61 protein-coding genes, 1 tRNA gene and 2 pseudogenes (1 of these 64 cut by a window edge) are annotated in these 52,162 nt (G+C 70.1%); 32 read left to right on the forward strand and 32 right to left on the reverse strand.

All coding sequences use genetic code 11. From position 1 onward, the window contains the following. Positions 1-271: 271 nt before the first annotated feature. Positions 272-679, forward strand: a complete 408-nt coding sequence (locus ABZ297_RS13425; RefSeq protein ID WP_355344265.1) for a HEAT repeat domain-containing protein — start codon at positions 272-274, stop codon at positions 677-679. A gap of 200 nt (positions 680-879) precedes the next feature. After that, positions 880-1,194, forward strand: a complete 315-nt coding sequence (locus ABZ297_RS13430; protein ID WP_355344268.1) for a hypothetical protein — start codon at positions 880-882, stop codon at positions 1,192-1,194. Between the two features lie 264 nt (positions 1,195-1,458). Here the strand turns inward: ABZ297_RS13430 and ABZ297_RS13435 are convergent, their stop codons facing one another. Continuing rightward, positions 1,459-2,130 carry an HAD family hydrolase gene (locus ABZ297_RS13435; protein WP_355344271.1) on the reverse strand — a complete coding sequence of 224 codons (672 nt, stop codon included), beginning with the start codon at positions 2,128-2,130 and terminating at the stop codon, positions 1,459-1,461. Then, a complete protein-coding gene (locus ABZ297_RS13440; protein ID WP_355344513.1) occupies positions 2,127-2,969 on the reverse strand; it encodes a GntR family transcriptional regulator in 843 nt (280 codons plus the stop codon). The genes ABZ297_RS13435 and ABZ297_RS13440 overlap by 4 nt, the downstream gene beginning before the upstream one ends. A gap of 137 nt (positions 2,970-3,106) precedes the next feature. Here ABZ297_RS13440 and ABZ297_RS13445 point away from each other — a divergent pair, with 137 nt between their 5' ends. From ABZ297_RS13445 to ABZ297_RS13480, 8 genes and pseudogenes are all read left to right on the forward strand, one after another. After that, positions 3,107-3,436, forward strand: coding sequence for a hypothetical protein (locus ABZ297_RS13445; protein WP_355344274.1), 330 nt, complete (start codon positions 3,107-3,109; stop codon positions 3,434-3,436). A 93-nt stretch (positions 3,437-3,529) separates the two neighbouring features. After that, the gene (locus ABZ297_RS13450) at positions 3,530-4,900 is read left to right on the forward strand and encodes an FtsK/SpoIIIE domain-containing protein (RefSeq protein ID WP_355344277.1); all 1,371 of its coding nucleotides are present in this window, start codon (positions 3,530-3,532) and stop codon (positions 4,898-4,900) included. Positions 4,901-4,980: 80 nt separating this feature from the next. After that, positions 4,981-5,379 carry a DUF2637 domain-containing protein gene (locus ABZ297_RS13455; RefSeq protein WP_355344280.1) on the forward strand — a complete coding sequence of 133 codons (399 nt, stop codon included), beginning with the start codon at positions 4,981-4,983 and terminating at the stop codon, positions 5,377-5,379. After that, on the forward strand, positions 5,336-5,638 hold the full coding sequence (locus ABZ297_RS13460; RefSeq protein ID WP_355344283.1) for a hypothetical protein: 303 nt from the start codon (positions 5,336-5,338) through the stop codon (positions 5,636-5,638). The genes ABZ297_RS13455 and ABZ297_RS13460 overlap by 44 nt, the downstream gene beginning before the upstream one ends. Further along, positions 5,635-6,051 carry a hypothetical protein gene (locus ABZ297_RS13465; protein WP_355344286.1) on the forward strand — a complete coding sequence of 139 codons (417 nt, stop codon included), beginning with the start codon at positions 5,635-5,637 and terminating at the stop codon, positions 6,049-6,051. The genes ABZ297_RS13460 and ABZ297_RS13465 overlap by 4 nt, the downstream gene beginning before the upstream one ends. Then, the gene (locus ABZ297_RS13470; RefSeq protein ID WP_355344289.1) at positions 6,048-6,188 is read left to right on the forward strand and encodes a hypothetical protein; all 141 of its coding nucleotides are present in this window, start codon (positions 6,048-6,050) and stop codon (positions 6,186-6,188) included. The genes ABZ297_RS13465 and ABZ297_RS13470 overlap by 4 nt, the downstream gene beginning before the upstream one ends. 395 nt (positions 6,189-6,583) lie before the next feature. After that, positions 6,584-8,082, forward strand: a pseudogene (locus tag ABZ297_RS13475) (replication initiator). Further along, positions 8,079-8,177, forward strand: a pseudogene (locus ABZ297_RS13480) (DNA-binding protein); the annotation flags it as partial. The pseudogenes ABZ297_RS13475 and ABZ297_RS13480, both read left to right, overlap by 4 nt. Here the strand turns inward: ABZ297_RS13480 and ABZ297_RS13485 are convergent. The 3 genes from ABZ297_RS13485 to rlmB form a co-directional block, all read right to left on the reverse strand. Next, positions 8,151-9,461, reverse strand: a complete 1,311-nt coding sequence (locus tag ABZ297_RS13485) for a tyrosine-type recombinase/integrase (protein WP_355344292.1) — start codon at positions 9,459-9,461, stop codon at positions 8,151-8,153. The pseudogene ABZ297_RS13480 and the gene ABZ297_RS13485 overlap by 27 nt on opposite strands. Before the next feature lie 124 nt (positions 9,462-9,585). Continuing rightward, positions 9,586-9,658, reverse strand: a tRNA-Thr gene (locus tag ABZ297_RS13490). A gap of 20 nt (positions 9,659-9,678) precedes the next feature. Then, positions 9,679-10,641 carry a 23S rRNA (guanosine(2251)-2'-O)-methyltransferase RlmB gene (gene rlmB, locus ABZ297_RS13495; RefSeq protein WP_355344295.1) on the reverse strand — a complete coding sequence of 321 codons (963 nt, stop codon included), beginning with the start codon at positions 10,639-10,641 and terminating at the stop codon, positions 9,679-9,681. Between the two features lie 72 nt (positions 10,642-10,713). Here rlmB and ABZ297_RS13500 point away from each other — a divergent pair, with 72 nt between their 5' ends. Then, positions 10,714-10,965: a hypothetical protein gene (locus tag ABZ297_RS13500; protein WP_355344298.1), complete on the forward strand. Its 252-nt coding sequence runs from the start codon at positions 10,714-10,716 to the stop codon at positions 10,963-10,965. Between the two features lie 434 nt (positions 10,966-11,399). Here ABZ297_RS13500 and ABZ297_RS13505 read toward each other — a convergent pair whose 3' ends face one another. The 3 genes from ABZ297_RS13505 to ABZ297_RS13515 form a co-directional block, all read right to left on the reverse strand. Further along, positions 11,400-12,305: a DUF5937 family protein gene (locus ABZ297_RS13505; RefSeq protein WP_355344301.1), complete on the reverse strand. Its 906-nt coding sequence runs from the start codon at positions 12,303-12,305 to the stop codon at positions 11,400-11,402. A gap of 555 nt (positions 12,306-12,860) precedes the next feature. Beyond that, on the reverse strand, positions 12,861-14,252 hold the full coding sequence (cysS, locus tag ABZ297_RS13510) for a cysteine--tRNA ligase (RefSeq protein WP_355344304.1): 1,392 nt from the start codon (positions 14,250-14,252) through the stop codon (positions 12,861-12,863). Positions 14,253-14,295: 43 nt separating this feature from the next. Next, entirely contained in the window at positions 14,296-14,682 is a 387-nt protein-coding gene (locus tag ABZ297_RS13515) for a PPOX class F420-dependent oxidoreductase (protein WP_355344306.1), read from the reverse strand. 53 nt (positions 14,683-14,735) lie between these two features. On the opposite strand from ABZ297_RS13515, the gene ABZ297_RS13520 reads away from it, so the two are divergent. Continuing rightward, positions 14,736-15,884, forward strand: a complete 1,149-nt coding sequence (locus ABZ297_RS13520) for a DUF2637 domain-containing protein (protein ID WP_355344308.1) — start codon at positions 14,736-14,738, stop codon at positions 15,882-15,884. Positions 15,885-15,959: 75 nt separating this feature from the next. Here ABZ297_RS13520 and ABZ297_RS13525 read toward each other — a convergent pair whose 3' ends face one another. The 4 genes from ABZ297_RS13525 to ABZ297_RS13540 form a co-directional block, all read right to left on the reverse strand. Then, positions 15,960-16,229, reverse strand: a complete 270-nt coding sequence (locus ABZ297_RS13525) for a GlsB/YeaQ/YmgE family stress response membrane protein (protein ID WP_355344311.1) — start codon at positions 16,227-16,229, stop codon at positions 15,960-15,962. A gap of 97 nt (positions 16,230-16,326) precedes the next feature. Further along, positions 16,327-16,626 carry a GlsB/YeaQ/YmgE family stress response membrane protein gene (locus ABZ297_RS13530; protein ID WP_355344313.1) on the reverse strand — a complete coding sequence of 100 codons (300 nt, stop codon included), beginning with the start codon at positions 16,624-16,626 and terminating at the stop codon, positions 16,327-16,329. A 189-nt stretch (positions 16,627-16,815) separates the two neighbouring features. Continuing rightward, entirely contained in the window at positions 16,816-17,277 is a 462-nt protein-coding gene (ispF, locus tag ABZ297_RS13535; RefSeq protein WP_355344316.1) for a 2-C-methyl-D-erythritol 2,4-cyclodiphosphate synthase, read from the reverse strand. Positions 17,278-17,294: 17 nt separating this feature from the next. Next, positions 17,295-17,777 carry a CarD family transcriptional regulator gene (locus ABZ297_RS13540; RefSeq protein WP_020544658.1) on the reverse strand — a complete coding sequence of 161 codons (483 nt, stop codon included), beginning with the start codon at positions 17,775-17,777 and terminating at the stop codon, positions 17,295-17,297. Positions 17,778-18,031: 254 nt separating this feature from the next. Here ABZ297_RS13540 and ABZ297_RS13545 point away from each other — a divergent pair, with 254 nt between their 5' ends. Further along, positions 18,032-18,613 carry a copper chaperone PCu(A)C gene (locus ABZ297_RS13545; RefSeq protein ID WP_355344321.1) on the forward strand — a complete coding sequence of 194 codons (582 nt, stop codon included), beginning with the start codon at positions 18,032-18,034 and terminating at the stop codon, positions 18,611-18,613. Between the two features lie 311 nt (positions 18,614-18,924). Here the strand turns inward: ABZ297_RS13545 and ABZ297_RS13550 are convergent, their stop codons facing one another. Further along, a complete protein-coding gene (locus ABZ297_RS13550) occupies positions 18,925-19,617 on the reverse strand; it encodes a response regulator transcription factor (RefSeq protein WP_355344324.1) in 693 nt (230 codons plus the stop codon). Next, positions 19,614-20,792: an ATP-binding protein gene (locus ABZ297_RS13555; protein WP_355344327.1), complete on the reverse strand. Its 1,179-nt coding sequence runs from the start codon at positions 20,790-20,792 to the stop codon at positions 19,614-19,616. The genes ABZ297_RS13550 and ABZ297_RS13555 overlap by 4 nt, the downstream gene beginning before the upstream one ends. A 123-nt stretch (positions 20,793-20,915) precedes the next feature. Here ABZ297_RS13555 and phoU point away from each other — a divergent pair, with 123 nt between their 5' ends. Then, on the forward strand, positions 20,916-21,560 hold the full coding sequence (gene phoU / locus ABZ297_RS13560; protein WP_355344330.1) for a phosphate signaling complex protein PhoU: 645 nt from the start codon (positions 20,916-20,918) through the stop codon (positions 21,558-21,560). A 44-nt stretch (positions 21,561-21,604) separates the two neighbouring features. Here the strand turns inward: phoU and ABZ297_RS13565 are convergent, their stop codons facing one another. Continuing rightward, positions 21,605-22,348, reverse strand: a complete 744-nt coding sequence (locus ABZ297_RS13565; protein WP_355344333.1) for a phosphoglyceromutase — start codon at positions 22,346-22,348, stop codon at positions 21,605-21,607. A 10-nt stretch (positions 22,349-22,358) separates the two neighbouring features. After that, positions 22,359-23,156: an SAM-dependent methyltransferase gene (locus tag ABZ297_RS13570; RefSeq protein ID WP_355344336.1), complete on the reverse strand. Its 798-nt coding sequence runs from the start codon at positions 23,154-23,156 to the stop codon at positions 22,359-22,361. Between the two features lie 35 nt (positions 23,157-23,191). Between ABZ297_RS13570 and ABZ297_RS13575 the strand changes: the two genes are divergently transcribed. After that, positions 23,192-24,493 (forward strand): MFS transporter, encoded by a 1,302-nt coding sequence (locus ABZ297_RS13575; RefSeq protein ID WP_355344339.1) that lies wholly within the window; start codon positions 23,192-23,194, stop codon positions 24,491-24,493. 1 nt (position 24,494) lies between these two features. Here ABZ297_RS13575 and ABZ297_RS13580 read toward each other — a convergent pair whose 3' ends face one another. Together ABZ297_RS13580 and mshA are read right to left on the reverse strand one after the other, a co-directional pair. Further along, the gene (locus ABZ297_RS13580; RefSeq protein ID WP_355344342.1) at positions 24,495-25,010 is read right to left on the reverse strand and encodes a YbjN domain-containing protein; all 516 of its coding nucleotides are present in this window, start codon (positions 25,008-25,010) and stop codon (positions 24,495-24,497) included. A gap of 9 nt (positions 25,011-25,019) precedes the next feature. After that, on the reverse strand, positions 25,020-26,300 hold the full coding sequence (gene mshA, locus ABZ297_RS13585; RefSeq protein ID WP_355344345.1) for a D-inositol-3-phosphate glycosyltransferase: 1,281 nt from the start codon (positions 26,298-26,300) through the stop codon (positions 25,020-25,022). A 104-nt stretch (positions 26,301-26,404) separates the two neighbouring features. Between mshA and ABZ297_RS13590 the strand changes: the two genes are divergently transcribed. After that, positions 26,405-27,148 (forward strand): SDR family NAD(P)-dependent oxidoreductase, encoded by a 744-nt coding sequence (locus ABZ297_RS13590; protein WP_355344347.1) that lies wholly within the window; start codon positions 26,405-26,407, stop codon positions 27,146-27,148. Then, positions 27,141-27,923, forward strand: a complete 783-nt coding sequence (locus ABZ297_RS13595) for a class I SAM-dependent methyltransferase (protein WP_355344350.1) — start codon at positions 27,141-27,143, stop codon at positions 27,921-27,923. Before ABZ297_RS13590 ends, ABZ297_RS13595 begins: the two co-directional genes overlap by 8 nt. A 63-nt stretch (positions 27,924-27,986) precedes the next feature. On the opposite strand, the gene ABZ297_RS13600 is transcribed toward ABZ297_RS13595, so the two are convergent. Beyond that, positions 27,987-28,490 carry an O-acetyl-ADP-ribose deacetylase gene (locus ABZ297_RS13600; RefSeq protein WP_355344353.1) on the reverse strand — a complete coding sequence of 168 codons (504 nt, stop codon included), beginning with the start codon at positions 28,488-28,490 and terminating at the stop codon, positions 27,987-27,989. A 54-nt stretch (positions 28,491-28,544) separates the two neighbouring features. Between ABZ297_RS13600 and ABZ297_RS13605 the strand changes: the two genes are divergently transcribed. From ABZ297_RS13605 to ABZ297_RS13625, 5 genes are all read left to right on the forward strand, one after another. After that, a complete protein-coding gene (locus ABZ297_RS13605) occupies positions 28,545-28,901 on the forward strand; it encodes a BlaI/MecI/CopY family transcriptional regulator (RefSeq protein WP_355344356.1) in 357 nt (118 codons plus the stop codon). Next, entirely contained in the window at positions 28,898-29,803 is a 906-nt protein-coding gene (locus ABZ297_RS13610) for a M56 family metallopeptidase (protein ID WP_355344359.1), read from the forward strand. The genes ABZ297_RS13605 and ABZ297_RS13610 overlap by 4 nt, the downstream gene beginning before the upstream one ends. A 61-nt stretch (positions 29,804-29,864) precedes the next feature. Further along, positions 29,865-30,359, forward strand: a complete 495-nt coding sequence (locus tag ABZ297_RS13615) for a helix-turn-helix transcriptional regulator (protein ID WP_355344362.1) — start codon at positions 29,865-29,867, stop codon at positions 30,357-30,359. A gap of 3 nt (positions 30,360-30,362) precedes the next feature. Then, a complete protein-coding gene (locus tag ABZ297_RS13620; RefSeq protein WP_355344365.1) occupies positions 30,363-30,770 on the forward strand; it encodes a hypothetical protein in 408 nt (135 codons plus the stop codon). Between the two features lie 115 nt (positions 30,771-30,885). Next, complete coding sequence (locus tag ABZ297_RS13625; RefSeq protein WP_355344368.1) at positions 30,886-31,254, forward strand: DUF2516 family protein; 369 nt, start codon at positions 30,886-30,888, stop codon at positions 31,252-31,254. Between the two features lie 98 nt (positions 31,255-31,352). On the opposite strand, the gene ABZ297_RS13630 is transcribed toward ABZ297_RS13625, so the two are convergent. Then, positions 31,353-32,063, reverse strand: a complete 711-nt coding sequence (locus ABZ297_RS13630; RefSeq protein ID WP_355344371.1) for an SGNH/GDSL hydrolase family protein — start codon at positions 32,061-32,063, stop codon at positions 31,353-31,355. Between the two features lie 29 nt (positions 32,064-32,092). On the opposite strand from ABZ297_RS13630, the gene ABZ297_RS13635 reads away from it, so the two are divergent. After that, on the forward strand, positions 32,093-32,854 hold the full coding sequence (locus tag ABZ297_RS13635; protein WP_355344374.1) for an alanyl-tRNA editing protein: 762 nt from the start codon (positions 32,093-32,095) through the stop codon (positions 32,852-32,854). A gap of 91 nt (positions 32,855-32,945) precedes the next feature. Here the strand turns inward: ABZ297_RS13635 and ABZ297_RS13640 are convergent, their stop codons facing one another. Together ABZ297_RS13640 and ABZ297_RS13645 are read right to left on the reverse strand one after the other, a co-directional pair. After that, complete coding sequence (locus ABZ297_RS13640) at positions 32,946-33,632, reverse strand: ankyrin repeat domain-containing protein (protein ID WP_355344377.1); 687 nt, start codon at positions 33,630-33,632, stop codon at positions 32,946-32,948. Then, the gene (locus tag ABZ297_RS13645; RefSeq protein ID WP_355344380.1) at positions 33,629-34,573 is read right to left on the reverse strand and encodes a TetR/AcrR family transcriptional regulator C-terminal domain-containing protein; all 945 of its coding nucleotides are present in this window, start codon (positions 34,571-34,573) and stop codon (positions 33,629-33,631) included. The genes ABZ297_RS13640 and ABZ297_RS13645 overlap by 4 nt, the downstream gene beginning before the upstream one ends. Positions 34,574-34,736: 163 nt before the next feature. Between ABZ297_RS13645 and ABZ297_RS13650 the strand changes: the two genes are divergently transcribed. Further along, positions 34,737-35,828 (forward strand): FAD-dependent monooxygenase, encoded by a 1,092-nt coding sequence (locus tag ABZ297_RS13650; RefSeq protein ID WP_355344383.1) that lies wholly within the window; start codon positions 34,737-34,739, stop codon positions 35,826-35,828. A 34-nt stretch (positions 35,829-35,862) separates the two neighbouring features. Continuing rightward, complete coding sequence (locus tag ABZ297_RS13655; RefSeq protein WP_355344386.1) at positions 35,863-37,488, forward strand: DUF2207 domain-containing protein; 1,626 nt, start codon at positions 35,863-35,865, stop codon at positions 37,486-37,488. 4 nt (positions 37,489-37,492) lie between these two features. On the opposite strand, the gene ABZ297_RS13660 is transcribed toward ABZ297_RS13655, so the two are convergent. Beyond that, positions 37,493-38,443, reverse strand: a complete 951-nt coding sequence (locus ABZ297_RS13660; RefSeq protein WP_355344389.1) for an asparaginase — start codon at positions 38,441-38,443, stop codon at positions 37,493-37,495. Between ABZ297_RS13660 and dtd the strand changes: the two genes are divergently transcribed. From dtd to ABZ297_RS13675, 3 genes are all read left to right on the forward strand, one after another. Continuing rightward, positions 38,442-38,867 (forward strand): D-aminoacyl-tRNA deacylase, encoded by a 426-nt coding sequence (gene dtd, locus ABZ297_RS13665; RefSeq protein WP_355344392.1) that lies wholly within the window; start codon positions 38,442-38,444, stop codon positions 38,865-38,867. The genes ABZ297_RS13660 and dtd overlap by 2 nt on opposite strands. 74 nt (positions 38,868-38,941) lie before the next feature. Continuing rightward, the gene (locus ABZ297_RS13670) at positions 38,942-39,343 is read left to right on the forward strand and encodes an SRPBCC family protein (RefSeq protein WP_355344395.1); all 402 of its coding nucleotides are present in this window, start codon (positions 38,942-38,944) and stop codon (positions 39,341-39,343) included. After that, the gene (locus ABZ297_RS13675) at positions 39,343-39,765 is read left to right on the forward strand and encodes a MarR family transcriptional regulator (RefSeq protein ID WP_355344398.1); all 423 of its coding nucleotides are present in this window, start codon (positions 39,343-39,345) and stop codon (positions 39,763-39,765) included. The genes ABZ297_RS13670 and ABZ297_RS13675 overlap by 1 nt, the downstream gene beginning before the upstream one ends. Before the next feature lie 109 nt (positions 39,766-39,874). Here ABZ297_RS13675 and ABZ297_RS13680 read toward each other — a convergent pair whose 3' ends face one another. The 4 genes from ABZ297_RS13680 to ABZ297_RS13695 all read right to left on the reverse strand — a co-directional run bounded on the left by ABZ297_RS13680 (position 39,875) and on the right by ABZ297_RS13695 (position 42,421). Then, complete coding sequence (locus ABZ297_RS13680) at positions 39,875-40,816, reverse strand: folate-binding protein (RefSeq protein WP_355344401.1); 942 nt, start codon at positions 40,814-40,816, stop codon at positions 39,875-39,877. A gap of 89 nt (positions 40,817-40,905) precedes the next feature. Next, entirely contained in the window at positions 40,906-41,319 is a 414-nt protein-coding gene (locus ABZ297_RS13685) for a Fur family transcriptional regulator (protein WP_355344404.1), read from the reverse strand. A gap of 320 nt (positions 41,320-41,639) precedes the next feature. After that, complete coding sequence (locus ABZ297_RS13690; RefSeq protein WP_355344407.1) at positions 41,640-41,936, reverse strand: DUF2470 domain-containing protein; 297 nt, start codon at positions 41,934-41,936, stop codon at positions 41,640-41,642. Continuing rightward, a complete protein-coding gene (locus ABZ297_RS13695) occupies positions 41,933-42,421 on the reverse strand; it encodes an FABP family protein (RefSeq protein ID WP_350813189.1) in 489 nt (162 codons plus the stop codon). Before ABZ297_RS13695 ends, ABZ297_RS13690 begins: the two co-directional genes overlap by 4 nt. A gap of 102 nt (positions 42,422-42,523) precedes the next feature. Here ABZ297_RS13695 and ABZ297_RS13700 point away from each other — a divergent pair, with 102 nt between their 5' ends. Then, entirely contained in the window at positions 42,524-42,886 is a 363-nt protein-coding gene (locus ABZ297_RS13700) for a DsrE family protein (RefSeq protein ID WP_355344410.1), read from the forward strand. Between the two features lie 17 nt (positions 42,887-42,903). Here ABZ297_RS13700 and ABZ297_RS13705 read toward each other — a convergent pair whose 3' ends face one another. The 4 genes from ABZ297_RS13705 to ABZ297_RS13720 all read right to left on the reverse strand — a co-directional run bounded on the left by ABZ297_RS13705 (position 42,904) and on the right by ABZ297_RS13720 (position 49,932). Next, positions 42,904-43,620, reverse strand: coding sequence for a glutamine amidotransferase (locus ABZ297_RS13705; protein WP_355344413.1), 717 nt, complete (start codon positions 43,618-43,620; stop codon positions 42,904-42,906). After that, positions 43,610-44,839 (reverse strand): MurT ligase domain-containing protein, encoded by a 1,230-nt coding sequence (locus tag ABZ297_RS13710; RefSeq protein ID WP_355344416.1) that lies wholly within the window; start codon positions 44,837-44,839, stop codon positions 43,610-43,612. The genes ABZ297_RS13705 and ABZ297_RS13710 overlap by 11 nt, the downstream gene beginning before the upstream one ends. Before the next feature lie 124 nt (positions 44,840-44,963). Beyond that, a complete protein-coding gene (locus tag ABZ297_RS13715; RefSeq protein WP_355344419.1) occupies positions 44,964-47,924 on the reverse strand; it encodes an ATP-binding protein in 2,961 nt (986 codons plus the stop codon). A 70-nt stretch (positions 47,925-47,994) separates the two neighbouring features. After that, positions 47,995-49,932, reverse strand: coding sequence for a hypothetical protein (locus ABZ297_RS13720; protein ID WP_355344422.1), 1,938 nt, complete (start codon positions 49,930-49,932; stop codon positions 47,995-47,997). Between the two features lie 168 nt (positions 49,933-50,100). Between ABZ297_RS13720 and ABZ297_RS13725 the strand changes: the two genes are divergently transcribed. Together ABZ297_RS13725 and ABZ297_RS13730 are read left to right on the forward strand one after the other, a co-directional pair. Beyond that, positions 50,101-50,757, forward strand: coding sequence for a hypothetical protein (locus ABZ297_RS13725; RefSeq protein WP_355344425.1), 657 nt, complete (start codon positions 50,101-50,103; stop codon positions 50,755-50,757). Then, a complete protein-coding gene (locus tag ABZ297_RS13730; RefSeq protein ID WP_355344427.1) occupies positions 50,754-51,395 on the forward strand; it encodes a hypothetical protein in 642 nt (213 codons plus the stop codon). Before ABZ297_RS13725 ends, ABZ297_RS13730 begins: the two co-directional genes overlap by 4 nt. Positions 51,396-51,464: 69 nt before the next feature. On the opposite strand, the gene ABZ297_RS13735 is transcribed toward ABZ297_RS13730, so the two are convergent. Further along, positions 51,465-51,650, reverse strand: coding sequence for a hypothetical protein (locus ABZ297_RS13735; RefSeq protein ID WP_355344430.1), 186 nt, complete (start codon positions 51,648-51,650; stop codon positions 51,465-51,467). Between the two features lie 12 nt (positions 51,651-51,662). Between ABZ297_RS13735 and ABZ297_RS13740 the strand changes: the two genes are divergently transcribed. Continuing rightward, positions 51,663-52,162, forward strand: the 5' portion of a protein-coding gene (locus ABZ297_RS13740; protein ID WP_355344433.1) for a hypothetical protein. The gene runs 208 nt beyond the window's last position; 500 of the gene's 708 nt are visible here — the first part of the coding sequence; the start codon lies at positions 51,663-51,665; its stop codon lies off the right edge, out of view.

The raw sequence follows: 52,162 nt of genomic DNA on the forward strand, positions 1-52,162 counted from the left end.
TCGGATCGCCCGCCCGGACCGCCCGGCCGCCCGCCGCCCATCGGGCGGCGGCTTGATGACGTAGGGAAGGTATGAATCATGGACCGCCTTCCCGGCTGTGTCCTGTCCCGGTTGTCCTGGCTCGATTGATGGTTGACACTCTGGTCTCGGTTGATTGTCTTCTGGGCCTGCTCGTAGCGTTATTGACGTTTCGGGAGACCGTTCAGCATGGTCGGCGTGGGGTCCTAGAGTTGAGCGGGTGCATGGTGATCGCGAACAGGAACGTACGCGCGTGGAGTTGATCACCAGCGCGATTCATGAGGCCGACTCTCCGTTGTGGACGGTGAGGGCCACCGCTGGACGGCGCCTCGCCAAAGAGGCACAGGCACCTGAGGTACGCGAGGTCCTTCACCGCCTCCTGCTGGATCCCGATGACACAGGGGTCATCCATGAGACCGCGGAAGCCCTCATGCAACGGGGGGACGCCCATGGATTGCGCGTCGTGCTGACGGCGCTCGCCCGCACGCAGGATCTCGAAACCGCTGATCACCTGTGGGCCGAAATCTCCGGTGATCCCCGCTGGTCAGCGGAGAACGGTGCAGATCAGCTTGTTGAGCAGTTGCGGGAGTTGACGTCCGATGAGGATGCCGGCGTCCGTAACGAAGCGCAGAGCATCTTGCTCCGCAGGGAAAGACCTTAGGGGAAACGAACCCGAGCACCTGACGGGCGTGACTTTTCAGCAACCGCGAGGGCTGGCGCCGCGGATGGCCCAGGAGATCACGCGGATTAAGTAGGTCGTCACCAACAGTGGAACAGCAGCTAGTGCTGTGACCGCATAAGTTCACCGGGTGAGGTCGAGCCGAGCCCCGACGCACGCGTGCCCCTGGCAGGATCTCCCGCATGTTCGAAGAGAAGCTCGACGCGCTGTCGCAGATGATGGCCGAGCACATGACCACGCCGTTCCCGCCGAGCTTCCGCGGCCTGAACATCGAAGGCCAGGACATGGTGCTGCTCGACGCGGACACCTACGGTTACGCCTCCGGCGTCCTCAAAGGCCCGCTCAATGAGCAGCGCCGCGCAGGCTTGATGAGGCTCATAGCGGCGTTCGAGAAGGTTCTCCCAGCGATCGACGACGAGTACGGAGCCAAGTACTACACGCACGTGCGCGACATGGCCGTGCTGGCCGCCGAAATCGAGACCTTACGCGACAAGTAGACCTCTGACTGGGAAGTTTCACCGGGTTGGCGGTCGTGGCGGTTGGATGTGCGGTGACGTCCGTTCCGCCCGCTGGAGACGCGGTGGCTGAGCCTGTCCGTGTGCGCAGACTGACCAACCAGGAGGGGCAGCGCCTGCAACCTGACCAATCCGGCGAACCTATGCGGTCACTGCACTAGAAGTGTCAGGCACCATCCGATGCCATTGCGTCAAGCATCAGGTGAGACGAGACAGACCGCCTCCCCGGCTATTGCCACGGGCTCGCTATTCCTGGTGCGCCAGCTCGGCCATGCTGTCGATCAATGCATCGGCTCCGGCTCGCGTGAGGCTCTCGGCCTTTCCCGGCTCATTGGCGTAGGCGATGCTGTGGGTTCCAGCGTTGTTGGCGGCTTGCATGTCGAAGTCGGAGTCGCCGATCAGTACGGCTTGAGCGGGCTCGACGCCCAGCGATTTGCACGCCCGCAGCGTCGATTGCGGATGCGGCTTCATCTGCTCTGGCTCTCCGATGGGGCGCCCGGAGACCGCGGTGACCCACTCCCCAAGGTCCGCCAGCGCAAGGAAGGTCTCGATCGCGGGTTCGGAGTTGTTGCTCACGATGGCGACCGGCTTGCCGGCCGCCGAGCATGCTTCAAGGAACTCGCGAACGCCAGGCGTGATCTCGGCGCATGTCGCGGCCTCGACTTCGCTGGCCATGAGCGCCGTCTCTACCTTGTCGACTAGTTCGGGTGCGATGTCAGCGGTTCGCCGCAGAACCTTGAGCGGGTCGTCCAGCGCCTCTACGTCCTGCGGCAACCGTACCCCTTCCCTAATGAGCAGTTCCTTGAGGCGGGTCGCGACCACCAGCGCAGGCAACCCAGCGAAGACGCGGCACACGGGTCCATCGAAGTCGAGCAGCACGGCTTCGGCCTGGCGTAGGAGGTCGACCGCGGTGGTCATAGTTCAACCTCGCGGCTGATGGTGGTCCACATGCTGTCGAACCAGCGCCGTACCTCGCTGACGTACTGCGAGGCCATCGAGCTGGGATCCTCGGTGATCTCGTAGTGGAAGAGCAGCGCGTCCTTTCCCATCACGTCGTACAGCTCGTGCGGCTCGCCCTTGATCCGCACGGTGTGCTTGACCACCGGGTAGAAGCCGAAGAACACGCGCTCGTGGTTGATCACGTAGAACTTGAATGCGGGTGCGGTCTGGTGGACGCGTACGTGGACGCTGGCGGTCTTGACGAGGCCGAGGTCGGCCAGTTCGTGTACGGCGTCGGCGATGGCCTGGGTGCTGCGCTGCTGGATGCGCAGGGCGCGGGTCCGGATCACCGGATCGTCTGAGAGGTCTTCGGCTCGGCAGGGCAGGGACATGGGGTGTTCCATGTCGGGGACCAGGATGCGGATGTTGATGGACTCGGGTGTGAGCCGTCCTAGCCGGATCTTGTCGAGTGGCTCTTGAAGCATCCCGTTGAGGGTCTCGCCGGAGAAGCCGGCGAAGTCGATGGAGACGTTCGGCTCCTCAAAGGCCCGTTCGATGTGCGGGCGGAGCTCGACCGGCCGCTCGGTGCGCTCGCGGACGAACACGCCGCTGCCTTGCCGGGAGACGACCAGGCCCTCGTCGCGCAGGAGGCGGATGGCCTGTTGCACGGTCATGCGCGCCACGCCGTACTTCTTCGCGAGGTCGTGGCCTGAGGGGAGCTTCTCCCCCGGCTCGAACTTCTTGGTCAGGATCGCGGCGCGCAAGGCGTTGGCGACCTGCTGGTACGGCGGGCGGGGGTCGTCGGGATCGAGACTCATCACGCAAATCAGCCTAGTTCTTCTAGGTTGCCTAGTCCAGTTACTCACACATGCTTGACATGGCTAGCCATGCTGGGCAACATGAACTCGTCAGCAAGATGCCTAGCCAAGTTAGGCAACCTTCAGAGGAGATCATCATGCGCAATATCCCCGTCGACATCACCAGCCTGGCGTTCACGGTCGCGGGCGAGCCCGAGCCCAAGATCGTGGACCGCGCCACCGGCGAGGTGAAGCGAGACGCGGAAGGGCGGGAGCTGTACACGATCCCGCTCCTGCCCAAGCCGAACGACGACCGGCGCAATCCGGTGATCGTGGTGACGTTCCCGAGCGAGACGTTCCCGCAGATCCCCGAGGGCGTGCAGGTCCGGCCGGTCGGCCTGGCCGCGTTCTTCTGGTCGATGAACGGCCGCTCCGGCCTCGGTTTTCGTGCCGAGACCATCGCAGTGGCCAACGCCAAGGCGGCTTAGCCGCAGTAGCACCCCTGGAGCGGGCGCATCGCCTGGCAGCTCACCGCCCGCTCCGGGGTCTTCCTCTCGCGGTACGAAAGGAACGTTCCAAGTATGTCCGCCTGGCTGATCCCGCTGGCCATCGCGTTGGCCTCGGTCTGCACGGTCCTGCTGGTGTGGCGCACGTTGCACCCCGCCTCGTTCTGGCTCGGCGTCGGCTACCCGCTCAAGGCCGCGCACGTCTACTTCACCTGGGGAAACGTCGCCCTGGGCTGCACGCTCACCCGTAAGCGGCGCCGCTGGCGCTACACCCTCGACGGCCTGCCGGTCGTCGGCCACGCCACGATCTCACTCGCACAGAAGCGGAAGGTCCGCCGCGTGCAGATCGACAAGCCGCCCCGGCTCGGCGTCATCCGCCCGTGTCGTCTCGGCTTCCGGGTCAACGTCAAGCTGATGGATGGCCAGACGCCGGACGACTACAGCGCCCGGCTGTCCAACCTCGCGCACGCCTGGCGTGTGCATTCGGTACGGCTTGTCTCGTCCAAGCCCGGCCGGATCACCCTTCTCGCCACGAGAGGCGATCCGCTGTCCGAGGTTCGTATCCCCGTCCTGTCCGAGGGTTTGCTACGGGTGCGGGTCGGTCTGCTGGAGACCGGCGCGCCCTGGGTGGTCGACTTCCGTACTGTGCCCCACTGGCTCAACACCGGAGCCACTCAATCGGGCAAGTCGACCCTGCTCAACGCGCTTATCACGGGCCTGTCCGCGCAGCCGGTGGCGCTGGTGGGCTTCGACCTCAAAGGCGGCGTGGAGCTGACCGCCTACGGACCGCGTCTGTCTGCCATCGCCACTGAACGGGCCGAATGCGTCGGCCTGCTCAACGACCTGATCTGCCTGATCAAGACCCGCATGGCCCTGTGCCGGGCGAACAAGGCGCGCAACATCTGGAAGCTCCCCGAGGACCTGCGCCCGACACCGGTCGTGGTCCTGGTCGACGAGGTGGCCGAGCTGTTCCTGATGGCGCACAAGGGAGAGAAGGAGGAAATCGCCTCGACCGCCACCGCGCTCCTGCGACTGGCGCAGCTGGGACGAGCGTTCGGACTGTACCTGTTCGTCTGCGGTCAGCGGGTCGGCTCCGACCTTGGTCCCGGCGTCACCGCCCTGCGCTCGCAACTGTCCGGGCGGGTCTGCCACCGGGTCAACGATCCGGAGACCGCGACCATGACCCTCGGCGACACCGACCCGGCCGCCCTGGACGCGGCCCGGCAGATCGCCGCGAACATGCCCGGCACCGCCGTCGTGGTCGCTGATGACGGTCGCTGGTATCGGGCCCGGTCCGTCTACGTCAGTGAAGAAGTCGCCGAGGCCGCCGCCCAAGCCAACGCCGGACTCGCGCCTGCCTGGGCCGACCTGCTCACCGGCACCGACACCGTGACCGTGACGGATGCGGAGCTGGAGGCCCTGGCCCGCGAAGGCGAACCCACCTAACCACCGCTCCCCATGGCCCCGGCGTGAGCCCATCACGCCAGGTCCCTACCCATCCATGCCTGAAGAAGGGAGGTGCCCTGATGGGCCGCATCCGCTCCAAGGTGCTCGACACCGGCCCGGTTCTGGTCCTGGCCCTCATCGCCGCTGTGGGCTCGTTCACCCACATCAGCGACCTGGCCACCCGGCACGGGCAGCTCGGCTGGCAGGCGTGGGCGGTCGCCGTGTGCATCGACCTGATGTGCGTGATGGCCGCCCGCGAACTCCAGCGCGACAAGCGCACCGGCCGCCGCCGCGGCGGCCTGCTCTCGTGGCCCGCGCTCGTGCTGACCGGCGGCATCGTGCTCACCCTGGCGGCGAACCTGGCCACCGCGCACCCGAGCGTGTGGCGCTGGATCACCGCCGCCACTCCCGCTGTGGCGTTCGGTCGCGGTCTCCATGCTGGAGCGCCGCGTCTCCCACCGCCCTCCGGCTCCTGGTGACCACACCGAGGACGTCGGTACGGCCGACGCGATCGAGCCGGTCACCGTCGAGGTGCCCGCGCTGGAGGTCGTCGAGCCGCACCCGGCCGAGCCCGGCCTGTCGCCGGCGCTTGTGGCCTACGCCCGCCGCCTGGCCAACGACCACCACACCACCCACCACCGCCCCATCACCGGCGAGCAACTCCGCGCCCGCATGGGCGTCTCGGCCGACCTGGCCACAGACCTGCTCACCCAGATCCGGAAGGAACCCGTCTCATGACCAACCCCACCCCGACCGACCTGGCCAACGCCGCCCGCGCCTGGGCCCGCGGTTCCTACCCGATGGAAGCCGCCGTCGAACTGCTCATCCGCCACAGCGTCTGGCTGCACCGCCCCGAGTTCCGCCGCTACGCCATCGACTACATCACCGCCACCTACACCCGCACCCCTTACGCCGTCATCGACTGGCAGGCCGCCCACACCGCCCTGTCCTGCGGCCGTATGCCCTGTTCCGCCAGCGAGGCCGCCGTCTTGCGCATCGCCGTCTCACTCGCCGACGGCCTGCCGGTCGAACTCGGCCCCACCATCACCGAACTCGACACCGCCAACCTCGGCCGCGTCCTGGCCGCCATCGCCCACGCCAGCGGCAAGCGCGTCGCCTGGATCACCGCCGCGCCAGCAGACCCGGCATGAAGCAGCCCAACTGCCGCCGCTGCCTCGGCTTGGCCACCATCACCGCATACCGCAGCCAGCCCAACTCCACCGGCCCGACCCTCATCATCGAGGTCACCGAGACCTGCCCCACCTGCCAAGGAAGGGGCACCCGATGACCGCCGAGCGCGCCCGGTGCAGCCGTACCAAGAAGTGTCGGTGCCCGACCTGGAACGGCGCCCACCCGTGACCCGCTTACCGTGCCCGTTCTGCGACTGCTGCGCCCGCTACGGCTGCGACTTCGACGGGGACCCGCCCGACTGCGACACCACCACTCCAGACCAGCCCTGCCCCTGCACACCGCAAGGAGGTGAACCCGAGTGATCCATGCCTACGCCTGCGCCACCTGCAACGGCACCGGCCTGTACGACGACGCCACCTGCCGCGACTGCTCCGGCACCGGCATCGACAACCAGAACTAACCCGCAACGACGCCACCACGGGACGGCTCAAGCCTGGCAGCCCGCCGTCCCCGTGGGGCGTCACCCTCCGCACTCAACGAAGGAACTCCAGTATGCGCCACCGGCCCTGCCCGGAATGTGACGGATGGTTCCGTCCGCGTCCGCTCGATCCGTACCCACCACCTGATCGTCATCCACTGCCCGCACTGCGAAGGCACCGGAAAGGAGGCCGCCCAGTGACCGAAGCGCCCGCCCAGCTCGGCGACCTCATCGGCCCCGTCATCCGCGACCTGGCCCGCCGCTCCAACCACGACGTCACCCGCTGGCTGCGCCAGGTCGACCGGCTCCGCGGCTGCACCGACCCGATCCGCCTGACCGGCGAGTCCGCCACTCTGGACGGGACCACCGGCGAAGTCCTGCACACCTTCACCACCCGCGACGAGCCGCACGGCCAACTCCTGGTCCGCTGCGGCAACCGCCGCGCCTCACGCTGCCCGGCCTGCGCCGAGACCTACCGCCAAGACACCTTCCACCTCATCCGCGCGGGCCTGCTCGGCGGAGACAAAGGAGTGCCCGACATCGTCCGCACCCACCCAAAAGTCCTCGCCACTCTCACCGCCCCGTCCTTCGGCCCCGTCCACCGAGGCCCCGACAAGGACGGCACCACCACCGTCTGCCGCCCACGCCGCACCGGCTCAGCCTGCTTCACCCGCCACCAGCAAGGAGACCCGACCATCGGCCAACCGCTCGACCCCACACCTACGACTACACCGCCCACGTCCTATGGAACGCCCACGCCGCCGCCCTATGGCACCGCTTCACCATCTACCTGCGCCAGCACCTGGCCGCCGCCACCGGCCTGACCCGCAAGGAGTTCGCCCGCATCACCCGCCTGTCCTTCGCCAAGGTCGCCGAATACCAGGCCCGAGGCGTCGTCCACTTCCACGCCGTCATCCGCCTCGACGGGCGCAACGGCGGCACCCTCACCACCCCGCCCACCTGGGCCACCCTCGACCTGCTCACCACCACGATCCGATCCGCAGCCCAGGCCGTACGCCTGCCCGCTCCGGAATCCGGCCACCCGATCACCTGGGGCACTATCGACGTCCGCCCAATCCAATCCGCCGGCCTCGACGACAACGCCCTGTCCGAAGCAGCCGTCGCGGGCTACATCGCCAAGTACGCCACCAAGGCCGCCGAGACGTCCGGCACCCTGGACCGCCGCGTCACCCACCACGACCTCGCCCGCCTGCACACCCACGGCGTCACCGACCACGCCGCCCGCCTGATCCGCACCGCCTGGGACCTCGGCAGCCCCGAGACTCACCCGGACCTTGTCCCGCTCCGCCTTCGCCAATGGGCCCACATGCTCGGTTTCCGTGGCCACTTCTCCACCAAGAGCCGCCGCTACTCCACCACCCTCGGCGAACTCCGAGCAGCGAGAGAGCGCTTCGTTCTCACCGAGGAGGTCACTCATGGGCGTCTGCCCCTGTTCGACGAGAACACCGTCCTCGTCATTGCCCACTGGCAGTACGCCGGTCAGGGCCACTCGGCCGGCGACGCGCTCCTCGCCGCAGCCATCACCGGCACCGCTTCGGGAGGCCATCAATGACCCGACTCCTGCTCACCGTCCCCGAAGCCGCCGAAGCCCTGGCCATCTCGCGCAGCAAGCTCTACCAACTACTCACCGCCGGTGCAGTCGACTCGGTCCGCATCGACGGCTCCCGCCGCATCCTCATCACCGCCCTCAACGACTACATCGCCCGCTTGACCTCCAAGGAGAACGAAGACGTCGGCAGCCGTCGCCGCTTGCTCGTGGATGACGTGGGCGTAGACGCGGAGGGTGATGGCTGGGTCGGCGTGGCCGAGGCGGGCTGCGACGACGTGGACGGGTACGCCCGCCAGGAGCAGCGTGGTGGCGTGGATGTGTCGGAGGTCGTGAAGGCGGGCGTGGGGGAGCTGACCTCTCGGGTTCTGCTTGTTGTGGGTCTCGATGAGCTTGGGCATCAGGGAGCTGGGCGTATCGGGGAAAAGAGGGTCTCCCCAGCCCGTCGTGAACACGTACCCGCCTCCGCCCTTCCATGACTCGCCGAGTCTGATACGTTCCTCGTCCTGGCGGGCGCGGTGCGTCTTGAGGACCTTGACCGTGCTCGGATCGAGGGAGACCACGCGGGAACGGCCGCTCTTGGTGGTGCCCTCCACCCGCTGCCGGTCGATCACCGCTGTCGTACCGGTGATGTGGATCTGAGGCTTATCTAGGTCGACGTCCGTCCAGCGGAGGTTGAGCAGTTCGCCGCGGCGGGCGCCTGTGTAGGCGGCCAAGTGGAAGAAGGCGAACAGGCGGTGGTCGCTGGCGGTGCCGAGGAAGGCCCGGAGTTGGGCGGGCGTCCACACCATGCGCGGTTCGGTGGCCTGAACTTGGGGGAGCTTTGCGCGTTCGGCCGGGTTGTTGGGCAGGATCTCGTCCACGAGTACGGCGTCCGTGAGGGCCTTGCGGAGCACCGTGTGGACGTGCTTGACGGTGTTCGCCGCGAGTGGGCCGCCCTTCTTGCCCCCGTTCGTCAGCAGGTCGCGGTAGAATTTCGTGATCGCCGATGGGCGTAGTGCTTGGAGGCGGACGGCTCCGATCCGGGGTGTGATGTAGAGGCGGATCATGTCGCGGTAGCCCTTGAGGGTGTGCGGCTTGATCTCGACGGCGTGCCCCCCGATCCACTCGGTGAGGTATTCGGCGACCGTGATCGCGTTCCTATCGATGTATTCGCCGCGCCGAGCCCTCACCCTGGCCTCGTCACGGGCGGCCTTGGCGTCGTCCTCAGTGGCGAAGCCGCTCACCCAGCGCGGCTTGCTCTCGCCGGTCTCCGGGTCCCTGACGCGGATGACGTACGACCAGGTGGTGCCGCGCTTCATCACGCCGTCACGGAGCTTCGGGGACTTCTTCTTGCTCGGCTGGTCATCGGAGGCTGCCGCGAGGGTCTTGGTCAGGGCCGTCAACGGCTGATTGGGAGCCACCTGGGAGCCACTGTGTTAGCAAGGGTGTTAGCAAGATCGCGACATTGTCCTGACAAACATGAAGCCCCTGAACCGGAAACACCAGTTCAGGGGCTTCATTCTGCAGAGCCGACGAGGGGAATCGAACCCCTGACCTTCTGTTTACAAGACAGATGCTCTGCCGATTGAGCTACGTCGGCGCGGCCTATCAGTGTAGACGCTAGCGACGCCTGTGACGAGCAGCCTCGTACAACGCCACCCCGGCCGCCACTCCCGCGTTCAGCGACTCCGCCGCCGCCTGTATCGGGATGCGTGTCACGACGTCGCACTGCTCGCGGACGAGGCGCGACAGGCCCTTGCCCTCGGAGCCGACGACGATCACCAGCGGTTCCGTGAGCAGGTCGACGTCGCCGATGTCGACGGTGCCTTCGCCGTCGAGGCCGATCACGAACATGCCGGCCTCGCGGTACTCCCTGAGCGCCGCCGTGAGGTTCGCCGCTCGGGCCACGCGCAGGTTGGCGAGCGTGCCCGCAGACGTCTTCCACGCGCCGCCCGTGACGCCGGCCGAGCGGCGGGACGGGACGAGCAGGCCGTGCGCTCCGAATGCCGCGGCCGAGCGGGCGATGGCGCCGAGGTTGCGCGGGTCTGTCACGCCGTCGAGGGCCACCACCAGCGGCACCTCGGCGGCGTCGTGGGCGAGTTCGACCAGCTCCGACGGGTGCGCGTACTCGTAGGCCGGGATCTGCAGGGCGACGCCCTGGTGGACGCCCCCCTCGGTGAGGCGGTCGAGCTTGTCGCGGGTGCTTTCGAGCAGCGCGATGCCGCGTTCTGCGGCGATCTTGATGGAGTCGCGCACGCGGTCGTCGTTGTCGATGCGCTGGGCGACGTACAGCGCGGTGGCCGGTACGCCTGCGAGCAGGGCCTCCAGCACAGGGTTGCGGCCGCCGATGTATTCGGGCGCGTCGTCGGAGCGCCGCTGCCTGGCGGCTGCGGGACGGCGGCTGCCGCCGCGTTCCTCCCGGGCGACCCGCTCGGCGCGGGCCTTGTCCTTGTACCAGTGGCGCATCTCGGCAGGCGGGGTCGCACCCCTGCCCTCGAGGCCCCGGCGGACCTGCCCTCCGGTGCCCTTGGACGGGCCCTTCTTCTTCGCGGGCCTGCCCGACGCCCTACCCCCTGCTGCCATGGTGTCAAGGGTACTCGGGCCGCCGCCCCCCTCAGGCCCGGCGAGCCTGGGGCGCGGCAACTGGAACAAACCGTGCAGTCTGTCGAGGGCGGAGCGGTCACCGGAAGCCCAGGCGGATCCGTCCATGATCGCATCTATCAGGGACGTCCGGCCTTCGGCCATGTCGATGAGGACGTCCTCCGTCGTCTCGACACGGCCGTCGGGCTGTTGGGCTGGGCCGAGGACCATCTCGATCGTCCCGTCGTGGACGCGGGCGTGGAACACCTCGTCGCCGATGCGTTTCACATCGACGAAGACGTATCCGTATCGGACAGCATTTGGTAGCGGTCCGCACAGCATCAAGTTGACGATCGCAGGCATGTACGAAGCCTGATCGCTATCGGATCCTGTTCAAGGAGCTTTCTCTCCGGAGGAGCCCCGACGGGTCCGGCGTGTGTCGCGACCGGGAAGCCGACACGACGCCGGCCCGTCTGCGTGCGAGAGGGGCAGCGCCCACGCGCATGCTGCATGAGTGCCCACGTAGAAGGTGGCCACCAGCGTGGTCGCGTCACGCCCATACGTCGTGAATGAGTCCGAATCTCACGTGCTCCATCAGGTCGTGGGAGCCCGGTCGGTCACATGCTCGTTCGGGTTGCGGAAGCCCGATCACCGCGTGCTCCTTCGGGTTGCGGGAGCCCGATCGCCGCTTGTTCCATCAGGTTGCGGAAGCCGGTGGGCGGCTGCTCGTGTGCTGGGTGGATGCGAAAGGAGGCCGCAGGCTACCTCGCGACGTGGCGGCTGCTCGACGCGACCGAACTCGGCAAGGCGTTGGAGATCCTCAGGACACCGTTCGGGCAGGCGTACATCTCAGGCGTACGCCTTCTGCTACCGCCACGGGTGCCGGTTGCGCTGGGCGTTCCGCAGCAGGCGGCGAGGGCGCGGCGGCTCCGCAGGATCTGGTCCTGCTCGGCGAGCGTGAGGTCGAGCGGGTCGCCGAGCGGCCCCGGCGGCCGGATCAGCACGTCGCCGGTGCTCTGGTCGAGCCGCACGTGGGGGGAGAGTTCCTCCAGCATGCGGGGCAGGCCGCGCCGGGACAGGGCGTGCCCGCGGCGGGCGATGTCACTGCGCAGGCGGGTCTCCATGGCCAGCCAGTCGGGCATGACGCAGGTCTGCCAGTAGGACACCAGGAACGCGGCGAAACGCTCGCGGCAGCGTTCAGGGTCTGCGATCAGTTCGCGCATGACGGGCAGCGACGCGGGGTGCCGGGTTTGGATTCGTGACAGCGCCTGTTCCTGTAGATCCGTGCTGCGAAGAAACATGCCCAGGCGAATTCTGGGGCCGACCGTGCCGGTTTGCACGGCGCTGCGGATCAACGGGTCCGCGAAGTGGTCGACGGGGGCCGCGAGTAATGCGGACACTTCATCCGCCCAGGACCAGCTGTCGGCTTGCGGCCAGATTTCTTGGAATACCAGCGGCCTGTCGAGGCACCAGAAGGCGAATCTTTCTGTTTCGTCCTTGAGTTCGCGGGACATTCGGGCGCGCGTGCGCAGCGCCCAGGAAATGTGCAGCGGGTGGTGCTTGACGGCGTTCAGGACGTGCAGGCTGCGCAGCGTCTCGTGGGCCGGCGAACAGCCGAAGGCGGCCAGGTCAGCGCCTGTGTTGTGGAGCTGCAGGCGTATCGTCACCGGCCGCCTCCCGGGCTCTGATCAACTGATTGGTTGAACGGTTGAGGCATGCCGCAACGATAAGGTGCGACCCTTTTCAGCGCCAGCAGAAAAGGGGATCGAGGAAAAGTCCATGAGCCGCCGAGCGCTGATACTGCCGACTCCCGCGGTCATCGTCGCTCACGGGGCTCCGGAATCGGCGAATCCAGTTTCCATGCGGTCCGAGAATTACGCACCGAATTGGCGGGCGTTTGATAACTGTCTGAAACAGCGGGCCGCCCCCGGCGAATTCTCCGGCGCGGTTCTGGTGGCGAAGACGGGCGTCCCTGATGAAACAGGGGTACGGCCTGGCGGATCGGGAGCGCCGCGCCCCCAGCACCGCCCGGGCCAGGTCGTGCGTCGCTTCCATGGGCAAGAAATCGTCGGTCACAACGGCGGGACCCCAGGCTACGAGGGGCGGACCCTGACAAGGGGGGTACGTCATCGTCATCCTGGCCAACCAGGACGACGCGCCCCTTCCCGTCATCCGGCAGTCCGGGGAACTGGTCGCCGGACGACCTGAGGGGCGCGGGAAGGTCAGCGCTTGAGCTCCCAGCGGGGGCCGTGGGGGGTGTCCTCGACGGTGATGCCGGCGGCGGTCAGCTGGTCTCTGATCGCGTCGGCCGCCGCGTAGTCTCTGCGGTCGCGCGCCGCCTTGCGCTGCTCCAGGGCCACCGCCACCAGCGCGTCGACCACCGGCTTCAGGTCGGAGCCCGCCGTGCGCCACTGGGGGGAGCGCGGGTCGAGGCCCAGGACGTCCAGCATGTTCTGGGTCTCGGCCAGCAGGCGCGCCACCGCTTCCTTGTCGCCGTGCGCCAGCGCCACGTTGCCCTCGCGGACCACCTCGTGGACGACCGCGAGGGCCTGCGGGGTGCCGAGATCGTCGTTGAGCGCGTCGACGAACGCCTGCGGCAGCGGCGCGTCGGCGTCGACGTCGTGGATGACCTCCGCCGCGCGGGTGACGAAGCCCTCGATGCGCTGGTAGGCGGCCGCGGCCTCCTGCAGCGCCTCCTCCGAGTACTCGATGGACGACCGGTAGTGCGGCACCGCCAGGTAGTAGCGCAGCTCCACCGGACGGACCTTCTGCACCATCTCCGGGATCAGCAGCGAGTTGCCGAGCGACTTGCTCATCTTCTCGGCGCCGATCTTGAGCATCCCGTTGTGCAGCCAGTAGCGGGCGAACCCGTCGCCAGCCGCCTGGGACTGGGCGATCTCGTTCTCGTGGTGCGGGAAGATCAGGTCGAGGCCGCCGCCGTGGATGTCGAAGGTCGGGCCGAGGTACTTGGTGACCATGGCCGAGCATTCGAGGTGCCAGCCGGGACGCCCGGGACCCCACGGAGTGGGCCAGGTCGGCTCGCCGGGCTTGGCGCCCTTCCACAGCGCGAAGTCGCGCGGGTCGCGCTTGCACGACTCGTCGTCGGTGTCGGCGGCGGGCCGCATGTTCTCCACCTTCTGGTTGGAGAGCGAGCCGTACCTGTCGGCGTAGGAGCGGACGTCGAAGTAGACGTCGCCGCCGGACGCGTACGCGTGCCCGGCCGCGATCAGCCGCTCCATGAGCGTGATCATCTCGGGGACGTGGCCGGTGGCCCGGGGCTCGGCGGTGGGCGGCAGGCAGCCCAGCGTGTCGTACGCCCAGGTGAAGGCGCGCTGGTTGCGCTCGGCGACCACGAACCAGGGCACGCCTTCCTCGGCGGACACCCTGATGATCTTGTCGTCGATGTCGGTGACGTTGCGGCAGAACGTCACGTCGTATCCGGAACGGGTGAGCCAGCGCCTGAGCACGTCGAAATTGACGCCCGAGCGAATGTGCCCGATATGCGGAGGAGCCTGTACGGTCGCCCCACACAGGTAAATCGACGCCCGGCCGGCTTCGACCGGAACGAATTCACGGATGGCGCGCGTACTGGTGTCGTAGAGGTGCAGGCTCACGAAGGCAAGGCTAACGCCTCCGCCACCATGACAGGTCGAATAATCACCCGTACAAGGTGACCTTCTCCGGCCGGATCCGGACGATCAGCCGCTCGTTGCCCGGCGGTTCCTCCCACGGCTTACCGGTGTACTTCAGCGACAGCTCCTGGATGAGGTCGCCCGCCGGGTCGTCCTCCATCGTCACCCGGCCGCGCACCTCGGCGTAGTGGAACGGGTTCGCGGGGTCCATGACCAGCACGCTCGCCCTCGGGTCGCGCGCGAAGTTGCGCGGCTTGCGCCGCCCCTTGATCGTGGAGAACACCACGTCGTCGCCGTCCGTGCGCACCCACACCACCGTCGACTGCGGCATGCCGTCGGGGTTGACGCTGGTGACGGTCGCGTAGTTCGGCGCGTCGAAAAGGACGCGCGCGCTGTCGGGAAGCTCGGCCATCTCTTCTCCTTGATCGGTCTCCTGACCCATTCTTCTGTAGGCTCGAGACCGCCATGGACGTGACTCCCCCCTCTCTGCTCCGCCGCCTGGGCATCGCCCTCGCCGGGCTCGCGGTCGCCGCCCTCACCGGGGCCGCGTGCGCGCTCTCCTTCGACGGCCTGCGCGCGCTGGCGATCCGCGGCGAGGCCAGGACCGACCTCGCCTACCTCTACCCGGCGGCCTTCGACGCGCTGCTCGCGGTCGCGCTGATCGGCGTGCTGCTGCTCGGCTCCGCGCGGCTGCTGGTGCGGCTGCAGGCGGCGGTCGTGCTGGTCCTGCTCATCGTGGCCGCCGCCGTGGTGAACGTCACGACGACGCTGCGCGTCGACATCCCGGTCCGGCCCGCCTCCGTGGGCGTGGCCGTCGCGCCGTGGGTGATGCTGGCGCTGGCGCTGTGGCTGTGGCTGCTGGTCATCAAGCAGGTCCAGGCGCGCAGGACGGCCACGGTCGAGGACGTCGAAGCGACGGCGGAGCCGGACATCGTCCCCTTCCACCGCGTCCAGACGGCTGAGGTCCCGCGGCCTCGTCCCATCCATCCGGCTGAGGCGGCGCCGCTCGACACCGCGCCGTCTCTCCCGCCGACCGGCCACCCCACGCTGGAGGCGACCCCGGTCACCGCGCCCACTCCCGCCTCCGAGACGCCGCCGATCTCCGAACGCGTCACCCGCTGGCCCGCCCCCGCCGCTCCCGACCCGGACCCCGCCCAGGCGCCGGAGCCCGACGAGGAACCCGGGCCCCTCCGCGACCCCGAACCCCACGAAGCGCCCGAACCCTTCCAGGCAACCGAGCCCCGCGAAACAGCCGAGCCTCGTGAAGCGGCCAGTCCCCTCCAGGAAGCTGAACAGGACCCCGAGCCAGCTCAGGACCCCGAGGGCGCACAGCACCCCGAGCCCGAGCCGGAGGAGCAGCCCAAGCCGCGCCCCGTTCGCTGGGGTGACCGGGTCAAGCCCACCGACGTCCTCGTCCACCCCCGCGTCACCGACAAGGACGCCGACACCCAGCCGCACCCCGTCATCATCGACGACGCCGTCCCCGCCCCCGAGCCCGCCGACGAGGAGCAGCCGCGGGCGTCCAAGGACGACGATACGGCGCCGCACCGCCGTCCGTTCGGCGACGCCCCCTCGGGACGGCTCCGCAGCACCCCCGTTCCCCCGGAGGACTAGGCGTGCCGAGGCCCGCCCGGTCACCCGGGCGGGCCTGCGACGCGATCCCGGCCAGGGATCGTGCTACATCACCGTCTAGACGCTGCTGCCGCGCCGTAGCCCGGCGACCAGACCGACCCCGATGACGGCCAGGACGACCTGCATCACCAGCTCTATCCAGTCGATGCCGGGGGTCGTGGCGACGCCGAGCACCTGGGCGATGAGGGTGCCCAGCAGGGCCGCCACGATGCCGACGACGACGGTGAGGATCCACCCGATGGCCTGCCTGCCGGGGAGCAGGAGCCGACCGATCGCGCCGATCACGGCGCCGATCACGATGGCGCCAAGGATGGACTGGATTGTCATGACGTGAAACCTCCCCATGAGGGTGAGCCGTTCACTCTCACGGTGAGATCGCTACCCCGCCCTTGACGATTATGCCTGTTCTTTACGAACGAGCAGGTCAGACGGGAGTTCCACCGGTTCCGCCGGTTCGACCGGCTCGGCCGCCGCCCTGCACGCGGGCCACGATCAGGACGCCGATCACGGCCAGCGCGAGCTGGAGGAAGTGCTCGATCCAGTCGATGCCCTTGGTGTTGGCCCAGCCGAACCCTTGGGCGATCAACGTCCCAAGGAGTGCGGCCACGATGCCGACGATCAACGTCAGGCCGATGGACATGTTCTGCTTGCCCGGGACTATGAGCCGGGCGAGCGCGCCCACGATGGCTCCGATGACGATCGCGGAAACAATCGCGCCGATCATGTGTAGCTCCCCCCGAAGACGCTCAAATGTCTCAAAGGGGACTTACCCGACATATCTGAAAGCTATCCCAGTTGGAAGACGGCGGTCCGTACCGCGCCAGAAACGGACCGCCGTCGCCCCATGAGGCGGCGGGGCCGCACGACCCCGCCGGGATACCTTCAACGCATCCCGGAGAAGGACGCCAGGCTCTCAGGAAAGGTTGACGACGAGCGCCGTCGCGAAGGCCGCCACGCCCTCGCCGCGCCCGGTCAGCCCGAGCCCGTCGGTAGTGGTGGCACTGATGCTCACAGGAGCCCCCAGAGCGGCGCTGAGCGCCTTCTCGGCCTCCGCACGGCGCGGAGCCAGCTTCGGCCGGTTGCCGATGATCTGGACCGCCACGTTGCCGATCTCGAAGCCCGCCGCGCGCACCTGGCGCGCGGTCTCCTCCAGCAGGGCGACACCGGAGGCTCCGGCCCAGCGGGGGTCTGTGGTTCCGAAGAGGCCGCCCAGGTCGCCGAGCCCGGCGGCGGACAGCAGGGCGTCGCAGGCCGCGTGGGCGGCCGCGTCGCCGTCGGAGTGGCCCGCGAGGCCCGTCTCTCCCGGCCAGTGCAGCCCGGCGAGGTTGAGCTCGCGTCCAGATGCGAACGGGTGGACGTCGACGCCGACGCCCACCCGCGGAAGATTCGTGTTCAGGAGTTCAGAACCTCGTCGAGCAGGGCCTCTGCCTTGTCCTCGTTGGTCTTCTCCGCGAGGGCGAGCTCGCTCACCAGAATCTGGCGGGCCTTGGCGAGCATGCGCTTCTCGCCCGCGGACAGACCGCGCTCACGGTCTCTCCGCCACAGGTCGCGAACCACCTCGGCGACCTTGTTGACATCGCCGGAGGCGAGCTTCTCGAGATTGGCCTTGTAGCGACGAGACCAGTTGGTCGGCTCTTCCGTGTGCGGCATCCGAAGGACGTCGAAAACCCGCTCAAGGCCTTCCTGGCCGACAACATCGCGCACGCCGACGAGTTCTGCGTTTTCAGCTGGCACCTGGACGGTAAGGTCGCCCTTGTCGACCTTGAGCACCAGGTAGGTCTTTTCCTCACCCTTGATGGATCGCGTCGTGATTGCTTCGATCCGAGCAGCCCCATGGTGGGGGTAGACGACAGTGTCGCCGACCTGGAAAGTCATGTGACAAGTACCCCTTCCGCTGTACTCCAGGGTACCACGCGTCCACAGCCTCCCGGAACAGTGAAATCATCATAACTGCAGGTCAAAGCGACATATTAGGGGTTGACAAGCGGTCAACTGTATGAATCGCATATGCGGACATAGCTAATGACCTGCGGGGGTGTGGATATGACCGTCGATTGAGGTGGATATGGTAGGCGCTGCCCATCCCCGCATGCGCCACCCCCATGCGCCACACCAAGGAGAACCCGCTCGTGACCAGCCGTCGCTGGGCTATCGCCGCAGCCGCACTCCTGGCAGCCCCCGTGCTCGCGGGCTGTTCGGCCGGATTCGACGCCAACACCAACAAGCCATACGCACCCAACGAAGCGGCCGCCCTCATCGACAACGGCGCTTACGGCACGCGGGGCATCGAGATCCCGCAGGCGTTCATCCTCGGCCCCGACTCCGGCGCCCAGCTCGCCTGGCGAGGCTCGGCCCCCATCTACCTGAACATCCTCAACACCAAGGGCGCCCCCGACACGCTCCAGGCGGTCTCGGCCGGCGACATGGGCGCCGTGAAGGTCGCCGCGCCGATCCAGCTGCCGAGCAACCAGCTCGTCAACACCGGCAAGCCGACCCCTCAGCTCATGCTGGAGGGCATCTCGAAGGGCCTCAGAGGCGGCGAGACGATCCGCCTGGACCTCCAGTTCGCCAACGCCGGCGTCGTGTCCCTGAACGTCCCTGTGGTCACGCGCAGCCGCGAGTTCAAGGACTACCCCGCGGCGCCGAACGCCACCGCGGCCCCGACCCCGTCGGCCTCTCCCTCAGCCGCGGCCACGGAAGCGGCCCACTGACGGCAGCGGACGGCCCGGACCGCCACGCGGGGGCGGCAGCGCACGCACACGCTGACTGCCGCTACACCGCCGGGGCGGCCGCGTACGTGACGGCCACGGGAACGCCCAGAAGGCCGCGTACGGCACGCTGACAGTCGACGACGGCCCAGACCGCCCAGAAGGCCGTCACAGCCCTACGGACGCCCAGAAGGCCGCGTACGGCACGTCGGCGGCGCGGGCGGTCCCAAACCAGCGGGAGGCCTCAGAAGAAGGCGGCCCCTGACAAGCGAGAGCCCCTGTTCCGGCCGGAACAGGGGCTCTCGCTTGTCAGGTCACTCGTCGGCGGCGTCGAACTTGTAGCCGAGCCCGCGCACCGTCAGGATGCAGCGCGGGTTGGACGGATCGGCCTCGATCTTCGCGCGCAGCCGCTTGACGTGCACGTCCAGGGTCTTGGTGTCGCCCACGTAGTCGGCCCCCCAGACGCGGTCGATGAGCTGGCCGCGGGTCAGGACGCGTCCCGCGTTGCGCAGCAGCACCTCCAGCAGCTCGAACTCCTTCAGCGGGAGCTGCACCTGCTCGCCGCGCACGGCCACGACGTGCCTGTCGACGTCCATGCGCACCGGGCCGACGGCGAGCACCGCCGACTCCAGCTCCTCCACGACGTCGCCCTGGCGGCGCAGCACGGCGCGGATGCGGGCGACCAGCTCGCGCGAGGAGAACGGCTTGGTCACGTAGTCGTCGGCGCCCAGCTCCAGGCCCACGACCTTGTCGATCTCGCTGTCCTTGGCGGTCAGCATGATGACCGGCACCTTGGAGCGCTGCCGCAGCGAGCGGCACACCTCGGTGCCGGGCAGGCCGGGCAGCATCAGGTCGAGCAGCACCAGGTCGGCGCCGTTGCGGTCGAAGGTGTCGAGCGCCTCGGGCCCGGTCACCGCGACCGACACCTCGAAGCCCTCCTTGCGCAGCATGTAGGACAGGGCGTCGGAGAACGACTCCTCGTCCTCGACGACGAGAACTCGGGTCATGGTGCGGCCTCCAGGGGAGTTGAGGGTGGTACTGCCACCGCCGTGCCGCCGAAGGCGGGCAGGCGGAGGGTGAAGGTGGATCCGGAGCCTTCCTTGCTCCAGACGGAGACCTCGCCGGCGTGCGCGGCTGCGACGTGCTTGACGATGGCGAGGCCGAGGCCGGTGCCGCCGGTCGCGCGGGACCTGGCGGCGTCGACCCGGAAGAACCGTTCGAAGATCCGCTCCAGCGACTCTTCAGGGATGCCGATGCCCTGGTCGCTGACGCTGATCTCGACGGAGTCACCGGCGGGTCTGACGCTGACCACGACCCGGGTGTGTTCAGGGCTGTAGGCGATGGCGTTGTCGATGAGGTTGCGCAGCGCGGTGACGAGCAGTTCCTCGTCGCCCCAGATGCGCAGCCCCTCGGCGCCGCCGGAGACCAGGGTGATGTCCTTGGCGATGGCCCTGGTGTTGCAGTGGTCTATGGCGTCGTTGACACACTCGTCGATCGGCACCTGCCCCGGGGTGGGGATGGGTTCCGCGCCCTGGATCCTGCTCAGCGTGATGAGGTCCTGCACGAGGTAGGTGAGCCTGGCGGCCTCGTGCTGCATCCGCCCGGCGAAGCGGGTGACCGCCTCGGGGTCGTCGGCGGCGTCCTGGACGGTCTCGGCGAGCAGGCTCAGGGCGCCGACCGGGGTCTTCAGCTCGTGGCTGACGTTCGCCACGAAGTCGCGGCGCACCGCCTCGACCCTTTGGCGCTCGGTCTGGTCCTCGGCGAGCACCAGCACCTGGCCGTGGGAGCCGAGCGGGGCGACCCGGACGGCGAAGTTGGTGATCTCCTGGCCGAACTTGTGCCCGGCCACGTCGATCTCCGTCTCTCTGATCTCACCGTCGCGCCGTACCTGCCGTGCCAGGGCGAGCAGCTCGGCGGCCATCAGCCTGTCGCCCTTGACCAACCCGAACGCGCGCGCGGCCGAGCTGGCGCGCAGCACGCGGTCGTGCGCGTCGAGGACGACGGCGGACGACGGCAGCACGGCAAGGACCGAGGCGACCCCCTGTGGAAGGGCTCCGGCCTCGGGGTTGCCGTCTGTCTTGGCCCGGCTCGGTGTCTCGATCTGGTTCCGGTAGAACAGGACCGCCAGGGCTCCCACCACGAACCCGGCCAGGGCCGTGAAGCTCATGGCCATCTCACTCATGCCTCCGATGGTAGGTCGCGAAAATCTGATGACAGCCCTCCCACCTGCGGATGAATGGCTCTTTCCCGGAAAGTTCATCTCTTGGTAGAAGTTCGTTCATCGTCGGGCACGTACGGTGACGGCATGCGCGACGCGTACCATGAAGAACTCGACTCGCTCACCGACAAGCTGGTGGAGATGACCCGGCTTGTCCGTTCGGCCATCTCGCGGGCCACGACCGCCCTGCTCGACTCCGACCTCCAGCTCGCCGAGAGCGTCATCTCCCGTGACGCGGAGGTGAACGCCGTCTTCAGCAACATCGAGACGTCCATCTTCGAGTTGATGGCCAGGCAGCAGCCGGTGGCGGTGGACCTGCGGATGGTCATCACGGCGCTCCGCATGGGCACCGACCTGGAGCGGATGGGCGACCTGGCAGTGCACGTGGCCAAGGTGGCCCGGCTGCGCCACCCCGACTCGGCGATCCCACCGGAGACGCGCTCGACCATCATCGAGATGGGGCAGATCGCGGAGAACCTGGTCACCAAGGCGGGCGCCTGTGTCGCGTCCCGTGACGTCGAGTCGGCCCTGGAGCTGGAGCAGGACGACGACGCCATGGACCGGCTGCACAGGCGGCTGTTCAGGAACATCCTGTCGAAGGACTGGCCGCACGGGGTGGAGCCGGCCATCGACATCACGCTGATCGGCCGCTACTACGAGCGGTACGCCGACCACGCGGTACGGGTCGCGGCCGACGTCGTCTACCTGGTCACAGGCTCGCGCCCGAGCTGAGGACCGAGCTTCAGGCGGGGCCGCCGGGCCCCGCCTGACGCGTTTCAGCGGCCCTGGTTGGCCACCGCCTCGATGGCCGACTTGGCGGCCTCGGGGTCGAGGTACTCGCCGCCCGCCCGCAGGGGGCGGAAGTCGGCGTCGAGTTCGTAGCGCAGCGGGATGCCCGTGGGGATGTTGAGGCCGGCGATCTCGTCGTCGCCGACGCCGTCGAGGTGCTTGACCAGGGCGCGCAGCGAGTTGCCGTGCGCGGCCACGAGGACCGTGCGACCGGCCGCCAGATCGGGGACGATCTCGTCGTACCAGTACGGGAGCATCCGCTCGACGACGTCCTTGAGGCATTCGGTGCGGGGCATCAACTCGGGCGGGAGCATCGCGTAGCGGGGGTCGCCGATCTGGGAGTACTCGTCGCCGTCGGCGATCGGGGGCGGCGGCACGTCGTAGGAGCGCCGCCACAGCATGAACTGCTCGTCGCCGAACTCCTCACGGGTCTGCGCCTTGTTCTTGCCCTGCAGCGCGCCGTAGTGACGCTCGTTGAGCCTCCAGGAGCGCTTCACGGGCAGCCAGAGCAGGCCGGCCTCCCCCAGCGCGTACTGGGCCGTCTGGATGGCCCTCGTCAGCAGGCTGGTGTGCACGACGTCGGGACGCACCCCGGCGTCCACCAGGAGGCCGCCGCCCCGGCGGGCCTCGTCCTCGCCCTTGGCCGACAGGCTGACGTCCACCCACCCGGTGAACAGGCCTTTCGCGTTCCAGTCACTCTCGCCGTGCCGCAGCAGCACCAAAGTCGCCATGTGCCCAATCCTATGGTTTACGGGCGACCCCGCAGAGGAAGTACGGCCGCGCCCCCGCGAAGGTCGGCGCGAAGTCCACCAGGTCGGTGCGCCACTCCGGCAGGTTCACCACGCCGGGTTCGACCAGCTCAAGGGCGTCGAACAGGGAGATGATCTCGGACGAGGGCCTGGCCGTGAACCCGGCGGACGCGCCCCGGTAGATCTTCTCCACGCCCGGCACCGCCTCGGGCTGGATGTCGCTGCAGACGTGCGACAGCACCAGGTAGCTACCGGGCGCGAGGGACGCCATCAGCTCCTCGACGATCGGCTTGGGGTCCGCGCGGACGAAGTGCACGATCGCCAGCAGCAGCACCGCGACGGGCCGTCCGAGGTCGAGGTGCCCGCGCAGCTCGGGGTGGTCGATGATCGCCCGCGGGTTGCGGAGGTCCCCCTGCAGGACGCGCACGTTGGGGCTGTCGGACAGCAGCGCGCGGGCGTGGGCGAGGACCTGCGGGTCGTTGTCGACGTACACGGTCCTGGCCGACGGGGCCGCCCTCTCGGCCACCTGGTGGACGTTCTGCTGGGTCGGCAGTCCGGCGCCGATGTCGAGAAACTGCCTGATGCCGTTGGCGGCGAGGAAGCGCACGGCCCGTCCGAGAAAGGCGCGGTTCTCTCGCGCTCCGACAGGGATATGCGGGACGATCTTCAATACCTGATCCCCTGCGGCACGGTCGGCGGGAAAATTGTCCTTTCCGCCCAGAAAATAGTCATACATCCGTGCGACATTCGGGATATTTGGATCAAAACTCCCAGACTCCGTCACAGCCATTGATCTTACGTTATTTCCAGATAATGATCTCGGGCATGGCCGAATCCCGGGTGTTAGGTGTGGGGCTCGCTCCCGGTCACACCAAGACCAATCTGCTCGCCTGCTGGTTCGTCGGACTCACGGCGACCATGGTGATCTCGTTCCTGCCGACCGCGCAGCCGTACATCCTGTCGGGCGTGCTCGGCGTGCCGTCCGGGGCGCAGGGCCGGATCGTGGGCGTCCTCGGCTTCGCCGCCGAGCTGACCATGATCGTCAGCCTGGCCTGGTTCGGCGCGCTCGCCGACCGCTACGGCCGCAGACCGATCGTGATCGCCGGATTCGTCCTGGCGGCGGTGGGGACAGCGCTGTTCCCCTTCGCGGGCGACACGGTCGCGCTCGTCGCGCTCAGGGTGGTGTTCTCGCTCGGCGCGGCGGCGCTCGGCGGGATGTTCGCCACGCTCGCGATCGACTACGCCGCGGAGCGCTCGCGCGGCAGGTCCTACGGGGTACTGGGGGTCTTCAGCGGGCTGGGCGCGATGGCGGCCGTGTTCGGGCTGGCCAGGCTGCCACAGTTGTTCGAGCGGCAGGGGCTGTCGCAGGCGGGCGCCGCCAGGGTGTCGTTCCTGGTGGTCGCGGTGGGGCTGCTGGCGGTGGGGCTGGTCATGCGGTTCGTGCTGTCGCCGTCGGTGAGCGTGCCGCACGTCCCGCTGACCAGGCTGGTACGCGAAGGGGCGGGGCTGGTGCGCGACCCGGGCGTGGCGCTGGCCTACGCCGCCGCGTTCGTCGCCAGGGCCGATCTGGCGGTGGTCGCCGGGTTCATGTCGCTCTGGGTCGCCGACCAGGGCGTGCGCGAGGCGGGCATGTCCATGGCCGCCTCGCTGGCGCGGGCGGGCATGGTCGTCGGCGTCGCCCACACGATGGCGCTGCTCGCCTCGCCGCTGCTCGGCTGGCTGGGCGACCGCGTGAAGCGGCAGAACCTGGTCATCGGCTGCCAGGCGCTGGCCGCGGTGTCGTACCTGTCGACGCTGCTGATCGACGACCCGCTCGGCCCCGGCATGCTGGTCGTCGCCGCCCTGGTCGGGATCGGGGAGATCGCCGGGATCAACACCGCAGGGCCGCTGCTGGCGCAGCAGGCCCCCGCCCGGGTGCGCGGGTCGGCGTTCGGGGTGCAGGCGCTCTGCGGGGCGCTGGGCATCCTGACCGTCTCCGCGCTCGGCGGCTGGCTCTACGACGTCTGGACGCCCGCCGCGCCGTTCGTCGTCTCGGGCGTGCTGGGGCTGGCCGTGGTGGCGTTCGGCCTGGTGATCAGGGCGCGGGTGGTGCCGAACCCGGAGGCGGAGCCCGTCGCCGTGGGGTGACTCAGGACACTGGCCGGCCGGCGGGGTGGTTGGCGGGGTCGGCGAAGCGCGCGAACGCCCGCAGGTTCGCCAGCGACTCGCCGCGCTTGGCCCGCCACTCCCACTCGCGCCTGATGGACGAGGCGAAGCCCAGCTCCAGGGCCCGGTCGAACCAGTCGTCGGCGTAGGTCAGGACGCAGCCGAGTATCCGGTCGATCTCGTCCGCGTCGACTCCCCCGAGCGGCAGCTTGCCGACGAGGTAGACGTCGCCGGCGGGATCGAGGGAGAAGTGCACGCCGTACATGGAGCCGTTCTTGCCGAGCAGCCACTTGTAGAACTCGGCGTGGTTCTCGTCCGGCTGGCGGCAGAAGAACGCCTCGACGTGCAGCGCCTGCTCTCCGACGATCAGCCAGGTCATGGTCGCGAGCTTGTGCTCGCCGGGCAGCCGCACCAGGAACGCTCCCGGCCGCGGCTCGTCGTAGGAGACGTCCGCGGCCTTGAGCGCGGCGTCGACGGCCTGTCTGGTGGATTCCCGCATGGGCCCAGCCTAGGAGGTGAGGGCGATCGGCATGCTGGGCTGCTGCGTGGCCAGGGCCTGCGTGTAGACCTCCATGAGGTGGGAGGCGGTGCTCTGCCAGCCGAAGGCGGCGGCGTGCGCGCGGGCGCCCGCCGACAGGCCGTCACGCCAGCGCGGCGAGACGATGAACGGGCGCAGGGCCCGCGCCCAGTCGTGCGCGTCGTGCGAGTCCACCAGGACGCCGGAGACGCCGTCGCGCACGGCGGTGCGCAGCCCGCCCACCGCGGCGGCCGCGACGGGCGTCCCGCATGCCTGTGACTCCAGGGCCACCAGCCCGAACGACTCGCTGTAGGACGGCACGACGGTCACGTCGGCGGCGCGGTACCAGTCGGCCAGCTCGTGCTGCGGGGCGGGCGGCACCAGCCGGACCACGTCCTGGATGCCCAGCTCGGCGGCCAGGTCCGTGAGGACGGACGGCCGGGCGAGCCCGTTGCCCGAAGGGCCGCCCACGCACGCGATGACCAGCCTGTCGCGCAGCGACGGGTCCTCGATGAGCATCCGGGACGCGGCCCGCAGCAGCACGTCGGGGGCCTTCAGCGGCTGGATCCTGCCCACGAACAGCAGCAGGCGCGCGTCCTGGGGCAGGCCGAGCCGGTGGCGGGCGGCGCCCTGCGAGTCGGGCTGGAAGACGGTGAGGTTGACGCCAGGGTGGACGACCGCGACGCGCTCCTCGGGGGCGGCGTACAGCTCCATGAGCTCGCTCCCCTCGTCCTCGGTGTTGGCCACGAGCCGGTCGGCGACCTCCACGACCTGCTGCTCGCCCACCACCCTGGCCCGGGGCTCCGGCTTGTCGTCGCGGGCCAGCAGCAGGTTCTTGACCTTGGCCATCGTGTGCATGGTGTGCACCAGGGGGACGCCCCAGCGCTCCTTGGCCAGCCAGCCGACCTGGCCCGACAGCCAGTAGTGCGAGTGGATGACGTCGTAGCGTCCCGGGTCGTACGTGGCCTCGGTGCGCAGCACGCCCGACAGGAAGGCGCAGAGCTGGGCGGGCAGGTCCGCCCGGTCCATCTCCTCGTACGGCCCTGCCGTCACGTGCCTGACCGTGACGCCGGGGGCGAGTTCCGCGACGGGCGGCAGGTCACGGGCGGTCTGACGGGTGAAGATCTCCACCTCCACGCCCAGCTCGGCCAGCCGCCTGGCCGACTCGACGATGTACACGTTCATCCCGCCGGCGTCGCCTGTGCCCGGCTGATCCAGCGGGGATGTGTGCATGCTGATGGTCGCGACCCGGTTGACCCGTCGTCGCCTCACCCGACATCACCTCCAAACAAAACTTCAACTATGCAGATCTTTGCGACATTCCCGACATGTCGTCACGGCGAGGGTACGAAAAGCCGCCTGGCAGGATGTGACTCATGACGAAGACGGCTGTGGTGACCGGCGCGAGCAGCGGAATCGGTGAGGCTACGGCGCGGCGGCTGGCCGCGGAGGGCTACGACGTGGTGGCCGGCGCGCGTCGGCGCGACCGCCTCGACAAGCTCGCGGCCGAGACGCCCTCGATCAGGCCCGTCACGCTCGACGTGACCTCGCAGGAGTCGGTCGACGCGCTGGTGGCCTCGCTCGACCGCTGCGACGTGCTGGTCAACAACGCGGGAGGCGCGCTCGGCGTGGAGACGGTCGCCAACGGCCGGCTCGACGACTGGCAGCGGATGTACGACACCAACGTGCTCGGCACCCTGCGGATGACCCAGGCGCTGCTGCCGAAGCTGATCGACTCGGGCGACGGGGTGCTGGTGCTGCTGACCTCGACGGCCGGCCTGGTGTCGTACGAGGGAGGCGGCGGGTACGTCGCCGCCAAGCACGCGCAGACCTCCATGGCCGAGACACTCAGGCTGGAGCTCGTCGGCCAGCCGGTGCGGGTCGTCGAGATCGCGCCGGGCATGGTGCAGAGCGAGGGCTTCGCGCTGACCCGCTTCCGCGGTGACGAGGCGGCCGCGGCCCGCGTGTACGAGGGCGTGCCGGGGCCGCTGACCTCCGACGACGTGGCCGACGCCATCGCCTGGTGCGTCACCAGGCCCGCGCACGTGAACATCGACCGCATGGTGATCCGCCCGCGCGCCCAGGCCGCCCAGCACAAGGTGCACCGCGTCAGTGGCTAGACCGGTCGGCGCGATCACCCGGGGCACCACCGGGCACAACCGGCTCAGGCGCTCCGACCGCTGGGTCGCCGCCGTGCACGGCCACCGGCTGCGCGAGCGCCCGCTGGTGGTGGACCTCGGCTACGGCGCGTCCCACACGACCACGCTGGAGCTGTTCACCCGGCTGCGCCGGATCAGCCCCGGCGTCGAGGTGATGGGCATCGAGATCGACCCCGCGCGGGTGGCGCGCGCCAAGCCGTACGAGCGCGAGGGGCTGAGCTTCGCGCTCGGCGGCTTCGAACTGCCGGTCTCCCGCCCGCCGACGCTGGTGCGCGCGTTCAACGTGCTCAGGCAGTACGGCGAGGCGGAGGCGTGGCACTACTGGGACGTGCTGCGCGCCAGGCTGGCGCCCGGCGGGCTGCTGGTGGAGGGCACCTCGTCCGAGGTCGGCCACCGGGCCGTCTGGGTGGGCCTCGACCGCGAGGGCCCGAAGACGCTCACCTTCTCGGCCCGCTTCGACGCCTTCCAGCGGCCCTCCGACCTGGCGGACCGGCTGCCGAAGACGCTCATCCACCGCAACGTGCCGGGTGAGCGCATTCACGCGTTCCTGCGCGACTTCGACCACGCCTGGGCGGTCAGCGCCCCCTACGGAGTGCACGGCCTGCGCCAGCGCTGGTTGGCGGCGGTGGCCAGACTGGGTGAGTCCTGGCCGGTGCCGCGCCAGGCGCCCCTCGGCGGCCGGGCCAGGTGGCGGCTGGGCGAGCTCACGCTCCCCTGGTCCGCGATCGCCCCCTAGTCGCCTTCCCGGACCGCGATCGCCCCGTCAGAGCTGCCTCTCGACCTACAGCTGCCTCTCGACCTACAGCTGCCTCTCGAACGCGGCGTAGGCTCCGGCGTCGAACAGCACGAACCTGACCTCCGCGACCGACGTGTCCGCCTCCCGCACGGCCTGGACTGCGATGCGCGCGGCGTCGTCGAGGGGCCATCGGTAGATGCCCGTGGAGATCGCCGGAAAGGCGACCGTGGCCGCGCCCAGCAACTCGGCGACCCGCAGCGACTCGCGGTAGCAGGACGCCAGCAGGCCCGAGCGGTCCTCCGACTCCGAGTGGACGGGGCCCACCGTGTGGATCACCCAGCGGGCGGGGAGGAGCCCGGCAGTGGTGGCGACCGCCTGGCCGGTCTGCAGGCCCCTGCCGTAGCGGGAGGCCCGCAGTGCCCGGCACTCCTCCAGGATCCGCGGGCCGCCACGGCGATGGATCGCGCCGTCGACCCCGCCTCCGCCCATCAGCGACGAGTTGGCGGCGTTCACCACGGCGTCGACTTGCTGTTCGGTGATGTCTCCCTGGACCAACGTGATGTCCATCTCACCAGCCTCCCGGATGTCTGCTCGACACGTTGTAGTACTACGCTGCAGAGTGTGAAGGGTCTCGGCGAGCTTGAACGCAGCATCATGGACATTCTCTGGGCGGACAGCCGGCCCCTGACCGCCCGCGAGGTGGGCAGGCTCATAGCCGACCGCGATCTCGCCCCCACGACGGTCATGACCGTCCTCGACCGCCTGACCCGCAAGGGCTTCCTCCAGCGCACCCGCGACGGGCGCGCCTGGAGGTATGAACCGGCGGAAAGCCGCGACTCGTACATCGCGGAGCTTATGCTGGAAGCTCTCGACTTGACGGGCGACCGGTCGGCCGCCCTGACCAGGTTCGCACAGGCCGTATCCGGCACCGAGGCGGACGTCCTGCGAAAAGCGCTCACGGAGCTGGAGGACGAGTGATCACGGCAGCGGCGCTGGCAGCGCTCGCCACGGCGTGCGCGGTCGGCTCCTGGCGTTTCACGACCGCCCGGTGGACGTCTCGCGCGCCCCGGGTCGCCATCATCCTGTGGCAGTCCCTCGGCGTCGCCTGGGGCCTGGCCACGACCGGCGCCATGCTGGCCTACGCCGTCCAGCCGTACGGTGTCGGCGTCATGCCCGGCCTGGTCGCCTTCGCCGACGGGCGTCCTCCGCGCGACGCGTGGGACCCGCTGCACGTGCTGGCGATGACCGCGGGGCTCACCGCGCTCGCCGTGCTCGTCGTGGTGCTGCTCACCGCGGGCGTGCAGGCGTTGCGCGCGCGCAGACGGCACCGCATGCTGCTCGCCCTGATCGCCCGCGACGATCCGGGCGTGCCGGGCGTGCGGGTGCTCGACCATCCGGGCGCGGCGGCCTACTGCGTGCCGGGGCTGCGCTCACAGGTGGTGGTCAGCGAGGGCGCGCTCAAGCTGCTGTCGCAGGACGAGCTGACCGCCGTGCTGGCGCACGAGGCCGCGCACGTCCGCGAGCGCCACGACCTGGTGCTGCTGCCGTTCGCCGCACTGCGTAGGGCGCTGCCCTGGTCCAAGGTGGTGTGCGAGGCGCAGGCGCAGGTGGAGCTGCTCGTCGAGATGGCGGCCGACGACCGCGCCCGGCGCTACTGCTCGCCCCGCAGGCTGGCCACGGCGCTGCTCAGGTTCGGCACCGCAGGCGCCATGCCCACCCCGCACGGGATGCTCGGCGTGCACGCGCAGAACGTGATGGCCAGGGTCGACCGGCTCATCAAACCGGGCCCCGAGCTGTCGACAGGGCTGCGTTACGGCATCCTCACGCTTTCGGTGACTTTGGTCACGTCCGCACCCTTCTTGTGGTTCATCCAGCTCTAGCGCTTGCAAATGTTAGCTAGCGTGTTTGCAATTGCAAGCATGGCGAGGCAGACTATCGGGTATGGCACTACCCAAGGTCGGCTCGATCGGTGAGTACATCCGCGACCAGCGGCAGCAGGCGAAGATCTCGCTCCGCCAGCTCGCGGCGGCCGCGGGTGTCTCCAACCCGTACCTCAGCCAGATCGAGCGCGGGTTGCGCAAGCCGAGCGCCGAAATCCTGAACCAGATCGCGAAGGGCCTGCACATCTCCGCGCAGGCGCTCTACGTGCAGGCGGGCCTCATCGAGGACCGCGAACCGCCGAGCGACGTGATCACCGCGGTCAGGGCCGACACGCATCTCACCGGGCGGCAACGCCAGGTGCTGATCGACATCTATGAGTCGTTCCGCAAGGAGAGCCGCACCGAGGGCGAGCAGACCTCCCAGAACGCCCGCCCCCAGCGCGACTCCGAACCGGACGACGGACAGCCGCTACCGGAAGAGTTGCTCGCCGCGCTTGAGCCCTTCACGGCGACTTCCGACAACGGCACCGCCAGCCAGGAAACCAAGGAAGGTTAACCCATGACGCTCGCCACCGAGGTCAAGAAGCTCACCGAGTCCAAGCCGTTCTACGCCGTCGCGGGTGTCGGCGACTACGCCGTCGAGAAGCTGCGCGGGCTGCCCGAGCAGCTGCAGAAGCTCCAGTCGCGCCGCTCCGAGCTCGCCAAGGACCTGCCGGTGAAGGCCCGCAACTACGCCGACAAGGCCGAGGGCATCGCCAGGGAGTTCCCCGACAGGGCCCGCGAGTACGCCGACCACCTCGCCCACCGCGCCACCGTCGCCTACGAGGACTTCGCCAGCCGCGGCCGCAAGGTCGTCAGCAAGGTGAGCGGCGGGGCCGCCCTGGAGCTCGAGGAGGTGTCGGAGGCCGCCCGGCCATCCGTCGCCACCCCGGTCAAGAAGACCCGCACCAGCAAGGCCAAGGCCTGACCGACGCCGGGGCCCGCCTCTGTCGAGGCGGGCCTTCGCGCGCACGGGTCCCGCTTGTCGGGGGCGGCTACTAGGCTGAAGTCACCTCATCGCGGCATCGGGCGGAGCGGAAGACATGAATCTGATCAACGGCGGCCTCAACCTCCTGTTCCTGCTGCTCGCCGCAGGCATCTTCGGCATGTCGGTCTACGCGCTGGTCCACGCGCTGCGCGTGCCGCAGACCGCGTTCGTGGCGGCGGGCAAGCTGCAGAAGAACCTGTGGTTGATCATCCTCGTGCTGGCCACGCTCTTCTCGGCCGCCGGCGCCTGGTCCTACTTCAACTACTTCATGCTGGTCGGCGGCGCGACGTTCATCGGCATCGGGCTGGGCTTCTTCTCGATCATCGCGGTCATCGCCGCCGCCGTGTACATCGTGGACGTGAAGCCCGCCGTCAAGGGCATGGGCGGCCGGGGCGGCAACAACGGCCCCTACGGGCCCTGGTAGACACACCGCGCCCCGGCTCACGGGCCCGATCGCCGGGCAGCGCCGCAAGCGCCCACAGGCCCGCCGGCTGTTGAGCGCCGCATCCGCCTACGGGCCCGCTAGCTGTCGAGCTTCGCCGCCAGCCAGTGCGCCAGGCGGAGATGGCCGGCGAACGTGGGGTGCACGCCGTCGGGCAGCATCACCTCCGCGCGACTGCCCGTGATCCAGCGCTCCCGCAGCGGGTCGAGGAACGCGACCCCCTCCCGCTCCGCCACCCTGGCGAGAGTGTCGCGGATCGCGTACGCCTTGGCCGGGGCGTCGTCGAGCCAGATGGGGCCGACCACGATCACCCGGGTCGACGGCCACCGGGCCCTGGCGTCCCTCAGCAACTGCCGCGCCGCCCGGCTCACGCTGAGCACGCTCCACCGGTGGTCGTTGTGCCCGCCCGAGACCACCAGGACGTCCGGGGCCGGACGCCAGGCCAGTTCCTCCTCGAACGAGCGTTGGAACGTCCGCCCGGCGCGGCCCTCGTTGAGGTAGCCGGTGCCGCCCGCGCCCGCCAGGACGGGCTGCCAGCCGAGCAGCCGCGCGGCCTCCGACGCGTACGTGCGCCACGGCGGCACGGGCCCGGAGCCGACGGTGAAGCTGTCGCCGAGGACCATCATCACCGGCGCGTCGAGCGCCTGCCCGCCGGCCGGCGGGGTGCGCTCTCCGGCGGACTGGTGGCGAGCGACGTTCCCGACGTCGCTCGCACATCCCGATATCGCGTAACAAATCCCCAGGATCAGCGCGGCCGATGCGATCAGGGCGTGACGCAGCGGGCCGCGCATGACCACCTCAGGGGCTCTAGGCTGCCGATATGACCATCGACCTCCACGGGCGTACGCAACGGCTCGAACTCTCGGATCAGAACCTTCGCGACTTCGAGGCCGTCGTGCTGGACTCGACACCCGATGGAATCGTCTTGAGCAGGTCGGCATTCTATCCGGGCGGGGGCGGCCAGCCCGCCGATCACGGAGTTCTCGTGTGGCTGGGTGTCGAGACCCGGATCGTCGGCGTCCGCAAGGGCGATGACCTCGTCCTCGTCCCCGCCGAAGGTGACCCGATTCCCCCGGCTGGCACCACCGTTCAGGCCGCCGTCGCCGACGAGCGCCGCTCGGCCCTCATGCGCACCCACTCGGGGCTGCATGTGCTGTGCGGCGTGGTCTTCCGCGACTACGGCTCCCTGGTCACGGGCGGCAACATGGAGCCGCTCATCTCCCCCGAGAAGCAGACCGTCGGCAGCGCCCGGATGGACTTCAACATGCCCGAGGTGCCCCTTGGGTTCCGCGAGGCGGTCGAGGCGGCCTGCAACGCCGAGATCGCCGCCGACAGGCGCATCGACGTGCGGGTCCTCCCCCGCGAGGACGCGTTCGCGATCCCCGACATCATCAGGACCGCGACGAACCTGGTGCCCGAGACGGTCAAGGACGTGCGGGTCGTCGACATCGTCGGCCTCGACACCCAGGCCGACGGCGGCACCCACGTGGCGTCGACCAAGCAGATCGGCCGCCTGCGGGTGGCGAAGATCGAGAGCAAGGGGCGCGGATTCCGCCGCGTCCGCGTGGAAATCTGCGACTAGGGGCGAATCACGGTCTGCTTCGGCGCGCGACAGCAGCGTGCGCGGGCGGGTAAGCGGCCGGTCGGGAGCCCGGTGACGGCGCGGGCGGAGGTCAGAAGCGGGTGGCCGAGTGGGCGCCCTGGGTGCGGAGCCAGGCGGCCAGGTCGGTGAAGCCGTGGCGGGTCGCGGCGTCGAGCGGGGTCCGGCACTCCCAGGGCGGGAGCCAGTCGAGGTTGGCGCCTCTCGCGAGCAGGTCCTCGGCGACCCCGCGCTGACCGCCGTGGCAGGCGTACCAGAAGCAGAGGTCCAGCTCGTCCTGGTCGGCGACGGTGACCTTGTCGGCCATGCCGAGGGCCGCGGCGTGCCTGGGCACGACGTGCGCGCCGCGCTCCACCAGACGGCGGGCAGCCCGCCACTGGGCGAAGGCCACCGCGTCGGAGAGCGGTGTGCCGTCGGCGATGACCGCGCCGCGGGCGTCGATGTCGGCGCCCGCGTCGAGGAGGGCGTCGATGGCCGTCACGTCGTCGTTGCTCGCCGCCCAGTGCAGGGGCGTCTCCGCGTGGTAGCCGACGAACCGGGCGTTGACGTCGGCGCCCGACTCGACCAGCAGGGCGATGGTCTCGGCGACGTGGGGCCGGTGGCCCGGCCAGTCGGTCGCCACGTGCAGGAGCGTGCGCGCGTCGTCGGGCCTGGCGGTGGCGAGCGACGGGTCGGCCACCAGCAGCCGCTTCAGGGTCTGGACGTCGCCTTCCTCGACGGCCTCGACGGCCTCGTCCATCGGCTCGGGTGCGCTGGTCATGCGTGCCCCTCCACGATCGGGCGAAGGCCGTCGAGCATCGGGCGGAGGCCGAACTCGAAGAGGCGGTCGAAGTCGAAGTCGAACCCGTCCTCCATGCCGCTCACGACCTTGTGGAACGTCGGGTAGGAGCCCGAGCCGACGATCGCCGACAGCTGCGTGTCCTGAGTCCGCATCCACTCGTCCTCGGTGAGCCCCGTGGCGGCCTCGGCCTGGACCTCCGCTTCGAGGCTGGCCGCGAGGCCCTGGACGTAGCTGTAGACCAGGATGTGCACGTGCAGCATGGTGTCGCCGTCGAGGCCGTAGCCGTCGACCGCCGCCAGGGCCCATTCGGTGTGCCTGGCCAGGCTGGGTGACGGCAGCGGCCTGGCCAGCGCGGTGACCCCGGCCATCCAGGGATGGGCGCGGTAGGCGGCCCACTGGGTCCGGGCCCCGGCCTCCAGCCTGGCCCGCCAGCCGTCCGGCGGGTCGTCCGGCAGCGGGAACTCGGCGAGCACCGCCGCGATCATCAGCTCCACCAGGTCGTCCTTGCTGCCGATGTGGCGGTAGAGGGACATGGTGGCCACGCCGAGCCTGCCCGCGATGCCGCGCATGGAGACGGCGGCCAGCCCTTCGGCGTCGGCGATGCCGATGGCCGCCCGCACGATGCGGCCGCGCGTGAGCTCGCCGTCGTGGGCCGCGGGGTGCGGCGGCCGCGCGCCCGGCACGGTGGCGCTCGTGCGGGGCTCCGCGACGACGTTGCCGACGCGGGGCTCGGCCTTGACGACGCCCTCCTGGCCGAGGACGGTCAGGGCCTTGGCGGCGGTGGCCAGGGCGACGTTCCAGTCTCTGGCGAGCTGCCTGGTCGACGGGATGCGGTCGCCGGCGCGGAACTCTCCGTCGGCGATGCGCCGCCTGATGTCGTCGACGATCCGCGCGTACGGCGGAGCACTTTTCCCGACCACTCGGCCTCCTTCCCGGCTGTACTAGTACAGAGCCTAGCAGGGCAGGTGTCAACAGGCCGCCCCCTGTACTAGTACAGAGCAGCGAAAACCCCGCTTGCGTCAGCTGTATGTACGGCGTACATTCAGCCTGCGTACGACGTCAACACCGACAGGGAGTACTCCCATGAACGTCCTCATCTCGGGTGCCGGCATCGGCGGCCCCACGCTCGCCCACTGGCTGCGCAGGCACGGCTGCGACGTCACCGTGGTGGAACGCGCCCCCGCCACCCGCACGGGCGGCCAGGCCGTCGACATCCGCGGGGTCGCCCTCACCGTGGCCGAGCGGACGGGCGTCCTGGAACAGGTCCGCGGCAAGAACACGGACATGCGCGGCATGTCGATGGTCGACGCCGACGGCAACGAGATCATGCGCACCACCGAGAAGACGATCAGCGGCGGGCGGCTCGACAGCGACGACGTCGAGATCATGCGTGACGACCTCACCGAGATCCTCCTCGGCGCGACCAGCGGGGTCGAGTACCTCTACGGCGACTCGATCGCCGAACTCGCCCAGGACGACCACGGTGTGCGGGTCACGTTCGAGAGCGGCGCGCGGCGCGGCTTCGACTACGTCGTGGGCGCCGACGGCCTCCACTCCAACGTGCGGAGACTCACCTTCGGCGACGAGCCCCCGTTCGTCCACCACCTCGGCATGTACGTCGCCATCTACACGACCGACAACTTCCTCGACCTGGACCGCTGGCAGGTGTGGCACCGCGACGGCGAGGCCGGGTTCGGCCTCTACACAGTCCCGGGCAACGCGGAGCTGCGGGTGAACATCGGCTTCGGCGCCCCCGTGATCGGCTACGACCATCGCGACCTCGACGGGCAGAAGCGGCTCGTCGAGCGGCACTGCTCGGGGCTGCGGTGGGAGGGGCCGAGGCTGCTCAAGGCCATGTGGGAGGCGCCCGACTTCTACTTCGACGCGGCGGCCCAGATCCGGATGGACCACTACGCGAAGGGCCGGGTCGCACTGCTCGGCGACGCCGGGTACTGCGCCTCGCTGCTGTCGGGTCAGGGCACCAGCCTGGCCATGGTGGGGGCGTACGTGCTGGCCGACGAGCTCGCCAGGGACCCGTCCGGGGCGTTCGACCGCTACGAGCGCCGCTTGCGGCCGTTCGTCCAGGCGAACCAGGCGCTCGCCACCGAGAACCCGGGCGAGGGGGCGTCGGAGGAGAGCGTACGGAGGGCGGCCAACAGCATCACGCTGGACTGACCCGTCCACGCCCGAACCGATACGATTTGCGGCCATGACCGGTATCAGGCGCACGCTCGCCGTCCTCGGCACAGCCGCTTTGACGGCCGCTTTGAGCATGGCCGCCGCCGTCCCGGCCACGGCGGCAGCGGGCATCACCGACGAGGTGACGATGACGCTCGCCAAGAACGGGACCCTGCACGTGGTCGAGAAGATCGGCGGCGCGTCGGGCCAGCTGGAGCGGACCGTCCCCACCAGCGTCCGCTACGACGACGCCAACGACCGGCTGTTCCAGATCTCGAACGTCAAGGGCGGCACGCTCGCCGGCGACCGGCTCACGGTGAAGGCGCCGGGCACCGTCGAGTACGACGTCAAGGGCGCCGTCAGCCAGTCGGGCGACATCGAGGAGCTGCGCTGGTACCCGGTGAGCGGCTGGAGCACCCCGGTCACCAAGGCCACCGTCAAGGTGAGCGGCCCCGGCCAGGTGCAGAACCTGTCGTGCTTCGCCGGCGAGCCGACGTCGGCGATCTTCTGCACGTCCGGCTCGATGGACCACAGCGCCACCCAGGCGGACTTCGAACAGGACGGCCTGAAGCCCGGCGAGGCGCTGACCGTGGTCGTCGGCTACCCGAAGGGGTCCACCGGCGCGACGGCGATCCTGGAGAAGCGCTTCTCGCTGGCCACCGCGTTCACGCTGAACGCGGTCACCGGCGGTGCGCTGGCCGCCCTGCTGGTGCTGCTGCTCGGCGGGGTCGCCCTGCTGTACTGGACGCGCGGTCGTGACGCCCGGGTCGTGGACCACGAGCGGCAGCACGACGGCAGCGCCGCGGCGAACGGGCACTTCTCCCCGCCCGACGGGGTGCGTCCCGGCCAGATCGGCACGCTCGTCGACGAGCAGGCCGACGTGGTGGACGTGACCGCGACGATCGTGGACCTGGCGGTCCGCGGCTACCTGCGCATCGACGAACAGCCCAGGCAGACCTACGACGCGCCCGACTGGATGCTGGTCAAGCTGCCGTCCGCGCCGGTTCTCGCGCTGTTGCCGTACGAGCGGGCGCTGTACGAGGCGATCTTCGACGGCCGCGACGTGGTGCTGCTGTCACAGCTGTCGGGTGCGTTCGCCGGGCAGCTCGGCAAGGTGCGCGACGCCCTGTACGCCGACGTGGTCGAGCAGGGCTGGTTCGCGCGGCGTCCCGACACCGAGCGCACCAGGTGGACGGTGATCGGCCTGGCGCTGATCGGCGCCGGGCTGGTGGCGACGGTCGGCCTGGCCTGGTTCACCACGTACGGGCTGCTCGGCCTGGCGCTGGTCATCGCGGGCGGCTCGCTCGCGGTCGGCGGGCAGTACATGCCCGCCAAGACGGCCAAGGGCTCGGCCGCGCTGGCCCACACCCTGGCCTTCCGCGAGTACCTGTTCTCCGGCGAGCTGGGCGAGGTGCCCGAGCAGCACCGGGTGGAGCTGTTCTCCCGCTACCTGCCCTACGCGGTGATCTTCGACGGGGTCGAGCACTGGTCGCGGGTGGTGGCCTCCGTCACGGGCAACGGCAGGCAGAGCGACAACCTGTACTGGTACCACGGCCCGGCGGAGTGGGACCTGTCGAAGTTCGCCGGCTCGATGCGCACGTTCACCACCACGACCTCGGGGGCGATCTCCGCGACCCGCCAGTTCCGGACCCTCTAGCCGGTCAGCGGATACGCAGCTCGCCCACCGGCCTGCCGCCGCCGAGGAGCGGCGGGGTCGGGTCAGGGGCGTCCACGCCGAGGGAGCGCAGGGCGGCCACGGTGGCCAGGCTACGGGCCCGGGACGAGCCGTCCTCGATCTTGACGGTGCCCGCCCTGCCGTCCTCGAAGGTGAACGCCTCGAAGGCCTCGGCTCCGGCCTTCAGCATCAGGCCGGGCACGGCGCGCATCAGCTTCGCCTCCGGGCGGTGGGTGCCGGACGTCCACTCGGGGTGGGCGCGCATGGCGTCGAAGACGCGCCGCTGGTGGGCGTCGCCGCGGGGGAACGACCGGAACGCGTGCGTCACCCCGACCATCGAGACGAAGAACAGCGGGGCGCCGCATCCGTCCACGCCCGAGGCCGCCACCCGCTCGCCCGTCAGGTCCTCCACGGTGGTGCGGATCGCCCGCTGCAGCGGGTGCTTCGGTTCGAGGTAGGTCGCGGTCGGCCAGTCGTTGAGCACGCAGGTGGCGAGCATGGCGGCGTGCTTGCCCGAGCAGTTCATGTAGACGCGTCCGCGGGTCGCGACGGACCTGTCCTCGGGGTAGTCCTCGGGGCAGAGCAGGGCCGACTCGTCCAGACCCGCGCCTGACAGGATCTCGCGCACGCCCTCGACGTGGAAGGGCTCGCCGGAGTGCGAGGCGCAAGCCAGCGCGAGCAGCTCGCCGTCCAGTGACAGGCCGCTGCGCAGCATGCCGAGCACCTGGAGGGGCTTCATCGACGACCTGGGCGAGGCCGGGACGTGCACCGCGCCGTGCGCCTCGACCGGCCTGCCCTCGGTGTCGACGGTGAACATGCGAGCGTGGTGCGTGGACTCTACGAACCCAGACCGGACAACTTCCACAACAAGCGCCATTGCGCCCCCTTTCGGGACGAGTCTACGAACGAGACTCCCTACGCCAGAATGGGATGCCATGCGAGCAGTTGTGCAGCGGGTGAGTTCCGCGTCCGTGGTGGTCGACGGGAAGACGGTCGGGGCGATCGACGAGCCGGGTCTGATGGTGTTGGTCGGGGTCACGCACACCGACACGCCGGCCGAGGCCGCGAAGCTCGCGGCCAAACTGTGGGGCCTGCGCGTCCTGCACGGCGAGAAGTCCTGCTCGGACGTCTCCGCGCCGCTCCTGGTGATCAGCCAGTTCACCCTGTACGGCGACACGCGCAAGGGCAGGCGCCCCACCTGGCAGGCGGCCGCCCCGGGCCCGGTCGCGGAACCGCTGGTCGAGGCGGTGGTCAGCGAGCTGAGAGCACTGGGCGCGCACGTGGAGACGGGCAGCTTCGGCGCCGACATGCAGGTCTCCCTCGTCAACGACGGCCCGATCACGCTCGTCATCGACCTGTGAGAACTGGACAAGATAGTCTGCGCGGAGATAATCTCTGCGTAGGCTATTTCGTCGTCGGTCGATGGGAGACCACCATGTGGGAGTACGAGCACAGCGTCGAGACCACCGCTCCGGCCGAGGCCGTCTGGGCGCTCTACGCCGACGTGAACGGCTGGACCGCCTGGGACACGGGCTTGGAGCGGATCGAGATCCTCGGCCCGTTCGCCGTGGGCACCGAGATCGCGATGACGCCCGAGGGCCAGGAGCCGGTGCGCATGCGCATCACCGCGCTGGAGGAGAACGCGCTGTTCACCGACGAGACCGAGGTCGACGGGCTGACGGTGCGCTTCGTCCACCGCCTCGACCGCGTCGCGGCCGGCACCCGGGTCACCCACCGGGTCGAGGTGAGCGGGCCGGGAGCCGAGCACGCGGGGCCCGAGATCACGTCCGACCTGCCCGAGGCGATGGCGGCGCTGGTGAAGCTGGCCGAGCGCTGATGTCGCTCACCCCTGGCGACAGCCCCGGCTTCCTGATGTGGCGGGTCACGCTGCGCTGGCAGCGTGCCGTCACCGCCACGCTGGCCCCGCTCGGCCTGACGCACGTCCAGTTCGTGCTGCTGGCCAGCACCTGGTGGCTGAACAGCCAGGGTGAGCACCCCAACCAGCTCAGCGTCGCCAGGCACGCCGACACCGACGTCAAGATGACCTCACAGGTGCTGCGCAAGCTGGAGGACAAGGGCCTGCTGGTACGCGAGGTCGACCCGGCCGACACGCGCGCCAGGCGGCTCGCGCTCACCGACCGGGGTCAGGAGCTCGCCCAGCGGGCCGTCGCAGCGGTGGACGCCGCCGACGCGGAGTTCTTCGCCCGGCTCCCCGACCAGCACGGCCTGATCACCACGCTGCGCACCCTGGGCGCCTGACGGCGCCGTCCGGATGCGACAGCGCGGGTGACGTGTCATCTGCCGCCGCGGCGCCGGGGGCCGGCTGCTCCCCCTGCGCGGCGGCGCAGATGACGGGCGTACGGCGGGGCTACCGGATGCGGCGGCGCAGTGACGGGTCGATGGAGACGTTGCGGCCCGCGTCGGGCGGGACGATGACCTCCTGGCTCGCCGCCACGCCGCCGGCCAGGAGCGGTGCGTCAACCGGCACCGTCCGCTTGATCACGGCCAGCCCGATCGGGCCCAGCTCGTGGTGGCGGGCGGCCGAGCCCACCGTGCCGACCTCCTGGCTCTCGAAGATCACTGGCGCTCCGTGCACGGGCAGCGTGTCGACGCTGCCGTCGAGGTGCAGGAAGACCAGGCGACGCGGCGGATGCCCCAGATTGTGCACCCGGGCCACCGTCTCCTGCCCCCGATAGCAGCCCTTGCTGAGGTGCACGGCCGCGCCGATCCAGCCCACTTCGTGCGGGATCGTCTTGTGGTCGGTGTCGAAGCCGAGCCGCGGCCGGTGGCGCTCGATGCGCAGCGCCTCGTACGCCCAGAGCCCGGCCAGCGGCTTGCCCAGGTGGTCGGACAGCTCGGCCCGCGGCACCAGGACGTCCTCGTCAGGGGTGGAGAGCACGGCCAGCTCGCCCGACATGTCGCTCACCTCCACGCGGAGCATGAACCGCATCCGGTCGAGGTAGTCGATCAGGCTCGCCGACGTGCCGGGCTCGACGTGGGCCAGCACGGCCTCGCCGTCGTCGATCAGTGTCAGGTGGTGCTCCACGCGGCCCTGAAGGTCGAGGAGGAGGGTCTGTGCCCACTGCCCCGGCGCGAGCGTGTCGAGCTTCTGCGATGTGAGGTCGTTCAGCCATTTCAGCCGGTCGACCCCGGAGACACGCACCACTTCACGGTTGCTGCGGTCGACGACCGCCTCCCCCTTGGCCAGTGCGCGCTGCTCGGCGAACAGGTCGCCGTAGTGCGCCGCCACGTCGGCGTCGGGGCCGTCGGCAGGGACGGCGCCGGGGAGATCGAGCAGAGGGCTACGCATGCCTTCAGGTTATCGGCACTTCCGACGGCGTCCGAAGACGGTCGGGCGACGCGACCCCACCGGCGGCTACGGCCGCCAGGTGATGCGGCCTACCGGCAGTTGCGGCAGCGGCCGAAGACGGTCAGGTGGCGCACATCCGCGACGAACCCCAGCTCCTCCTCGAGCCCCTTGACCAGCCCCTCTGCCATCTCGGGCCGCACCTCCCCCACCTCACCGCAGTCGCGGCACACCAGGTGGACGTGGTCGGCCTCGGCCGCCAGATGGTACGTAGGCGCCCCGTGGCTCAGGTGGGTGTGGGTCACCATGCCCAGCTCTTCGAGCAGCTCCACGGTCCGGTAGACGGTCGAGATGTTCACCCCACGGGCGGTCTCGCGGACCTTGGCGCAGATCGCTTCCGGCGTGGCGTGCTCCAACTCCTTGACCGCTTCGAGCACGAGTTGCCGCTGAGGAGTCACCCGGTAGCCCTTGGCGCGGAGTTCCTCGTGCCACTGCGTCTCCGTCATGCTCCGAGTCTACGACCGACGGATAATCGCTTGCCCGTTTCGTACGCGACCGCATAACTTCGTGAGTACGCGGAAAGGAGGTGGTCCAAGCAATGGTGATTCATAGTTGGACTAGCGAGGTGGTTGTCCGCTAGCAGCGGACTGGTGTCTCGCGTCCGTTCTGGCGAATACGAGGCAACCACCGGGGCCCCCGACAGCCGGAGGGCGGGATCGATCCCGACCTTGGTCCATCCGGCCCGCCTGGTCGAACAGGCGGAGCACGTCTGGGGCCCCTTCTTTGTTCCACCACGCGCCCGCCGCCTTCGGGCGCCCGCCGCGTGCTAGTGCTCGTCCCGCGCCGGGATGCCGAGCCGCGCGCACGCGTCGCGGTAGAGCCGCACGACCGCCACGCGCACCTGCGGACGCTCCGTCAGCGTCTCGCCCCACGGCACCCGCACCAGCTCGCCGCCGTCGATCGTGAACTCGATCGCCTCCGCGTCGACGCCGCTGGTGGCTGCGGTCGTGGCGTCGGGACGCCCGCCGAGCCCGCGCACGATCACGAGCGCGTCGTCGCCGTGGTCGTCGTTCATGTGCCGCTTGATCGCCTCGACGACATCGGACGTGAACGGCCCGCTCATGCCACCTTCTTCAACTCGGCGGACATGTGGGACGTGAGCCTCTGCCCCACCGCGGCCATGTCGTAGGCCCACATCAGGTTGCCGTTGACCAGCCCGTAGAGCCGCCGCCCCGCGGTGTACTCCTTGGCGGACGCGGTGCGGGCCACCACGTCGGTCTGCAGTTCGATCTTGTGGAAGACGACCTCGCCGACGTAGATCTCGACGATCCCGGTGGGGTGCGCGAGCACCACCTCAAGCTGCCGGTCGGGCTGCGGACGCCAGTAGCCGGTCTCGGTGGCCAGCGGCTTGACCCGGTTGCCGTCGTGGTCGAGCAGCCAGGTGCGGCTCACGTAGGTCAGGAACGGTTTGCCGATGTGGCCGAACTCGATCTCCTGGCCGAAGTTGAAGCTCTCGATCGTCGGGTAGCCGCCGACGCCCGCACCCTCCCAGCGGCCGAGCAGGAAGGCGATCGGCTCCAGGTCGGGATGCACCTCAGGTTCCTCCATGCTCCCCAACCCTAGTCCCCACCCGAACGTCCCCCACCCGAACGTCCCGCCTGAACGTCCCCTGCCCGAGCGGCATGTCTCGGGGACGAATAGGGTGGCCGCATGGCACGATCACTGGTTATCAAGGTGACCGCCGGGGCCGACGCCCCTGAGCGCTGCAACCAGGCTTTCACCGTCGCGGCCGCCGCCCTCGCGAGCGGCGTCGCGGTCTCTCTCTGGCTGACCGGCGAGTCCTCCTGGTTCGCCCTTCCCGGCAGGGCCAAGGAGTTCAGCCTGCCCCACGCCGCCCCGCTCACGGATCTGCTCGATGCCGTGCTGGCCGGGGGCCGGGTCACGGTCTGCACCCAGTGCGCGGCCCGCCGCGACATCACGGTCGACGACGTCATCGAGGGCGTGCGCATCGCCGGCGCCTCCGCCTTCGTCGAGGAGGCGGTGGCCGACGGCGCCCAGGCCCTGATCTATTAACGGGTCTATCGACAGCTTTACTGACGCGCCAAAACGGTGTTCAGGCGCTCCTGCCGCAGCTGGTCGTAGCGGAAGTCGTCGAGGGGCGCCGGCTCCACCCCGGCCCAGCCGAGGAGCAGGTCGGCGAGCGCCGGGTTGCGGGCCAGCGCCGGGCCGTGCAGGTACGTGCCGACGATGTGGCCCGCGTAGCAGCCCTCGAAACCGTCGCCGTTGCCCACGCCCCTGACCGTCTTCGACAGCGGCTTGACGCCCGGCCCCAGGTGGGTGACGCCCATGTGGTTCTCGAAGCCCGTCAGAGTCGGCAGGCCGAGCGCCGCGTCGACCTCCGCGACCAGCTCGCCGACCGCGCGGGCCGGGCCGCGCGTGCTGGCGATGTCGATCAGGCCCACGCCGGCGACCGGCTGGCCCTCCTCGCCGCCGAACGTGCTGCCCATGATCTGGTAGCCCGCGCACACCGCCAGCATGGACGCGCCACGGGCGATGGCCCGGTGCAGCCCGCCGTCGCGGCGCAGCCGCTCGGCCGCGAGGATCTGCGGGCGGTCCTCGCCGCCGCCGATGAGGTAGATGTCGCCCGTCTCGGGCACCGGGTCGGCCGAGCGGACGTGGACGGTCTCGACCTCGACGCCCCTGCGCCGGGCCCGCTGCTCCAGCACCAGCACGTTGCCCTGGTCGCCGTAGGTGCTCAGCAGGTCGGGGTAGATCCAGACGATCCGCAGGGCGCTGTCAGACTGCACGGCCGAACTCCGATCGGATCTGCTGGAAGGCGGTGTAGTTGGCGATCACGTCCACCCGGCCGGGCGGCTGCATGGCGAGGGCCTCGGAGAACGTGGCGCAGAGCGTGAACGGCACGTCGGCGACGTCCAGCCGGAGGGCCAGGTCGAGGCGGCGCTCACCGGTGACGAACACCGGGCGGCCGCGCAGGATGCGGTAGTCGACATCCCACAGCCAGGACGTGTCGCGCCCGTCGGGGCCCTGCGCGTTGACCGACAGGATGATCGGCAGGTTCGGCTCGGAGACGTCGAACGCCTCCAGCCAGCCCGCCGGGTTCTTGGCCAGCAGCAGCCGCGCGTGGCGGCCGTCGCGCTCGACCGTGGTGTAGCGGCCCGCCACCGAGGTGACCTCGCGCAGCCGGGGCAGCGCCCGTTCGACCGGCAGCCCGAACGCCTCGGCCACGGCCAGCGCCATCACCGCGTTGGACCGGTTGGCCAGGCCGGGAAGCTGGATGTCGAGCAGCCACCGCTGCCCGCGCGGATCGACGACGCTGTCGTCGTCGAGCACCCACTGCGGCTCAGGCCGGTGGAAGGTGCACTCGCGGCAGGCCCAGTCGGCGTCCTTGCGGTCGAGCGGGCCGCCGCACTCGGGGCAGCACCAGGAGTCCTCCTTCCAGCGCTGCCCGCCGGCGACCCAGGTGACCTTGGCGGCGGTCGAGGCGCCCCAGGTGACCAGGGGGTCGTCGCAGTTGGCGATGACGTGCGTGGGCTTGCCCGACAGCGCCCTGCGCCACTTCTGCGCCAGCAGCCAGATCTCGGCCGCGCGGTCCATCTGGTCGCGGCTGAGGTTCATCAGGCAGACGACGCTCGCGCCGGTCGTGCCGAGCACCTCGGGGAGGTACTTCTCGTCGACCTCCAGGACGCCGTAGGGGGCGTCCTTGTGCTGGGACAGCGCCGAGACGTGCCCGGCGGGCATGTTCGCGCCGAACGCGTTCGTGGCCACCTCGCCCAGCTCCAGCAGCGCGGACGTGATCAGCCTGGTCGTCGTGGTCTTGCCGTTGGTCGCGCTGACCAGGGCCAGCTTGCGATCGTGGGCCAACTTGCGCAGCAGGTCGGGTTCGAGCATCAGACCGACCCGCCCGCCGATCACCGAACCGTCGCCACGCCCGGTCATCCTGGACAGCGTGGCAGCGCTGCGGCCCAGGGCGCTCGCGAGCTGAGCCCGCAGTGGAAGCTGGGTCATGACATTGGATCCTAGTCGGCGTTGGACCTTAGTCTGATGGAGCACACGAAAACGCGGCCCGGTTGGTAGCCCGGGCGAAAGCTCCCTATATCTGCCCTTCCAGGGATGTCCGGTGTGCCGCCGGTCAGCCGGGCTCTGCGAAGGCGATCTCCGGGGCGCCGCCGTGGTCGAAGGGCAGGACGAACCGGCGGGGCCACGACAGCACACCCTCCAGCCACCCGGCGCCCATGCTCTGCCCGACGTGCCGGATCCGCGCGGACGCCTCGACACCGATCGCGACCGTGGTGATGTCGCGCTGCATCCCCTCGTTCTCGTCGTCGCCCAGGATCACCCGCCAGGCCAGCGCCCGGTTGCGGTCGACCTCCATGGACAGCGGGTGGTGCCGAAGCGCCTTGGCCCGGTGGCCGAGCAGCTCGGACTGCACCAGCTCGGCCTGCGTGCCGCCGTCCTGCGGCTGGCGGAACAGCGCGTACTCCATGGGCGGCGCGGGGCTGCGCAGGTTCGGCGCGGGCTGCCCGTACGGGAAGAGCCTGTCGACCTCGTGCAGCCACCGCACCTGCGGGATGACCCACGACGCCCCCGGACGGTCGCCGCCGTTCTCCACCGCGGAGAGCAGCCGCGTGGCGTTCTCGGCGGCCTTCTCCGTGAGCAGCGCCGGGTCCAGCCAGCTGCGCAGCGACCAGGCGCGCCGCGCCACCGAGCGTTCCACCAGGGTGGCGAGCAGGCACTCGCGGCGGCGGGCGGGCAGGTCGGCCCAGGCCGCGGCGAGGGCGCGCGGCACGCCGGGCAGCGGCCGGTTGCTCACGAAGGCCAGCACGACCGTGTCGCACCAGATCCGCAGCCAGGCCCACTCGGGCCCGTCGGCCAGGACGTCCGCCTCGCGCAGTTCCACCAGCGTGCACGCCTGCCCGGTGCGGCACGCCGACCCGCAGGCCACCGACCTGCGGCCGCGGATCGGCGGCGCCGGGCTGGTCAGCGGCTTCTCGCGGGACTCCCCCAGCGGCACCCGCACCCGCAGCGGCCGGTCCATCCCGTCGGCGAACACCGCGGCGCACCCGGGCTGCAGGGAGACGACCTGGCGGGACTGCTCCTCGCTCAGGTTCATGGCCGCGCCGACGAGCTGCCTGTCGTCCTCGGCGGGCAGCCGGTGGACGACCTTGAGTGCGGTGTTCTTCACCACGTCCGAGATGAGCTTGGTCGGGATCTGCTCGGCCACCACGATGCCCTCGCCGTACGCCCTGATCTCCGCGAGCATGCCGGCCAGCAGTTCGACGGCGTGCGTGGCGGCCCGGCCGCTACCCCGGTCGCGCAGCAGCCGGTGCGCCTCCTCGATCACGATGACGTGCCTGAGCCGCGTGGACTTCTCCTGCCTCGCGCGCATCCGCAGGTGCTCGACGATCCTGATGATCAGCGTGCCCATGAGGAACGCCTTGTCCTCGTCGTTGGCCACGTCCTCGATGGCCAGGACCACGTTGCGTTCCAGCAGGCCGCCGATGTCGGCGGGGTGGCCGCCTTCGAAGAAGCGCCCGGCCGAGCCGACCCTGAGCGAGCGCAGCCGCAGCGAGATGAAGCCCTCGACGTCCGCCTGGACCTCGCGGCCGTAGCCGATCTCCTGGATCACGTCCATGGCGTGCTGCTGGAGCTGTTCCAGGGTCGGCACGCTGGGCGGCACCTTGGAGCCCGGCACCGCGCCGCCGGTGACCACGTCCCAGCCGGTGGCCTCGTAGACGCGTTGCAGCGCCAGCGACATGATCTGCGGGAACGGCTCCTCGGCGTCGAAGGCCGCCATGAACAGTGCCCTGACCATGTCGATGTGCGCCTGGACGGGGTAGCCGGGCTCGGGTTCCAGCGGGTTGACGCTGAACGGCACGCCGGCCGGGGCCGACGGGTTGATCACGGTGACCGGCGCGATGGACTCGATGCGCCCCGCCATCGCGGCGTACTCGGACTTGGCCGGCTCGATCGCCAGCCACGGGATCCGGGCGTCGCTGAGCTGTTCGAGCAGATGCCTGACGGTCTGCGACTTGCCGGAGCCGGTGGCGCCGGTGACGAAGGCGTGCCTGTTCAGCGTGGCCAGCGGCACCTTGAACGAGCCGACGCCGCGGTCCTGGCCGTCGAGGATCTCGCCCAGGTCCAGCTCGCCGTTGCCCGCCTCTGACGTGACGTCGAAGAACCCCGCCTCGAGCACCCGCACGCCGGGCACCTCGCGCCTGGGCAGCCCGGCCAGTGCGGCCAGCGCCCCGGCCGTCGCGGCGAACGGCGAGGCGGCGCCGTCGGACGGGTCCTGCGAGGTGATGGCCAGCGCCTCCGACAGCGTGTAGACGGCTCCCTGGGCGCTGCGCAGCCGGTAGGGGTGGTGGCCGATCTCGACCGAGCCGACCAGGACCGGGGCGATCTGCCGCAGCTCGTCGGCGGTGGCGCCGCCCGCCAGGACGCGCACGTTCCACAGGCCGGCCTCGCGGAAGGCGTCGAGCTCCTGCATGCGGCGCTCCGCCCGCTCGGCGTCGAACCTGGAGCGCTCGGAGGCGTCGCCGTACTGCCTGAGCACGTTGAGCTGGGTGCGCAGGTGGGCGACCTCGGCGTCGAGCAGGTCGGTCGGCTCGGCCACCACCAGCCAGGCGAACGGCCGCGACATCAGCGTGACCAGCGTGGACTCGAACAGCGTCGGCCGCTTCAGCTCGTCGGAGTCGGACTCGCGCCGGCCTACGAGCGGCGGCGCCTGGCGTCCCGGGCAGGACGTCCACACCAGGTCGGCGAGGTCGGCCAGGTACTCCTCGTCGAGCTGCACGCCGCGCGCCCCGCCGGGGAACAGCAGCGGCTGCGGGCCCGCCGGGGGGTCCAGCGGGTCGGTCGCCCTGCGCGGCTGGCGCGGCGGCGACAGCGGCCCGGCGTTGGTGATCAGTTCCAGCGGCGCGCCGGAGCCGCGCGAGAGCCAGCCGATCACGAACGGCCGGTCGCGCTGCGCGGCGGACAGGACGGCCGGGAGCACGGTGACGAAGTCCCACTCCGCTGACGAGCTTCGCGAGGGTGCGGCGATGGACTGGATTCGATACCAGGGCCCGCTCAGCGAGACACTCGGCTGCATTTGATCCCCCCACAGACGGTTCTTAGTAAAGTCCGCCCATCGCCAGCTCGCCACACGGCAATTGACGATGTCATTGCCTGTTCTTTCGCCAGTCCAGGCGTGGCGCCGGGGGTCCCAGGTTCGGTGGCGGCTCGTCGCCGCCCTTGTCTTGGTGCTCGTCCGCGGCGAGCACGGCGTCGCGGACGTCCTCCAGCTCGCCGAGTGTGGTCTTGGGAAAGGTGAGGATGGCCGGGTTCGCGTCGGCCAGCCTGACCCGCCTGCCGTCGGCGGTGGCGTCGGTCACGATCACGGACGTCGTGGGCAGCTGCTGGAGCTGGTGCGGCTCGACCAGGAACTCGCGCGAGCGCTGGAGCACCCGCTCCTTCTCGGAGATCTTCTCCGCGGTCCTGCCCCACTCCGTCGACTCCGCGAGGTCCTCGGCGAGGTCGGTGCCGCTCTCCTCACGGTCCTCCCGCTCGTCCTCCAGCTGGGAGATCGTGGACGTGTAGCCGCCGTCGAGGCCGGGCAGCGAGTCGCTGATCGTCTCGGTGAGCTGGGCCAGCTCCAGCCGGTGCTCGGTGCCGACGTGCTCGCTGGCGACCCTGGCGTCCTCGGCGTTGCCCAGGCGCATGAAGGCCACCGCCGCGTGCCCCCTGCCCAGCCGCTCGCGCACGGTCGGCGTCAGCGACCGGTACGTCAGCACCAGTCCGGTCCTGGACGTCTCGCAGGCGTCCATGAGCCGGTCGAGGACGTCGCCGCGGAGCTTGTCCGCGCCCGCCACGATGATCGTGTGATACCAGGGCCGCTCGGCGGCGGGTGACTGGCGCAGGATGTGGGTGAGCGCGGTGGCCACGTACGTGCCGAGCACGCGGTTGCCGAACACGCCCGCCTGCCGGTCCATGCTCACCACCCGCAGCCTGGCCGGGGGCAGCTTGACGGCCTCCGTGCCGAGCGTCTCCAGCTTGCGCAGCTGCGACTCCAGTGCCCAGGCCCGCTCGATCACCACGCGGTCGCTCACCCCGCGGCCGAACAGGGTGCCGATGCGTTCGAGCTGGGTCGCGGTGATCAGCCCGTAGCGCAGGTCGTCGCGCGGGTCGCCGACCTGGGCGAGCGCCCGCAGCGCGGCGGTGACCTGGCTGATCGTGGCGCTCTCGCCGAGCACCTCCAGCACCCGTTCCAGGATCGCGTTGTCGAAGCTCAGGTCGCGCGTGGTGCGGTGCTCCTCGCTGACGCTCACCACGTGCGCGAGCACGTCCGCGAACGCCTCCGGCTTGAGGGTGGCGCCGAGGTCGAGTTTGGGCAGGTCGACGGGCAGCACCCAGACCAGCGGGTCGTCGCCGCCCCTGCGGGCCAGCTCGATCAGGTCTTTGGCGATCGCGCCCTCCGACAGGTCGAGCACGGTCAGGTGGCCGCCGCTGTAGAGGCGGGTCGCGCCGAGCAGCGTGACCAGCGCCGACCAGCCCGGCAGCGTGCCCCCGGCGACGTCGATGCGGTCGATCTCGTCGGGGACGGCGACGGCGTACCAGGTGAGCTGCCGGTCGTGGCGGTCCTTGACCTCCTGCCACTCGCGGTAGCGCTGCGCGTGCTCCTCCTGCGCGCGGAACAGCTCTTTGTCACGTTCCTCGCGCTGCCTGTCGTCCCTGGCCTGCTGCTCGTGCACCCGGTACTTGACCGCCCTGTCGCCCTGGACGAGCGCGTAGCTGCAGATCCCGGCCACGCCTCCGGCGGCGACCAGCCCGATGAGCGCGAAGGACCAGCCGAGGTACCCGGCGAAGGCGAGCGCCAGGAACATGACGGTGAGCACCAGCATGAACATGCGGAAGATCCGCACGGGCCGGTTGAGCAGGTCCTCCTGGAACCGCTCGCGGCGGACCAGCTCGGGGTCGGGCTCCGTCGAGGGGGCCGGTTCCTGCGCGGGTGAGGGACGTTTCGGCGGCGGCCCCGGCTCCGGATGCAGCAGGATGTACTGCCAGCCCAGGTAGATGCGGTCAGCCTGGAGCTGCGCATGCTCGGGATGCACGTCCGCCACGTGACCCTCCGGCCGCGATATGTCCTTGTAGTTCGGCCGTCTCCTCAGCCGCTTCGTGACAGCGTATGAGCTTCAACCCCTCCTGCGGCAGGGTTCTGGGCAATTCGACCAGCCCGATGGGAGGATAGGGGCAGATGGTGTCAGCGTGACCTATTACCATCCATACCCATGACGGAACCCTCCGGCGACAGCAAACCCAAACGTCCGGTAGTGGTGCCCGCAGTGGCCCTGGTGGCGGTCACAGCCATCGGCATCACCGCCCTGCTGGGCGGTCTCGAAGAACGGCCCGACCCTGCACCGCCCCAACTGGCGGCCGGCAAGACCCTCGACCAAGGACAGTTCGAGACCGAGTTCGTCGAGTCGAAGGTGACCCTCGTCAAGGCGGAGAACGAGTACTCGAAGGACAAGCGCTACCTCGACGTGGTGTTCAAGGTGACGAACAAGACCGACGAGACAGTCAACGTGGGCACCGTGCCCGACGCCAAGGACGGCGGCTTCAGCTTCGGCGCCTCACTGCTCAAGATGACCCCCGAGATCAAGACCCAGTTCGGGCCCCGCCTCTTCGCCACGTCGAAGGACGTCACGTCGTCGCAGCTCCAGCCGGACGTGCCCACCACGGTGGTCGCCCGCTACGAGCTGGAAGGCTCCGCCCAGCCGCCCTCGAAGATCACGTTGGACGTCGGCGCCTTCGAGAACCTGGAGAACCCGCTTACGGGCAGCAGCTTCTGGACGGTCACCACCAAAGAGGGCTACCTCGACAAGGCCGAGACCAAAGAGGTGGCCGCGACCGTCACGCTGCCCGTGAAAGCGGAGGGGACGACATGACGGCCACCGCCCAGCAGGCGGCCCCCCGCCGTGCGCGCCGCCAGGCGTCGCGCGGGCGCGCCGGGACGATCGCGCTCAACACCGTCGTCGGCCTGGTCCTGGCCGCGGGGGCGGTGGGCCTGCAGACGTTCGCGCTCTCGGGCGACGACATGGACATGCCGCTCACCTACGCCGGCGCGAAGGGCCAGGACGTCAACGCTGGGCGCTTCTCCGTCCGGGTGCAGAAGGTCCTGACCGCCAAGACGGTCAAGACGCTGGACCGCACCGTCCCGACCGAGCAGATCTTCCTCGTCGTCGAGGCGCAGGCCACCGTCCCGAAGGAACCCGTCCATCTGGCGCAGCCCACCCTGCTCGCCGCCGACGGCAAGCGGTACACGGCCACCGACAAGGTCAACAAGACGCAGACGCTGGCCAACCCGTGGGTCCAGCCGGGCTGGTGGACCACCGGCCGGTTCGTCTTCGAGGTCCCGCCGTCGGCGCTGCCCGGCGCGCAGGCGGTGTTCCAGCTGCCGATCAACGGCCTGTACTCCGAGCCGCTGCCACCGGAGGCGCAGGTCGACCTGGGCATCGACGACGCGGCCGCCAAGCAGCTCGGCTCCGCGCCGCAGGACGTCTTCGACATGGGCGAGAAGAAGTAACGCATGGACTCCAACGACTCGAACCGCGGCTGGTTCTCCCCGCCCCCCGACCAGCCCAGCCACCCTCACTCAGGCCAGCCCCAGCCCGGCCCCGTACAGGGCCGGCCCCAACCCGGCCCGGAGCAAGGTCAGCCCCACCCCGGACAGTCTCAGCCCGGCCCCGCACAGGGCCGGCCCGGCGCCGGGCAGCCGCCTGTTTCCCGGCCCCGGCCACGTCACCGGCAGCCCCAGCCGCGGCAGCGTCCAGGCGCCCACCCCGACCAGCAGGTGTGGCCGCCGGCGCCGGTCGAGCCCGTCGCCGACCCGACGCAGCCGATTCAGGCGCTCCCGAGCGCGGGCCCGCTGCCCCCTTCCACGCCACCGCCACCACCTCCCGGGCCGCCCGCGGCGGAAGCGGCCGCGCAGCCGCCGCGCCGCTCGCGCACGCTCCTGCTGAGCGTCGGCGCGGTGGCGGCGCTCGTGCTCGGAATCGGCGCACCCACCGTAGACCGGTACCTCTTCTACAAGAGCGGACGCCCAACCGAAACCCGGCACGAGGTACAACCAGGGCAGAGCCTGACGTTCGAGCACGTGACCTGGAAGTCGGCGATCGAGCCGATGGAGACGCCGCAGGGCAGCCAGCACAACACGCCCGACAGGCAGTGGCTCAAGATCACCGTCACCAGGACGGCCGCCGACGACACCGGCGCCGTGCTCACCGCCAAACCGGCGCTGACCGTACAGGACGCCCAGCAGCGCACCTGGCAGGCCGAGGTCGTCGAGGACGA

It is taken from the genome of Nonomuraea sp. NPDC005983 (genome assembly GCF_040614375.1).
GTDB lineage: Bacteria > Actinomycetota > Actinomycetes > Streptosporangiales > Streptosporangiaceae > Nonomuraea.

What these genes read in the sequence shown, in the direction of transcription:
- ABZ297_RS13430 (WP_355344268.1), top strand. Translation starts at nt 880, where the DNA reads ATGTTCGAAGAGAAGCTCGACGCGCTGTCGCAGATGATGGCCGAGCAC.
- ABZ297_RS13435 (WP_355344271.1), bottom strand. Translation starts at nt 2,130, where the DNA reads ATGACCACCGCGGTCGACCTCCTACGCCAGGCCGAAGCCGTGCTGCTC.
- ABZ297_RS13440 (WP_355344513.1), bottom strand. Translation starts at nt 2,969, where the DNA reads ATGAGTCTCGATCCCGACGACCCCCGCCCGCCGTACCAGCAGGTCGCC.
- ABZ297_RS13445 (WP_355344274.1), top strand. Translation starts at nt 3,107, where the DNA reads ATGCGCAATATCCCCGTCGACATCACCAGCCTGGCGTTCACGGTCGCG.
- ABZ297_RS13450 (WP_355344277.1), top strand. Translation starts at nt 3,530, where the DNA reads ATGTCCGCCTGGCTGATCCCGCTGGCCATCGCGTTGGCCTCGGTCTGC.
- ABZ297_RS13455 (WP_355344280.1), top strand. Translation starts at nt 4,981, where the DNA reads ATGGGCCGCATCCGCTCCAAGGTGCTCGACACCGGCCCGGTTCTGGTC.
- ABZ297_RS13460 (WP_355344283.1), top strand. Translation starts at nt 5,336, where the DNA reads ATGCTGGAGCGCCGCGTCTCCCACCGCCCTCCGGCTCCTGGTGACCAC.
- ABZ297_RS13465 (WP_355344286.1), top strand. Translation starts at nt 5,635, where the DNA reads ATGACCAACCCCACCCCGACCGACCTGGCCAACGCCGCCCGCGCCTGG.
- ABZ297_RS13470 (WP_355344289.1), top strand. Translation starts at nt 6,048, where the DNA reads ATGAAGCAGCCCAACTGCCGCCGCTGCCTCGGCTTGGCCACCATCACC.
- rlmB (WP_355344295.1), bottom strand. Translation starts at nt 10,641, where the DNA reads ATGGCAGCAGGGGGTAGGGCGTCGGGCAGGCCCGCGAAGAAGAAGGGC.
- ABZ297_RS13515 (WP_355344306.1), bottom strand. Translation starts at nt 14,682, where the DNA reads ATGGCCGAGCTTCCCGACAGCGCGCGCGTCCTTTTCGACGCGCCGAAC.
- ABZ297_RS13520 (WP_355344308.1), top strand. Translation starts at nt 14,736, where the DNA reads ATGGACGTGACTCCCCCCTCTCTGCTCCGCCGCCTGGGCATCGCCCTC.
- ABZ297_RS13525 (WP_355344311.1), bottom strand. Translation starts at nt 16,229, where the DNA reads ATGACAATCCAGTCCATCCTTGGCGCCATCGTGATCGGCGCCGTGATC.
- ABZ297_RS13530 (WP_355344313.1), bottom strand. Translation starts at nt 16,626, where the DNA reads ATGATCGGCGCGATTGTTTCCGCGATCGTCATCGGAGCCATCGTGGGC.
- ABZ297_RS13540 (WP_020544658.1), bottom strand. Translation starts at nt 17,777, where the DNA reads ATGACTTTCCAGGTCGGCGACACTGTCGTCTACCCCCACCATGGGGCT.
- ABZ297_RS13550 (WP_355344324.1), bottom strand. Translation starts at nt 19,617, where the DNA reads ATGACCCGAGTTCTCGTCGTCGAGGACGAGGAGTCGTTCTCCGACGCC.
- ABZ297_RS13555 (WP_355344327.1), bottom strand. Translation starts at nt 20,792, where the DNA reads ATGAGTGAGATGGCCATGAGCTTCACGGCCCTGGCCGGGTTCGTGGTG.
- phoU (WP_355344330.1), top strand. Translation starts at nt 20,916, where the DNA reads ATGCGCGACGCGTACCATGAAGAACTCGACTCGCTCACCGACAAGCTG.
- ABZ297_RS13565 (WP_355344333.1), bottom strand. Translation starts at nt 22,348, where the DNA reads ATGGCGACTTTGGTGCTGCTGCGGCACGGCGAGAGTGACTGGAACGCG.
- ABZ297_RS13570 (WP_355344336.1), bottom strand. Translation starts at nt 23,156, where the DNA reads ATGGCTGTGACGGAGTCTGGGAGTTTTGATCCAAATATCCCGAATGTC.
- ABZ297_RS13575 (WP_355344339.1), top strand. Translation starts at nt 23,192, where the DNA reads ATGGCCGAATCCCGGGTGTTAGGTGTGGGGCTCGCTCCCGGTCACACC.
- ABZ297_RS13580 (WP_355344342.1), bottom strand. Translation starts at nt 25,010, where the DNA reads ATGCGGGAATCCACCAGACAGGCCGTCGACGCCGCGCTCAAGGCCGCG.
- ABZ297_RS13590 (WP_355344347.1), top strand. Translation starts at nt 26,405, where the DNA reads ATGACGAAGACGGCTGTGGTGACCGGCGCGAGCAGCGGAATCGGTGAG.
- ABZ297_RS13600 (WP_355344353.1), bottom strand. Translation starts at nt 28,490, where the DNA reads ATGGACATCACGTTGGTCCAGGGAGACATCACCGAACAGCAAGTCGAC.
- ABZ297_RS13615 (WP_355344362.1), top strand. Translation starts at nt 29,865, where the DNA reads ATGGCACTACCCAAGGTCGGCTCGATCGGTGAGTACATCCGCGACCAG.
- ABZ297_RS13620 (WP_355344365.1), top strand. Translation starts at nt 30,363, where the DNA reads ATGACGCTCGCCACCGAGGTCAAGAAGCTCACCGAGTCCAAGCCGTTC.
- ABZ297_RS13625 (WP_355344368.1), top strand. Translation starts at nt 30,886, where the DNA reads ATGAATCTGATCAACGGCGGCCTCAACCTCCTGTTCCTGCTGCTCGCC.
- ABZ297_RS13630 (WP_355344371.1), bottom strand. Translation starts at nt 32,063, where the DNA reads ATGCGCGGCCCGCTGCGTCACGCCCTGATCGCATCGGCCGCGCTGATC.
- ABZ297_RS13635 (WP_355344374.1), top strand. Translation starts at nt 32,093, where the DNA reads ATGACCATCGACCTCCACGGGCGTACGCAACGGCTCGAACTCTCGGAT.
- ABZ297_RS13640 (WP_355344377.1), bottom strand. Translation starts at nt 33,632, where the DNA reads ATGACCAGCGCACCCGAGCCGATGGACGAGGCCGTCGAGGCCGTCGAG.
- ABZ297_RS13650 (WP_355344383.1), top strand. Translation starts at nt 34,737, where the DNA reads ATGAACGTCCTCATCTCGGGTGCCGGCATCGGCGGCCCCACGCTCGCC.
- ABZ297_RS13655 (WP_355344386.1), top strand. Translation starts at nt 35,863, where the DNA reads ATGACCGGTATCAGGCGCACGCTCGCCGTCCTCGGCACAGCCGCTTTG.
- dtd (WP_355344392.1), top strand. Translation starts at nt 38,442, where the DNA reads ATGCGAGCAGTTGTGCAGCGGGTGAGTTCCGCGTCCGTGGTGGTCGAC.
- ABZ297_RS13660 (WP_355344389.1), bottom strand. Translation starts at nt 38,443, where the DNA reads ATGGCATCCCATTCTGGCGTAGGGAGTCTCGTTCGTAGACTCGTCCCG.
- ABZ297_RS13670 (WP_355344395.1), top strand. Translation starts at nt 38,942, where the DNA reads ATGTGGGAGTACGAGCACAGCGTCGAGACCACCGCTCCGGCCGAGGCC.
- ABZ297_RS13675 (WP_355344398.1), top strand. Translation starts at nt 39,343, where the DNA reads ATGTCGCTCACCCCTGGCGACAGCCCCGGCTTCCTGATGTGGCGGGTC.
- ABZ297_RS13680 (WP_355344401.1), bottom strand. Translation starts at nt 40,816, where the DNA reads ATGCGTAGCCCTCTGCTCGATCTCCCCGGCGCCGTCCCTGCCGACGGC.
- ABZ297_RS13685 (WP_355344404.1), bottom strand. Translation starts at nt 41,319, where the DNA reads ATGACGGAGACGCAGTGGCACGAGGAACTCCGCGCCAAGGGCTACCGG.
- ABZ297_RS13690 (WP_355344407.1), bottom strand. Translation starts at nt 41,936, where the DNA reads ATGAGCGGGCCGTTCACGTCCGATGTCGTCGAGGCGATCAAGCGGCAC.
- ABZ297_RS13695 (WP_350813189.1), bottom strand. Translation starts at nt 42,421, where the DNA reads ATGGAGGAACCTGAGGTGCATCCCGACCTGGAGCCGATCGCCTTCCTG.
- ABZ297_RS13700 (WP_355344410.1), top strand. Translation starts at nt 42,524, where the DNA reads ATGGCACGATCACTGGTTATCAAGGTGACCGCCGGGGCCGACGCCCCT.
- ABZ297_RS13710 (WP_355344416.1), bottom strand. Translation starts at nt 44,839, where the DNA reads ATGACCCAGCTTCCACTGCGGGCTCAGCTCGCGAGCGCCCTGGGCCGC.
- ABZ297_RS13715 (WP_355344419.1), bottom strand. Translation starts at nt 47,924, where the DNA reads ATGCAGCCGAGTGTCTCGCTGAGCGGGCCCTGGTATCGAATCCAGTCC.
- ABZ297_RS13725 (WP_355344425.1), top strand. Translation starts at nt 50,101, where the DNA reads ATGACGGAACCCTCCGGCGACAGCAAACCCAAACGTCCGGTAGTGGTG.
- ABZ297_RS13730 (WP_355344427.1), top strand. Translation starts at nt 50,754, where the DNA reads ATGACGGCCACCGCCCAGCAGGCGGCCCCCCGCCGTGCGCGCCGCCAG.